Genomic DNA, 56,609 nt, shown 5'->3' on the forward strand with positions numbered 1-56,609 from the left:
CGACTAACGATGTGTAACACGATAGTTGCGGAGTGTGCGCCGCGCGATGGGAACCGCTACCTTGGCGGAGTGGCTCCACTTGTCAGGTGGCTCACCGTTGGGGACCGCGCTCAGCCGAAGAACGGTCCATGGAGGAAAGGAGCAGCCCATGCTGCGAGGTGTGACCTGGACATAGGCCCTGCCCGCTAGATCTCTCACCTCCCGCGGCCGCTTCAGGCGGCATCTCGCGACGTTCCACCCCGTCCCGCGAAAACACCGCGCAGGCTTCGTGTTCGACGTGGGAACCCGGAATGTCCCGGTCCCCCAGCCGGTTGGACCCCTCCTTTCGCGGTGCTCCGCTGATCTGAGCATCGCCGACACAGACCACCGACCGGGCGCACCGCCGATCGCACACCGCTGATCAACGCGCTGCCGACCACACCCCCATCCGACGCGAGCGTCACCCGGCGATGGCGGCCGCCATCCGGCCGGACGGGCCGTCTCCGTGGCGTGTGGTCCGTCCGGCGCGCCCTCGTGCGGTGCGCCGGTGGACCGTGGCGAACCGGCGAGCGGCCCGCGGGCATGCCAGGAGATCTGCCAGGCCGGGCCATACGGTGCTCTGGGCACCCGGTGGGGCCACCTCCGCCGGTCGCTCCGGCACCTCGTCCTTTGTGGCGTCCTTTATGGCGTCCTTTGTGGCGTCCCTTAGGGCGTCCTTTGAAGGGTCGGCATCCTCTCGCTCCCGGTGAGGATGCCGACCACGAGTGCGGGGGAACTCGGGGTCTTCGGTTCAGGCCGCCGGATGCGCCTGTGTGGGCCAGGGCGTCTCGTCCTCCGACTCGGCCTCGTCCGGCTCACGTACCGTGCCCGCCGCCCGGCCGGAGCCCTGGCCCGTCTGCCCGGCGTCGCGGGCCGCCCGGCCGCGTCTTGTGCCGGACCTGCTCGCCGTTCCGCCTCCTGAACCCCCGGGTGAACCTCCGGGGCCACCGGGCTCCCCTGAGGCGCCGGGGCCCGTGGGTTCTCCAGGCGCCTCGTCCTCGTCGGCCCCGCCTCTCACCAGGGACAGGGAACCGGAACCGTCCGCGAGAGCGAGGTGGGGGTCGGGAGCGAGGGACGCGGCGCCTCCGCCCATGGCCCAGTCGTGGGTCTCCCTGTCGAGCTCGTGCCGCTCCTGCCTGCCCAGCACCGGGGCCGCCCCGCCCCGCTGGGGCTTGCTGAAGCTACCCAGGCCCCAGCGCAGGTCGTGCCCCAGTGAGCTGGCCTCGATCTCGGGCAGAAAGCGGCGCTCACCCTCGTGGGTGAACTCGCGGATCCGCAGGCGCCCCTGGACGACGACCGGCTGGCCGGCCCTGATCGACTGGGCGACGTTGTCGGCCAGCCCGCGGAAACAACGGATGCCGAAATATGTCGTCTCACCGTTGCACCACTGCTGGCTCTCCCGATCGAAGTAACGGCTTGTCGAGGCGACCCTGAGCGAGGTGACCCGCGAGCCGTCCGGGAAGGTGTGCTGGCGGGGCGGAGCCGCGACGTTGCCGGTCAACGTGATGTGGATGTCGTTCATCGTGCCTCCCAGGAGAGCGGGCGAGGTGCCCGGCGTGTGAAAGACACAGTGGCCCGCGCGGGCCGGAACCCGGCGGGCCGAACGGCGTTCTGTGGAAAACTCAGGCGCCGGGACGAGGCTGTGGAAAACCTTCCGGACAATCCACCGGGAACCGGAAGCTCCGAGTTCCTCGTCCACCATCGACGGGCGGCCTCGTCCCGCCCCGGAAGGCCCTCGCTCCGAGGGGTGTTCCTCGATGAACACCCCCGCCAGAACACAGCGCCCAGGACCCGCCGACCTGATGGGTCAGCCCCGTACGCCCCGCAGCGCGGAGTAGAACTCGTTGTATCTGGCCAGTTCCCGCTCGACCGGTTCGATCACCGTGGTCGAGGCCACCGCCCCGACCCTGCGTCGCATCTCCCGCTCCAGCCTGTCGCGTTCGTTGCCCGCCCCGAGCATGACGAAGTTACGGCTGGCCACGGCGGTGAGCAGGCCGAGCCCGAGAACGGAGACGATCATCAGCCCCACCCAGGGGACGGAGGCCGTCTCGCCGAACACCCCAAGGCCCGGCGGAAGCGTGCCCGCCTCGAACACGCCGTAGGCCAGGGCCGTACCCAGCCAGGCGATCCCGGCGAGGAAGAGCAGGACCAGGAAGTACTGCCAGACCAGCAGCAGCCGCCACCAGACGGGGACCCGGTCGAGGCGGGGCGCGATCTCGGACAGCTCCGCGGACAGCAGCCGCGGCAGTTCGGCCGAATGCGAGCGCGCGGCCTCCCTGACGCCGCTCTGCCAGGCCTCGTGCATCCCCGCGGTGAGCCCGTCGGACAGGGCGCGCACCGCGTTGTCGACCTCGGCGGCCTGCGCGCTGACCGCCCCGGCCGCCTCTCCCCTGATCTCGTCCTTGAGATCGTTCAGGCGCAGGCTGTTCAGCGGGTCGGGCCTGAGCCTGGCCGCCCAGCGGGTGTACGGCCAGCCGACCCACTCCGCCGAGCGCACGCCGTACACATTCTCCATGGCCTCGCCGACGGCCGGCACGCCGACCGCGTCGCAGAGGGAGTCGGTGAGGCCGATCCTGCGGGCGTCGTCCACGGAGGAGGCGGGCACGGGGACACCCTCCGCGGGCATGGCCTTCAGCAGGCGGAGCGTGATCCGGTCGAGGTCGGCCTCCAGGCGCTGGACCGCGGCCCCGCGCCTGGTCACGGTCTCGGCGAGAACGGCCTTGAGCTCGTCGACCCCCTCCCCTCTGGTCGCGGAGGTGGGGACGATGACGGGGGTGTCGACTCCCTCGCGGCGCAGCAGGTCGTTCAGGTCGGCGACGCACTCGGCCAGTTCCTCGGCGGAGAGCCGGTCGATCTGGTTGAGCACGAAGATCGTCACCGCGTCGTGGCCCGCCAATTCGGTCACGTAGCGCCTGTGGGTCGAGGCGTCGGCGTACTTCTGCGGGTCGAGCACCCAGACGACGAGGTCGGCGACCTGGATCAGCCGGTCGGCCTCGGTGTCGGTGAGCGCGCGGATGGAGTCGTGGTCGGGGAGGTCGAGCAGGATCAGGCCGTGCAGCCTGCCCTCCCCCTTGTCCAGGGCGCTGGCCCTGGCGAAGCGGTGGCGCCACTGGATCTGCAGCCAGTCCAGCAGCGGTCCCGCGCCGTCCAGGCCCCAGACGCAGGCGTGGGCGCGGGCCGTGGTCGGGCGGCGGACACCCGTCGGGGAGAGCTCCAGGCCCGAGACGGCGTTGAACAGCGTGGACTTGCCGCTTCCCGTTCCTCCGGCGAGTGCGACCACCGTGTGCTCCGAGGACAGCTTGAGCCTGTCACCGGCGCGCAGGAGCAGCTGCCCCGAGTCGGTGAGGAGCTTGGGATCGACCCTGCCCGGCCCCAGTTCCACGATCCGGGACAGCGCGGCGAGACGGCCGCCGAGCCCCTGACGCGTCTGGGTGGTGCCAACACTCATCGGGCGACCTCAAGGTTGTACGTTGCCTGGTAGAGGCGGGTGGCGATGGACTCGTCGGGAACGCCCGCGCCGTCGAGGACCTGGAAGTAGCGTGAGGTCTCGTCGTCGAACAGCGTGGCGATCCGGGCGCGCAGGTCGCTGCGGGCCTTGGCCCCGATGGTCCGCAGTGACTCGGCTCCCAGGAGGGCGTGCACCAACCGCTGCGGCAGCCCGCCGGTGCCCGCACCGGCGCCTTCCGCCTCCGCGGAGCCGTACCCGAGCAGGCCGATCACGAAGATCACCGCCAGCGACTCGACGTCGAAGGAGACAAGCTTGGCCACCGCCCGCTTGGTCACCCCCTCGGTGCGGATCAGCTCGATGATGTGGTCCTGCCAGCCGCTCACGGCCTTGCCCGCCCTGCGGGAGAAGTCGTCGGAGACGTCACCGAGCCCGGCGGTCGCGGCCAGTGACTCCCCGGCCCCCGAACGGCTCAGCCAGCGTGTGACCGCCTCCTCCGCGGCCCGCTGCGCCGCCGAGACGACGACGGACTCAAGGCCGGCCCTGAGCGCGGACTTCAGCGCGCTGAGCCGTTCTGGCGCCTGCTGGCTCGCCTTGCCCGCGAACCTGCCGGGCCTGCGCAGGTGCAGGGTCCGCATGAGGTCTCCGGACCCGGCGAAGTCCTGCCAGCGGGCGAGCACCTCACCGCGCAGCAGCGTGCCGTTCCCGGTGGTCTCCTCGATCTCGGCCAGCGCGCCGGAGTAGGCGGCCTCCACGTCGCCGCGCAGTTCGTTCCTGAAGGCGACCTGGGCCTCGAGCTGCCTGGCCAGCGCGGGGATGCGGATGCGGAAGCTGTCGAGCGCCCCCGACAGGGTCGTCCTGATGGCCTGGGCCCGGCGCTGGTCGTCGACGGACAGCTCGGTCAGCCACAGCCGCAGGTCGGTGACCTCGTGGTCGGGCAGCATGCCGTCGGTGACCCTGCTCTCGTCGACGACGAACCGCTCGACCTCGCCGAGGCCGTACTCGGTGAGCATCCTGACGAAGTGCTTGGTGACCACCTCGCGGGACTTGACCGGCACCCGGGACAGCACGATGGCCAGCCTGGCCCCGCGTTCCTTGGCCAGGCGCAGCAGCCGCCACGCGGGGGCGTCGGCGTAGCGGGCGGCGGTGGTCACGAAGATCCACAGGTCGGCCGCGTCGAGCATGCGGTGGGCGATCTCGTGGTGCTCCTCGACGACCGAGTCGATGTCGGGCGTGTCGAGCAGGGCGACGCCCGTGGGGAGGCGTTCGGTCGAGACGAGGACGAGGCCGCCCGGTTCCGCCGTGACCTCCGGGGCGTCGAGCCGCCGCAGGCTGCCGAGCAGGTCACTGCCCGCGAACCACTCGTGGTCCTCCGGGTGACAGGCGAGGACGGGGGTTCCGGTGGTCGGACGCCGGACGCCCGTGGCGCTGACCTTGGCGTTGGCCAGGGTGTTGAGCAGCGTGGACTTGCCCGCCCCCGTCGAGCCCGCGATGACGACGAGCGCCGGGGCGGTGCTCATGTGCACCCTGGGGATCACGTAGTCGTCGAGCTGGGCCAGGATCTCGCTCTGGGCCCGCCTGGCCTCCTCCGCCCCGGGGAGTTCCAGGCCGAAGTGCAGGTCGGTGACGGTGTTGCGCAGGGCGGCGAGCGCGTTGGTCAGGGCCTCGGAGACGGACTCGGGCAGCGGCAGTTCCCGGACCCGGTCGTCCCCGTCCTCGTGTTCGCTCTCGGGGAGTTCGTCGGACTCCTCCGGTTCGTCGCCCGGGGCCTCGGTCTCCTCCCCGGCCTCTTCCCCGACCTCCTCCTCGATGACGAGGAGCTTCGCGCGCTCGGCCGCGATCAGCGCGGCCGCCTCGTCGTCCTCGGGGTCGTTCTCCTCGCCGGTACGGCCTTCGCCGTCGGCGACCTCCTCGGGGAGGTCCTCGTCGTCCCGGTCGTCGTCCCTGACGTCCTCGGAGGCGTTCTCCGGGGCCTCTTCGGGAGTGTTCTCTGCGGTTCCCCCGGAGGTGGTCTCGGGAGAGTCCTCGGCCGGATCCCCAGAGGTCTCGACGACGGGGGGCTCAGTGGTGAAGGAGCCGGTGGCGGAGGAGTCGGCCGCAGGGGTCTCTGGGGCAGGGGACTCGGGGGCGGGGGTCTCGCCCGCTGATCGGGAGTCCGCCTCGCCGGGCGCCGAGGAGTCCGCCGTCGTGGCCGTGGCCTTGGCGACCACCTCGTTCACCGAGGAGATGGCGGCCTCTGCGGCGCGCCGGAAGGCCTCGAAGGCGTCGTCGACCGGCATCGTCGCGCCACCCTGGGAGTCCCCGCTCCGAGAAGCACCGCTCTGGGAGGCGCCGTCCTGGAACGTGCCGCCCTGGGAAGCGCCGCTCCGGGAGGCTCCGCCCTGGGACGTGTCGCTCTGGGGGGCGCCGCTCCTCGCCGCGGGGTCCTGGGGGGCGCCGCCCGCCGGCCGTGCCGTACCGGGGCCCGGGGCGCCCGTCTGCGGTGTGGCGAGCCCGTCCCGCGCGGGTGAAGTGGCGCCTCTCCTGGCCTGGAAGTTGCCCCGGCCGCGACCGCTTCCCGAGCGGAAGATGGATCCCGCTCCGCCGTCTCCTCCGGGAGCGGCGGGTGTGGCGGGGGCCTCCGGAGCCGGGGGGACCGGGGACGCCGGGCGCCTGAGGGAGGCGGCCCGGCCCGAGGGGGACTGTCCCGGGGAGGGCTGGCTCCTGGGCGCGGGGCTCTTCGGCGCCGGGGTTCCCGCGGCGCCGGAACCCTGAGTGCCCTGAGCGCCCTTGGCAGCGGGCGCGTCGCCCTTCGCCTGGACGGCCTCGACCACCTTGTTCACCGACGAGATGGCGGCCTGCGCCGTACGCCGGAAGTCCTCGAAGGCGTCGCCGGGGGCCTGCGGGGGCTCGTCGGGCCTGATGGCCGGGAACGTCATCGTCCGCTCACCGGGAGACTCCTCGTCTCCGGCGACATCGTCTGAGGAACCCTGGGGAGCCTCGGCGCCGCGGCGGTCACGCTCGCCCTGAGGCGTGGGCCTGTTGGCAGCCGATTTCACGGTATCCGCTCCGCTCGAACCATCTCGACCTCCTGGCCGACCTTCACGACATCGCCAACGATCACGATCGCGGGTGGCCGTATCCCAGCCTCGGCCACACGCTCGGCCACTGTGGCCAGAGTGGCCTGAAGAGCGCGCTGGGTGGGAAGAGTACCGTCCTGTACCACCATTACGGGAGTTTCCGGCGAACGTCCTTCTTGCACGAGTGTCTCGGCGATCGCTCCGATGCGTTCGACCGCCATCATGAGCACCAGGGTCCCCGAGGATCTCGCCAGGTTGGGCCAGTCGACGGTCGAGCGGGCGTCACCCGGCGGGACGTGTACGGAGATCACGTGGAACTCCTGGCTGACGCCGCGATGGGTCACCGGCACGTTGGCCGCCGCGGGCACCGCGACCGGGCTGGTGATGCCGGGGACGACGATGACGGGGATGCCCTCGCGGGCGCAGGCGAGCATCTCCTCGCCGCCACGGCCGAAGACGAACGGGTCGCCTCCCTTGAGCCTGACCACGAACTTGCCCTGCTTGGCGTGCTCGACCAGCAGCTCGTTGATCTTCTCCTGGGCCAGGAAACGGCCGTAGGGGATCTTCGCCGCGTCGATCAGCTCGACGTCGGGAGAGAGTTCGTCGAGCAGGGCCCGGGGTGCGAGTCTGTCGGCGACGACCACGTCCGCCTGGGCCAGCAGCTGCCGTCCGCGGACCGTGATCAGGCCGGGGTCCCCCGGTCCGCCGCCGACCAGCGCGACCCCGACCGGCTTCGTCCGGTTGCGCCGGGCGTCCACCGTGCCGTCGCGGAGCGCCTCGACGACGGCGTCCCTGATGCCGGCCGCCCTGCGGGGGTCTCCTCCCGCGGTGATCGCCACGTTGACCTCGGCCACCCGCCCGCTCGCCGGGGTCCAGGCGGCCGAGGCGTCCTTGTCGTCGGCGCGGACGCACCAGACGCGCTTGGCCTCGGCCTCCGCGGCGACCGCGGTGTTGACCGCGCGGTCGTCGGTGCAGGCCTGGACCAGCCAGGCCCCGTCCACGTCGCCCACCCGGTACGGCCTGGCCTCCCAGGCCACCTGGCCGGAGGCGATGAGGTCGTCGAGAGCGTGCGTGACGCTCGTCGACACGATGGTGACCTGGGCACCTGCCTCAAGCAGTGCCGGGACACGTCGCTGGGCGACACGCCCCCCGCCGACGACGAGCACCCGCCGCCCGGAGAGGTGCAAACCGAGCAGGTAGGGCGACATGGTGACAGATCTCCCGTTCGCAATGAATTGTGCAGGAAGTGTTAGGAGGTAAACCTACCGGTTAATGCCTCGTTGTTCGCTGCTCCCCGGGTAACGTTCGGCGTTCTCCAGGTAACGGAGCACCCGATCCGTCACAGGCTTCCCGGAAGCCCCACGATCAGGCCTCCTTGTCGGTGACCCCGGCGGAGTCGAAGGTCGCCACCTCGTGCATCACCCGGACGGCCGCGCAGACCAGCGGGTGGGCGAGCAGCCCCCCGGTCCCCTCGCCGAGCCGGAGCTCCAGCTCGACCAGAGGGCGCAGACCGAGGTGGGCGAGCGCCACGGCGTGACCGGGCTCGGCGGAACGGTGCCCGGCCACGCAGTGGTCGACCACGTCGGAGGCGAGCCCGGCCGCGGCCAGCGCCGCCGATCCGGCGATCACACCGTCGAGGATGACCGGCACCCGCAGGGCCGCCCCGCCGAGAAGGAACCCCGCGATCGCGGCGTGTTCGAGGCCGCCGACCGCGGCCAGCGTCTCCAGCGCGGACAGGCTCGTCGAACCGTCCAGGCCGTTCACCCGCAGGGCGCGCCGTACGACCTCGACCTTGCGGGCCAGCGTCTCGTCGTCCACGCCGGTTCCCCTGCCGGTCACCTCCGCCGGGTCGCGGCCGGTGAAGGCGCAGATCAGGGCGGCGGAGGCGGTGGTGTTGGCGATGCCCATGTCCCCGGTGACCAGGCAGCGCGCCCCCTGGGCGACGAGGTCACGGGCCACCGTGATCCCGGTCTCCAGCGCCGTGACCGCCTGCTCGACGGTCATCGCCGGACCGAGGGACATGTCGGCGGTGCCGTGGGCGACCTTGCCGTGCGTCAGGCCGGGAGCCGGGGCGAGTTCGGCCGCGACCCCCACGTCGACCACCGTCACCGAGGCGCCCACCTGGGCCGCGAAGGCGTTGGCCACGGCGCCGCCGGCCAGGAAGTTGCCGACCATCTGGACGGTGACCTCCTGCGGCCACGGGGACACACCCTGGGCGTGGACGCCGTGGTCGGCGGCGAAGATCGCCAGGGCCGCCGGGGCCGGCAGCGGGGGCGGGTTCACCGCAGCCGCGCCCGCGAGCCGTACGGCCACCTCCTCAAGCACGCCCAGGGCGCCCCTCGGCTTGGTCAGCCTGTCTTGGTGCGCCCTCGCCTCGGCGAGGGCGTCCGGGTCGGCGGGCCGGATCGCGGCCAGGGTCTGCTCAAGGATGGTCATGTCCCCAAGTGTCCCGCCAGAGGTCAAGGAGCGGTCATCCGGGGAGCGGTTCACCAGGTGATGCCGCTGAGCGCCTCCTCGTAGCGCTCGACGACCACGTCGGCCAGTCCCTCGCAGTCGCCGATGACGTCGGCGCAGCGGACGTCCAGGTCGGGATGGCCCGCGGCGTAGGCCATGGCCTGGGCCCAGATGCGGTCCAGGACGCCCCCGGCGAACAGCAGGTAGGGCACGACGATCACCCGCCGGGCGCCGAGGCGGCGGCAGCGCTCGATGCCGCCGGGCACGCCGGGCGGGGTGAGCGAGGTGAAGGCGGTCTCCACGGTCATGTACTCGTGGGCGTGCGTCTCCCAGAACAGCCGGGAGACGCGGTGCACGTCCGCGTTCGTCGCGGGGCTGGTCGAGCCGTCACCGACCAGCACGACGGCGGTCTCGCCGATCTCGATGCGCTCAGGCTCGTCGTCGAGCGGGCCCGCGGCGGCGGGGACGAGACGGAGGCTGGCGACCTCGGCGGCGGCGTCCGCCAGGCGCTCGGCGAGCAGCGCGAGGATACGGGGGTCGGAGCCGAGGGGGCGTCCGTAGTCGCAGGTGAGCGTGGGGTGGCGTTCCTGCTCCCTGGTCATCGCCGCGAGGGTGTCGGCGTCGGCGTGCAGGCCGCCGGTGAGGCTCAGCGGCAGCGCGACCATGCGGTGATGGCCGCGGGCGACCAGTGAGGCGACCGAGTCACGCAGTCGCGGCCTGGCCTTGGTGACGTATCCGCCGGAGACCTCGGCGGCGCTGCGGTCGAGCCTGCAGCGAAGGCGGTGGACGAACCTGCCGAACTCGACGGATTCGTTGTCCTCGTGCGAGCCCTGCCCGATGAGCAGCAGCGGCGGCTTCATAGAAACAGGACTCCAATGACCTTGACCTGGGAATACGCGGCAGCGACTGGCGAGGATATCCGATAACGGCTCGACATGGACAGGTAACGAAACCATAAAACGCATCGGATATGGCCCCATCTTTCCCATCTCCACCGAACGGTCTCCCGCGTCCCGCCCGACCCGTCTCCCGGGCCGTTCCTCTCTCAGAAGAGGTCACTTCCGAGCAGGCCGAACACCGCGACGTCACGTGGGCCGTCCGGCCGCATCGCGGCGGCGCGCAGCGTCCCCTCCCTGACGAACCCGGCCTTCTCCGCCACCCGCAGGGAGGCGTGGTTGTCGGCGTCCGCGCGCAGCTCGATCCGGCGCAGGGAGGTGTTCTCGAACGTCCAGCGGGCCAGGCCCAGTACGGCCTCCGGGGCGTAGCCGCGTCCCCGGTGCAGGGGGTGCACGCCGTAGCCGATCTCCGTCGTCCCCGCCTCCCATCGGGTCCCGAACAGGCTGATCGCCCCCACGATGAGCCCGTCGGCCTCGATCGCCAGGTGCGCGCCCTGGCCGGAGCGGCGCAGCTCGTGCGCGCCCCTGGCCAGCCAGGCGGCCACGCCCGAGGGACGGCCCGGCGCGCCCGGCGGCAGGAAGGGGGCGCGTGTCTCGACCACGACGCGAATCCTGCGCGCGTCCGAGGGGTCGAAGGGGCGCAGCAGGAGCCGTCGCGTCGTGACGGACAGGCCCGGTGCGAAGGCGGTCAATCACCCTCCCAGGCGGGCGGTGGACGCCGCCAAGCCCATCGCACGGGACCGCGTCCGCGCAACCCCGCGATCAGCGGACGATCACCACCTCAAGGGTGCGCGGTCCGTGCACGCCCTCGACGCGGTTCAGCTCGATGTCGCTGGTCGCGGAGGGCCCGCTGATCCAGGTCAGCGGGCGGGAGGGGTCGAGTACGGCCAGCGCCTGCGGCACCCCGGCGACGATCTGCCCGGCCCGCACCACGCACAGGTGGTAGTCGGGCAGCAGGGTCAGCGCCCGCCTGCCCTGACCCGGTCCTGCGTCCAGCACGATCGTCCCGGTCTCGGCGATCGCCACGGCGCAGCCGGTGACCACGCCTCCCGCGGCTTCGAGCTCCGCGGCCGACAGCTCAGGGTCGTCCGGGACGGCCCCCTCGGGCACCCATTCCGCGGGCAGGCCACCGGGGACGACCGGCCTCGTCAGGCCCTGTACGGCCAGCGCGGAGGCGATCGTCGCGGCCGCCTCGTCCTCGCCGGTCACGTGCACGACGGCCCGGTAGTCGGCGACGCGTTCGGCCAGCAGCTCGATCAGCCCGGTCTCGTCATGTGGCCCGGCGGAGGTCAGGTAGTCACGGATGATCTCCCCGGGCTCTCCGGGGCCTCCCGGGGTGACGGCCGCGCGAATTCTGGCCAGGATCAGTTCCCTGTCGTTCACCGGCTTCCTCCGTCGGTGCGCAGCCACCAGTCGCGGAAGGACTCGGCGGGGATCTCGGGCAGGTCTCGGGTGTCGGTCCACGCCGACAGCGGGCCGGGCATTCGCCGGGGGACGAAACGGCGCAGCCGTCCGGCCATGCGCTCGGCGCGTGCCATCCGTTCCGGGCGGTCGAGGACCCAGCCGGCCGCTCGCATGCCGAACCGTTCCGCGCGCGGGTGCGGAGCCCTGCCGCGCAGGCTGACCAGGACCTCGGGGATGTCGATCGCGACCGGGCAGACGTCGAAACAGGCGCCGCAGAGCGTCGAGGCGTAGGGCAGCGAGGCGTCCAGGGGTGAGGACATGCCGCGGAGCTGCGGGGTGAGGATCGCCCCGATGGGACCCGGGTAGACGGAGCCGTAGGCGTGCCCGCCCGAGCGTTCGTAGACGGGGCAGACGTTCAGGCAGGCCGAGCAGCGGATGCAGCGCAGTGCCTGCCTGCCGACCTCGTCGGCCAGGACCCGGGTGCGGCCGTTGTCGAGCAGGACCAGGTGGAACTCCTGGCCCTCGGTCGCGCCCGTCCAGGTCGAGGTGTAGGGGTTCATCCGCTCGCCGGTCGAGCTCCTGGGCAGCAGCTGCATGAAGACCTCAAGGTCCTGCCAGGTCGGCAGCAGCTTCTCGATGCCGACCACGCTGATCAGCGTCTCTGGAAGGGTCAGGCACATCCGGCCGTTGCCCTCGGATTCGAGCACGACGAGTGTCCCGGTCTCGGCGATCATGAAGTTGGCGCCCGAGATCGCGACCCTGGTCGACAGGAAGCGCTCGCGCAGGTGGCGGCGGGCGGCCTCGGCCAGGGCGCGCGGGTCGTCGGTGAGCTCCTCGGGGGCGGGGCGTCCCCAGGCGGCCATCCTCTCCAGGAAGATCTCGCGGATCTCCGCGCGGCTGCGGTGGATCGCGGGCACCAGGATGTGCGAGGGCAGGTCGTCACCGAGCTGCACGATCAGCTCGGCCAGGTCGGTCTCGTAGGCGGTGATCCCGGCCTCGGCGAGGGCCTCGTTGAGCCCGATCTCCTGGGTGGCCATCGACTTGACCTTCACCACGTCGGTCTCCCCGGTCTCCTTGACGAGCCAGGTGACGATGCGGTTGGCCTCCCGCGCGTCGGCCGCCCAGTGGACGTGGCCGCCGGCGGCGGTGACCGCCTCCTCAAGCTGGAGGAGGTAGCGCTCCAGGTTCCGAAGCGTGTGGTCCTTGATCTGCTTGCCCGCCTGCCTGAGCCGCGCCCAGTCGGGAAGCTCGTCGACCACGGAGGCCCGCTTCTCGCGGATCGTGTGCGTGGCCTTGCGCAGGTTGAACCTGAGCTGGGAGTCCCCTACGGCCGCCGCCGCGTTCACCGGGAAGGCCGGCATGCCGAGGAACGTCACCGGCCCCTTCGTCGGCCTCGTCACCGGGCGGCCTCCGTCGAGGCGAGGATCTCGGCCAGGTGCATGGTCCTGACGCCGGTGCGCTGGCGGCCGAGGGTGCCGCCGATGTGCATCAGGCAGGAGTTGTCGGCGGCGCAGAGCACCTCGGCGCCGGTCGCGGTGACGTTGCGGGCCTTGTCGGCGCACATGGCGGCGGAGACGGCGGGGTTCTTCACCGCGAAGGTGCCGCCGAAGCCGCAGCACTCGTCCGCGGCGGGCAGCGGGACCAGTTCGAGGCCTCTGACCTGTTCGAGCAGCCGTACCGGACGGTCGCCGAGGCGCAGGCCGCGCAGCGAGTGGCAGGTCGGGTGGTAGGTCACCCGGTGCGGGAAGTAGGCGCCGACGTCGGTGACCCCGAGGACGTCCACCAGGAACTCCGAGAGCTCGTGGACCTTCGGCACCGTCTCCGCGACCCGTTCGGCGAAGGCCGTGGTGGCGGGGGCGAGTCTCGCGTACTGCTCGCGGATCATCGCCGCGCATGACCCGGAGGGCACGACGACCGCGTCGTATTCGGCGAAGACGTCGGTGAAGTGCCGCGCCAGACGTCCGCCCTCCTCGGGGTATCCGGTGTTGAGGTGCATCTGGCCGCAGCAGGTCTGCCCCATGGGGAAGACGACGTCGCAGCCGAGGCGGCGCAGCAGCGTCACCGTGGCCCGGCCGGTCCCGGGAAACAGCGTGTCGTTCACACAGGTGACGAAGAGGGCGACGCGCAAGGCGCGCTCCTTCCGGTAAAGGTCGCGATCAACCGCCATGATGCCCGATCCGCCCACTTTTCGTTACGAATGACCGGGAGTGAGGGAGGGCGGTTCGACGGAATCGGCCGTACGGCAGGTGGCTCCCGAGCATGAGGCCAGGGCGTCGAGCTGCCGGTTGAAGTCCGTGATCACCGAGGGAGGGACCCGGGCGGCGAGGTTGTAGAGCTGGTAGGGGTCCCTGCCGTCGTCGTAGAGCTGGTACTCGCCGGTCGAGTAGCGCACGAAGGTGTAACGGGCCGTACGCATGCCCTGGTAGGCGGGGACCGGGGTCTGGCGGGCCGAACCGCTGTTCGTCGGCCGATAGAACTCCAGCAGGACGTTCTGCCGCCACGGGGCCGGGGTCTGGCCGCGCAGCAGCGGCAGCAGCGAGCGGCCCTCGGCGAAGGGCGCCGGTGTCGCGCCTCCGAGCTGGGCGAAGGTCGGGGCGAGGTCGACGTTGGCGGCCATCGCGCCGACGGAGCCGCCCGCCCTGACGCCGGGCCCCCTGACCACCAGCGGCACCCTGATCGACTCGTCGAAGGGGGTCGTCTTGCCCTGGGCCAGCCGGTGCTGCCCCAGATGGAAGCCGTTGTCCGAGGCGAAGAAGAGGTAGGTGTCGTCCAGCTTCCCGGCGACGCGCAGGGCCTCGACCAGGGAGCCGACGAGGTCGTCCACGCCGAGCATGGCCCTGAGCCTGCGGCGGTAGCGTTCGTCGATGCCCGCGATCGTCCTGTCGCCGAACCGCTCGCGCGAGCTCAGCCAGTGCGGTTCGGCGCTGACGTCCTCCTGGTCGAAGGACGGGGTCCGGGGGGCGGTCGCCCCGGCGAAGGCGTCGCGGTGCCTGGCGGCGAAGTTGGACGGGTTGTGCGGCGCGATGGGGGCGAGGTAGAGGAAGAACGGCCCCTCCCCCACCTGCGAGACGAAGGCGTTGGCCTTCTGGGAGAGCACATCGGGCAGGTAGTCGGCGTCCGCGGAGCCGTACGGCCTGAGCGTGCCGTTCTCGTTGAGTGTGTAGCCGTACTCGTTGTAGAGCTTGCGCACCGGCACGTCCCACTCGTCCCAGCCCGGCGGCACGTAGGTGGGTTCGGCGGCGCCGCCGGGATAGTGGTTGAGATATTTGCCCATCAGGCCGGTGCGGTAGCCCGCCGCCTTCATCCAGGTGCCGATCGTGGAACGTTCCAGATCGGAGTCGTGGAACTTGGTGAAGCCGCCCTCGGGGGCCGTGTTGGTCAGCACCCCGTGGCTGTGCACGTACTGGGAGCGCAGGATCGACGACCGGGAGGGGCAGCACCAGGAGTTGGAGACGAAGAAGTGCTCGAAGGAGGTGCCGCCCCGGACGAGCTCGTTCCAGATGTTCGGGAACTTCTGCAGGTCCCCCGCCTCCTGGTCGTCGACGAGGATGAACACGATGTTGGGCCGGGCGACCGTCCGCGCCACCGCGGGACCGAGTCCCGAGGCTCCGAGACCGGACAGCAGGACCAGGCACATGAGCTTGCGGACAGCATTAAGCACACACATCACGCTTCCCAGAAGGCCGAATCCCGACACCTCACCGAAGGGGCACCGGTACGGAACGAGCTCTGCTTCCGGGGGGAGACGTCCCGGCCACGGCGGGCGCGCCGCGGCCGGAGATCGGCGGTCAGGCCGCGACGCCCTGGACCCGCCGGGGCTCCTCAAGCCGCGCGGCCACGGCCTGGTCGAGGACGGGCACGACCGCCGCCCGCACGTCGACGCGGCCGGTCAGGAACCCGGCGTCGTAGAGCACGTCGGCGGCGTCCTGCTGCTCGGCGACGAACGTCTCGCCCACCGGTTCGAGCCGCCAGGGGAGCCGTCTGAGCGCGGTCGTCCAGGAGTCGACGGACCCGCCGACGGCCTCGACGACCAGTTTGGCGGCCTCGACGGGGTGCTCCGCCGCCCACCTGTCCGCCTCGCGCAGCGCCGAGACGGCCGCGGCCAGCTCCTGCGGCGCCGACTCGGCCAGACTCCTGCGGGTGAACAGGACCGAGCGGTCCGCGACGACCCCGGCGGTGCCGGAGAGCCTGATGAAGTGCCCCGCGCGTTCGGCCTCGACCAGGTCGGCGCCCTCGGCGACCCAGCCGGCCACCACCCCGTCACGCAGCCAGAGTCTGGCCTCCGAGGCGGCGGGCCTGGGTTCGATGTCCTGGTAGGACAGCCCGGCGTCGGCGAGCACCTTGGCCAGGAAATGGGTCTGCCAGGAGCCAACACGCAGCGAGACCGGCTGGTCCCGCAGGTCGGGCACGGTCATGACCGGCCCGTTCTTCGCGACCAGCAGGGCGCCGTGGCCGTGGCGCGGCGCGGAGGCGGCCACGTAGGCGACGGACAGGTGCGCCGCCTGGGCGGCGAGCGGCAGCGTCGAGCCGGTCCCGCCCAGGTCGATGACCCCGTCGGCCAGCAGTTCCCCGGTCCTGCCCGCGTCGGAGTAACGGTGGATCTCAATGCCTTCGAGCAGGTGATCGAGGTGGGACAGGAAGAACAGCGAGGGATTGTCGACGTGCACCCCGACACGGATCGCCATCGAATCGCTCCTTGGTCTTTTCCCGGAGGGCCCCGAGCGGTCTTTTCCGGAGGGGCCGAACCGGAGCCGGCGGACGAGGCGAACCGCCGGCTCCGTCCCGCGGGCGGCGCCCGTGGCCGTGAGGCGCCGCCCCCGTCTTCGGAGAGATCCCGGCGGGAAGGCCAGCGCCCGCCGCGGCACCTTCACCTGCCGGGGTCTCCGTGGGTCCTACCGTAACGACCCGTCGGCATATTTACAACTTTCCCTACCGGTTGGATAGGAATAGCTAGTCGGGTCTGGGCGCCGGGTTGGCCGTGACCGAACGCAGCAGCGGCGCGCTCGCCGCCCCGGCCGCGGCGACCCCCGCGAAGCCGAGCCCGACGCAGACGAGCAGCGTGACCAGGCCGGAGACGTTCATCGTGGACAGCGCGAACGGCAGCGCGCAGAACATGCCGACCGCGATCGCCCCGCCTCCCATGACGGCCAGCGGCAGGAGCGTCTCGGTACGGCGGGCCGCGTCGAGCACCTTCATCGGGGTGCCCGCCAGGTGCAGCAGCGCGTAGGTCTGCCTGCGGTCCAGGATCGAAGAGGCCGCGGTGATGCCCGCGCTGGCGATGGCCACCAGGAACGACACGGCGAGCACGGTGACCGTGCCGGTGCGGATGTCGTCCAGGACGCGGAAGCCGGAGCGGTCGTCGTCGGCCGCGGTGGTCGCGCTCCGGCCCGGCACCAGGCCGTCCAGGGCTGTGCGCGCCCGGTCCGTGACGGCGACGTCGGAGGTGCCGAGCGCCGCGACCAACACCTTGCCGCGTCCGCCCCCGCCTCCCCCCGCCTTGACGGTGACCGTGGCCCGCACCCCCGAGGCCGACAGCCGTTCCCGTGCCGTCGCCGAGAGTTCGGCCGCCTTGGCGGGCGGCACGGACAGGCGCAGGTTCGCCGCGTCGGCGTGACCCAGCAGCCCGGTCCCCGGCGTGAGCAGGCCGATGAACCCGGCCACGAACCCGGTCAGCGCGACGCCGCTCACGGTCCGCCAGGCGGCCCTGGGGTCGTCGATCATGCGGCGCCCGGCGAGAAGACCCGCGGGGCGTCTGGCCGAGGCCGCGACGATCCTGCCCAGCAGGCCGACCACCCACGGACCGACCAGGTTGACCGCCAGGAAGGCCAGGCTCAGGACGACCGTGACCACGCCGACGCTCGCCCCCATCCCGAGGGTGGGCACCACGGCCAGGACGGCCAGCAGCGCCAGGACCCGGACGAAGCGCATCGCGGGCGGCGTCTCCCTCTTGGCGACGCCGAGCGGGCTGACCACGACCCGGCGCAGGCCGACGACGGCGGACAGGCCGACGAGCAACGGCACCACGACCAGCACCGCGAGCACGGGGAGCACCCCCGGCCAGGTGTCGGAGACGAACCAGGGGCCTCCGTCTATCGAGATCCTGGTGAGCAGCGGGGTCATCAGGAAGTAGAGCACGGCGCCGAGCACCGCCCCGGCGAACGCCGTGATCATCGCCTCGGCGACGGTCATCGTGACGACCTGCCCCGGAGTGGCCCCGACCAGCCGAAGCGCGGCCAGGCGCTGGTCCCTGCGGGCCACGGTGAGCCTGGCCGCCGCCCCGCCGAAGACCAGCAGCGGCACGACCATCAGCACGCTCGCGATCAGCGCCAGGATCTGGTAGCCGATCGCGTTGTCCGTCCTGGTGCCGGTGAAGCCGGAGATCCTCGTGGGGGCGATGTCGTCGTGCCCGTCGACGGCGGGTCCCGCGGTCATGACCGGGGAGCCGGGGGCCTGCCCCCGGACGGCGACCAGCTCGTCCGGATGGACCAGGGCCGCGTCGCCGATCCTGCCGCCGCCCTTTCCTGTGAACCGTCCGGCGAGCCGGTCCGCGGGCAGCCGCTTCACCAGGTCGGCCAGCGCCGGGGAGAGCCACACCTCGCCGGGCGCGGGGAAGCGGTCGAGGCCCGGGGGCGCGGGCGCGCCCGGTTCGAGGGCCGCCACGTCGACGACGGTGATCGGCCGGTTCTCCACGTGGTCCAGGTGCACGGCCTGGATCGCGACGGCGTCCCGGGTGGCCTCGACCGGGTTGCGCCACGCCCCGCGGTCCGCCCTGCCCTGGAAGGCGAGGTTGGCGGTCACGGCGAACAGCAGCAGCCCGGTGGACACGGCCACCGCGACCACGGTCAGCGCGGAGCCGAGCAATCCTCTGCGCCCGCCGCCGCGCAGCAACCGCCAGGCGAGTCCGACGACCCCGTTCATCCCCCGACCCCGATCGCCTGGGTGGAGCCGGGGATGACCTGCCCGTCGCGGACCTCGACGACGCGGTCGCACCAGCGGGCCACCTGGAGGTCGTGGGTGACGACGACCAGGGAGGCGCCGTTGTGTTTGGTCGCCTCGACCAGCAGGCTCATCGTGTCGTGTCCGGTGCCCTGGTCGAGGGCGCCGGTCGGCTCGTCGGCGAAGATCACCGCGGGCCCGGTGACCAGCGCGCGGGCGATGGCGACCCGCTGGGCCTGGCCCCCCGACAGCTCGCCCGGCCTGCGCCCCTCCATCCCGCCCAGGCCGAGCGGGCCGAACCACTCGCGGGCCCGCCGTACGGCGTCGCCTCTGGACACGCCACCGAGCATCAGCGGCAGCGCGACGTTCTCCTCCGCGGGCAGTTCGGGCAGGAGCTGCCCGAACTGGAAGACGAACCCGAAGCGGGTACGGCGCAGCTCGCTGCGGCGGCGCTCCCCCAGCGCGTCGATGCGCTCACCGAGCAGCCTGACCTCACCCGCGTCCGGCTTCATGATCCCGGCGAGACAGTGCAGCAGGGTCGACTTCCCCGACCCGCTCGGCCCCATGATGGCCAGCGCCTCCCCACCGGCCAGGGCGAGGCCGACCCCGCCCAGCGCCACGGTCGGGCCGAACCGCTTGACCAGGCCGATTCCCTCAAGAACAACACTCATGGCCAAGACCTTCTCCCGGGAGGGCCGTACGGCGGATCGGCCGACCGGCCCCACAACCGGACTCCCTTATCAGCCGAAAGGCCGACATCGGCGTTGGGCTGGCAGAATCGATCGCGTGACGATTCGGGTACTCATCGCCGACGACCAGGAACTCGTGCGGACCGGCTTCCAGATGATCTTGGACGCCCAGCCGGACATGGAGGTCGTGGCGACCGCCGCGAACGGCGCCGAGGCGGTCGAGCACGCGCGCAGGCTCCGGCCCGACGTGTGCCTGCTGGACATTCGGATGCCGAAGCTGGACGGCCTTGAGGCCACCAGGCTGCTGGCCGGGCCCGGGGCCAGGGACCCGATGCGGGTGGTCATCGTCACCACCTTCGACCTGGACGAGTACGTATACGGCGCACTGCGCGCCGGAGCGACCGGATTCCTGCTCAAGGACAGCGGGCCCACCCTGCTCATCGAGGCGATCAGGGCCGCCGCGGCCGGGGACGCCCTCGTCTCGCCCTCGGTGACCGTACGGCTGCTCGAACACCTGGCGCGTCCCCGCCACGGCGGCGGCAGGCCGCCGAGCGAGCCGCTCACCGAACGCGAGTTCGACGTCGTCCGCCTGGTGGCCCGGGGAAGGACCAACCAGGAGATCGCCGCGGAGCTGTTCGTCTCGCTCTCGACGGTCAAGACGCACCTGGGGAGCATCCAGGCGAAACTCGGCGCGCGCAACCGGGTGGAGGTCGCGGCCTGGGCCTGGGAATCTGGCGTTGTGGCCTGATTAGCCAGGCGGCCGACGGGATACAAGAAGGGCAGGTCCTTCAGCGCGTCCCGGGGGAGAGACACATGCGCTTCGTCCCGCCGGTGCCCAGGAGATCGGCCCTCGTCGTCCACGTGACCCTCGCCGCCCAGGTGCTCACGGTCGCCGCCCTGGTGGTCTTCGAACACGTGCGGGGCAGGCGGCTCGCCCGGGAGATATCGGCGCTCGGCGGTGACCCGCACGCCCCCGGCGCGCAGGCCGTCGTCGGCGCGGTGACCCTCTTCGCCGTCCTGGTCATGCTGGTCGCGGGCGCCGCGGTCGCGGGCGCCGCGGCGTATCTGACCTGGCTGGTCCAGGCCAGGCAGAACGCCGCCCTCTCCTGGACGCCCGCCCTGCCCGTGCTGGCCGCCTGGCTCGTTCCCGGGGTCAACCTGGTCCTGCCTCCGCTGCTGGTCCACCGTCTGTGGCGGGCCTCCCGCCCTCCCGTCGACCGGCGCCCGCGCTGGGTCGCGCTGCTGACCGCCTGGTGGCTGAGCTGGCTGGCCACGCTCGCCGTCGCCGTGATCCGGCTGCCCTTCGGCGCCCCGCACGGGGACTCCGACCTCACCGGCCTCGGCCTCGCCGACCTGGCGGTCGTCGCGCTCGGCGCGCTGCTGTGCGCGGCGACGGTGCGGCAGGTCACCGTGGTCCAGGCCGCGGGCGCACGGGCCTCGGCGCACACCCTCACCCTGGCCGCGCAGGCGGGGCCGTTCCACGTGGCGGCCTGCGGGCGGCGTCAGTCCCAGGCCCGCATCAGCAGCCAGCCCTCGCCCGCGGTGTCGAAGCGCAGTTCGTAGGTGCCCCGCCCGTCTCCGGGGTCGGCCTCGACCCGCCAGAAACGGCGCTCTCCAGGGTCGCCCTCCGAGGTCTTCCACCACTCGCGTGCGACCACCCACCGGTCGAGCACCTGGCGCACGGCGTAGAGCCGGTCACGCCAGACGAACTGGACCGGCTGGCCGTCACGGGTCCAGACCTCGATCGGATCACCGTAGAGTCTGCTCACGGCACATCTCCCCGCGGTTCGCGTCCGCGCCCGGGGGAAGACGGGCCTGGTCCGTCGAACATACGTTCCTATGACATGAGGCGCAAGTCCCCCATCTGTCTCACCAGTGGGTTGGCGTCAACCGAGTTGCGGATGCTGAAGGTCACGCTGCCCGCGCGGTAGCGGTCGTCGGACCACTCCACGGGACGGCCCTCGTGGGTCGTGGTGACCCGGCGCTGACGCAGCAGCGGGCTGCCGCGCCGTACGACCAGGAGGCGGGAGTCCTCGACGCCGGCGGAGACCGCGTCGATGAGGTGCTCCCCGTAGGCGAAGACCAGGCCGACGTCCTCGTAGAGGGCCTGGGTGATCGACTCGCAGTCCGGGGGGATCCGTTCGACGGCCGGGGCGATCCAGCCCGCGTAGACGGTGCGTTCGAGCATCACCGGCTCGCCTTCGAGGGAACGCAACCGCAGCACGGAGAGCACCTGGTCACCCGGCTGGAGCGCCAGCCGTACGGCCTCGGTCGCGTCCGCGCCCCGGCGGCGCTGCTCGAGCACCTGGCCGCTGACCCGGTAGCCCATCGCCTGCGCCCACTGCGCGAAGCTGTTCAGCTCGGCGAAGCTCTGGCTGCGCTCGCGGCCGACCACGATGCGCCTGGCCCCCTGCCGGGAGCCGACCAGGCCCTCGGCCGCGAGCAGGGCGACGGCCTGGCGGACGGTGCCGCGTGAGACGTCGAAGCGGGTGGCGAGCGTCGTCTCCGAGGGGAGCTGGGAGCCCACGGCGTACTCGCCGCACATGATCGCCTCTCTCAGCTCGGCGGCGATCCCCACGTAGCGCGCCGCGGCCCGGCCGCCCGGCTCCGCCCCGTTTCCCGTGTCAACCAAGGCCCCGTCCATTCCTCGTGCCCGCGCTGCGCGCATCGGGCGCATCGGGTGCTTCGCCTTCCTCACCCTAGACAAGGGTGAATGACTCATGAAGCCACAGCTCATGCGTTCCCCTGACGTACTTCGAGCGTTCATCGAGGGGCAACCGGGAGCCGACCCGCCAAGGCTAGCTTGTTTGGACAAGTTCGTGAATTTCTGTGCTTAGTGCACGACATCCCCTCTGGGAGAGAACGTGATCTCATCTCGCGTCCGCCTCGCGGGCCTGGCCGCCCTCCTCGCCGCGGGCGTCACGGCGTGCGGCGCGGCCCCGACGACCGCGTCCCCCGCCGCGTCCTCCTCGGACGCGGCCTCCGGCGCCGCGGGACAGGCCCCGGCGGCGGGCGCGGCGGCCACCGCCACCTCGGCGGCCGACCTCGGCGGGCTGGACAAGCTCGTCGAGGCCGCCAAGAAGGAGGGCAAGCTGCACGTCATCGCACTACCCCCCGACTGGGCCAACTACGGCAAGATCATCGAGGCGTTCACCGCCAAGTACGGCATCGAGATCGAGAGCGAGACCCCGGACGCCGCCAGCGCCGACGAGATCAACGCGGTGAAGACCCGCAAGGGCCAGGACCGCGCCCCCGACGTGCTCGACCTCGGCCAGTCCTTCGCCATCAGCGGCGCCGCCGAGGGCCTGTTCGCGCCCTACAAGGTGCAGACGTGGGACAAGATCCCGGACAACCAGAAGGAGCCGACCGGCCTGTGGTTCAACGACTACGGCGGCTACGTCTCGATCGGCTGTGACGCCAAGAAGATCACCAAGTGCCCCGAGTCCTTCGCCGACCTGCTCAAGCCCGAGTACAAGGGCAAGGTCGCGGTGAACGGCAACCCCACCAAGTCGGGTTCGGCGTTCGCGGGTGTCTACGCGGCGGCCCTGGCCAACGGCGGTTCCTTCGACGACATCCAGCCGGGCCTGGACTTCTTCAAGAAGCTCAAGGCCGCGGGCAACTTCAACCCCGTCGAGACCACCCCCGCGACCATCGAGAAGGGCGAGACCCAGATCAGCGTCGACTGGGACTACAACAACGCCGCCTACGCCCCCAAGCTCGTCGACAAGGGCCTCGACTGGAAGACCGTCATCCCCTCCGACGGCAAGTACTTCCAGCTCTACGCGCAGGCCATCAACAAGGACGCCCCGCACCCGGCCGCCGCCCGCCTGTGGCAGGAGTTCCTCTACAGCACCGAGGGCCAGAACCTCTACCTCGGCGGCTTCGCCCGCCCGGTGCTGCTGCCCGCGATGCAGGCCGACGGCTCGGTGGACAAGGCGGCCGAGGCCAACCTGCCTCCCGTCGAGGGCGAGCCGACCTTCCCGACCGACGCCCAGGTCGCCAAGGCGAAGGAAGTCCTGGCCACCGGTTGGGGCGCCGCAGTCAGCGGCTGACCCATGACGGCCGAAACCATGTCTCCTCCCGGTACGGCCTCCGCGAGACGCCGTACCGGGCGCGCCTGGCCCGCCGCCGTGCCCCTGCTGGCCTTCATGGCGTTCGCGTTCGGGATTCCCGCGGTGGCGCTGCTGTTCGGCGCCTTCACCGTCACCGACCCGGCGAGCGGCCGGACCTTCCTCGGCACCGCCAACCTGGCCGAGAGCCTGCGGGGCAACTACCTCACGACCCTGCTGGGCAGCGTGCGCCTGTCGGCGGTGGTCGCGGCGCTCGGCGCGCTCCTGGGCGCCCTCCTCGCCCAGGCGGTGGTCACCTCCTCCTCGGCGGCGCTGCGCGGGGCGGTGCTGTCCGCCTCGGGGGTGCTGGCCAACTTCGGCGGGGTGCCGCTGGCGTTCCTGTGGGTGGCGACCCTGGGCAACTCCGGAGTGGTCACCACGGCCTTCGGGCTTGGCGAGTCGGGCTGGAGCCTGTACGGCTTCTGGGGCCTGGTCCTGGTCTACATGTACTTCTCCGTGCCGTTGATGGTGCTGGTCATGGCGCCCGCCCTTGAGGGCCTGAGGCCGCAGTGGCGGGAGGCGGCCGACAGCAGCGGGGCCAGCGCCTGGCAGTACTGGCGGCACGTCGGCGTCCCGGTGCTCGCCCCCTCGCTGCTCGGCGGTTTCGTGCTGCTGTTCGGCGGCGCGTTCGCCGCCTACGCGACCGCGGCGGCGATCACCGGCAGCACGGTCCCCCTGGTGACCCTGCAGATCGCCGACGCCCTCACCGGCGACGTGCTCGTCGGGCACGAGAACGTCGCGCTCGCGCTCAGCCTCGACATGGTCGTCGTGGCGGGCCTGGTCATGGCGGTGCACCTGCCGCTGCAGAGGAGGAGCAGCCGATGGCTGCGGTGACCCCCGTCCTTGAGGTCCCCCGGAGCCTCGCCCCCGCCGGGAGGCGGCGGGTCCGCCTGTGGCGCGGCCTGGCGCTGGGACTCGCGGCGGTCTACTTCCTGCTCCCACTGGCCACCTCGTTCTGGTTCACCGCCTACAACGAGCGTCAGGGGTTCTCCCTGGCCCCCTACCCGAGGATCGTGTCCGCCGAGGGCTTCGGGACCAGCATGCTGCTGTCGCTCGGCCTGGCCGTGGCGACGATCGTGATCACGCTCGGGCTCGCCCTGCCCGCGATGCTGGCCGTACGGCTCGGCGCGCCCCGGCTTCGGGCGGTGCTCGAGGTGGTCTGCACGCTTCCGCTGGTGGTGCCGCCGATCACGTTCGTCTCCGGGATCGGCACGGTGCTGCGGTTCGGGCCGGACGCGCTGGCCGCGACGCCGTTCTGGGGGACGCTGATGGCGATCCAGGACGAGCGGTTCCCCGTGGTGCTGGTGCTGGCCTACGTGGTGCTGGCGCTGCCGTTCGCCTACCGGTCGCTGGACGCGGGGCTGCGGGCGATCGACGTGCGCACCCTCGTCGAGGCGGCCCGTGGCCTGGGGGCCTCGTGGCCGTACGTGCTGCTGCGGGTGATCGTCCCCAACCTGCGTTCGGCCATCACCGGCGCCGCGTTCCTCACCCTGGCGCTGGTGCTCGGCGAGTACACCGTCGCCGCGCTGCTCGGCTACCGGACCTTCCCCGTCTGGATCGTGACGATCGCGGGCTCCGAGGGGCAGTTGTCCGTCGCCGTCTCGCTGCTGAGCCTGTTGATCATCTGGTTGCTCTCGCTCGCCCTGTCCGGCGCGGGCGTCAAACGAAGGAGGTCGTCGTGACCGCCGGTGTCGAGTTCCGCGGGCTGCGGCGGGTGTTCGGCCGTACGGTCGCCCTGGACGGCCTCGACCTGACCGTCCGGCCCGGTGAGCTGATGGCGCTGCTCGGGCCGTCCGGCTGCGGCAAGACCACGGCGCTGCGCTGTGTCGCGGGCTTCGAGCACCCCGACGAGGGCGCCGTGATCGTCGACGGCGAGGACGTCACCCGCAGGCCGGCCAACCGCAGGGACACGGGCATGGTCTTCCAGTCCTACAGCCTGTTCCCCAACCTGAACGTCCGCGACAACGTGGCCTTCGGCCTGCGGGTCCGCAAGGTGCCCGCCGCGAAACGGCACGCCAGGGCGGCAGAACTGCTCGAACTGGTCGGGCTTCCCACGCACGGCGAGCGCTACCCGCACGAACTGTCCGGCGGCCAGCAGCAGCGCGTCGCCCTGGCCAGGGCGCTGGCTCCCGAGCCCCGGGTGCTCCTGCTGGACGAACCGCTGTCCGCGCTCGACGCCAAGGTGCGCCTCACCCTGCGGGAGGAGATACGGCGGCTGCAGCTCGACCTGGGCATCACCACCGTCTTCGTCACCCACGACCAGGAGGAGGCGCTCTCGGTCGCCGACCGGGTCGCGGTGATGCGGGAGGGACGGCTCGAACAGTGTGCCCCGCCCGCCGAGGTCTACGACCGGCCCGCCACGCCGTTCGTGGCCGAGTTCGTCGGCACGATGAACCACCTGCCGGGCCGCCTCTCCGGCAGGGAGGTCACGGTCCTCGGCCTGACGCTGCCCGTGGAGGGCCCGCTGCCCGCCGCGCCCGAGGTGGACGTGCTGGCCCGCCCCGAGGCCGTGCTCCTGTCCCCCGACCCCGAGGGGGAGGGACTCGTCGTCGCCTCCTCGTTCCGCGGTTCCTCTGCCAGGCTGCGGGTACGGCTCGGCGACCTGGAGGTGCTCAGCGACGTGCCCGGCCACGACACGGCGCGGCTGGCGCCCGGCACCAGGGTCGGCGTCGGTCTCGTACGGCGGCCCGTCCTCGTCGCGGGCCGCGCCGATGCTCCCTGAACCGCCGCCCCCTGAACTGGGCGCCGTCCTGTTCGACATGGACGGCACCGTCGTGGACACCGAGGGGCTGTGGCGGCGGGCGTGCGCGGAGGTCGCCGCCGAACTCGGCCTGCTGCCCGGCGAGGTCGACCCCGAACACGTGCACGGCCGCCCCGCCGAGCACACCGCCGCCCACCTCCAACGTCCCGGCGTTCCCCTCGGGTGGATCAGCGAGCGGCTCACCGGGGGGTTCGCCCGCCTGATCGCCCTCGGGGTGACCCCGCTGCCCGGCGCGCTCGCGCTGCTGGACGGCCTGGCCTCGGCCGGGGTGCCGACCGCCCTGGTCACCGCCTCCTCCCGGCGGATCGTCGAGCCGGTGCTCCGTACGGTCGGGGCGGAGCGCTTCCGCCTGGTGGTCGCCGCGGAGGACGCCCCGCGTGGCAAGCCCGCGCCCGACCCCTACCTGCTGGCCGCCGCCGGTCTCGGCGTCGACCCCGCCGTGTGCGTGGCCGTCGAGGACAGCCCCGTCGGTCTGGCCTCCGCCCTGGCCGCGGGGTGCAGGGCGGTCGCCGTCTCAGGGGCGGCCGTCTCGGGGGGCGCCGTAGGGGCGCGCGCCGTGCCGTACGGCGTGCTCTCCGTGAACAGCCTGGAAAAGATCGACGTCACGCTGCTGCGGAGGCTGGTGGCGGGTGAGATCTCGATAGGCTGAGCCGTTCGTGCAATGGCGGATGCGGTGGTTAGGTGTGGCGGTGGACGATCTGGATGCGGGTGATTCCTTCCAAATAGGGCAGTACAGGGTGGTCGGCCGGCTCGGCAGAGGGGGAATGGGCACCGTCTACCTCGGTGAGGCACCCGACGGGCAGCGAGTCGCCATCAAGGTCATCAACCCCGAGTACAGCCGCCACGACCAGTTCAGGATGCGCTTCCGCCGCGAGGCCGACGCCGCCCAGCGGGTACGCAGGTTCTGCACGGCCGCCGTGATCGAGACCGCGCTCGACGGCGACCAGCTCTACGTCGTCACCGAGTACGTCCCCGGCCCCAACCTGGAGGAGGCCGTACAGAACGGCGGGCCGTTGCGCGGCTCCAGCCTCGACTCGCTCGCGGTCGGCGTGGCGACCGCGCTGGCCGCCATCCACTCCGCCGGGGTGGTGCACCGCGACCTCAAGCCCTCCAACGTGCTGCTCTCCCCGGTGGGCCCCCGGGTGATCGACTTCGGCATCGCCCGCGCGCTCGACACGCTCGGCGGGATCACCGGGACCGGCGAGATCCTCGGCACCCCCCGCTACATGGCCCCCGAGGCGCTGCGCGGCGAACCGCTGTCCGCGGCGTGCGACGTCTTCTCCTGGGGCTGCCTGGTCGCCTTCGCCGCCAGCGGCAAGGCGCCCTTCGGCGGGGAGAGCCTGCCGTCGGTGCTCTACCAGGTGCTCAACACCGAACCCTCCCTCGACGGCCTTGAGGGATCGCTGCGCGAGCTGGTGACCCACGCCATCGCCAAGGACCCCCTGCGCAGGCCGACCTCCCAGCAGATCCTCGACCACCTGGTCGGCCGCTCTGCCCCGCACGAGCAGGCCGCGGACTCGGTCCAGGCCGCCTGGCAGCGCGGCCCCGCGGTGCCCGACTTCGTCGAGGCGGGCGGGACGGCCGTGTGGGCCGGGCAGGAGCCGCTCGGGACGACGGTCCTGCCGGGCACGCCCGCTCCGCGGCGACGCCGTACCACGAGGACGGTCGTGATCGGGGCGGTCTCCGCCCTGGCCGTGGTGGTCGCGGGAGCCGGGCTGTTCCTCAGCCTGGCCTCGGGCGGGCCGCCGGAGAACCTCCCCCTGCTCTACCAGGAGGACTTCACCCAGAGCGGCAACGGCTGGAGCGGCGGCGTCTACGACGGCACGGCCGACCGGTACGGCTACTCCCCCGACGGCTTCTACGCCGTGGACGTGGACGGCGGCTACCCGGTGGGACGGCAGAAGGCGCCGATCGGCTTCCTGACCGCCCCGCCCGTGGTCCCCAACCTCCTGGCCAGCCCGACCCCGGTCATCCCCGACCGGTTCCTGCTGGGCGTCGACGCCGGGACCCGCCCCGGAACCGAGGGGCCCGGCGAGTACGGCCTGTTCTGCCGCGGCGAGGAGAGCTACGAGGCGACCCGCTACGAGTTCCTGGTCGACACCCTCGGCACGGCCCGCATCCGCAAGGCCGTCAAGAGCGGCGGCGGCGAGCTGATCAAGGCCGTCCCGGTCGACCTGCCGGAGAAGGGCCCGGTGCGCGTCCAGGCCGAGTGCGCGGGCGGACCGGACGGCGTGCGACTGACCATGTGGGTGGACGGCGAGCAGGTCGGGACCGTCCTCGACGCCAACCCGCTGCCCAGCGGCCAGGTCGGCGTGCTCGCCCGGGTCGGGGAGAAGAGCAGCGCGACACTCAGGGCGTCCTTCGACAACTTCACCATGCGCGGCGTCCCGCGCGAGGACGACTCCCCCACGCCCTCCGGCGGGAACAGCGAGTGACCCCCGCGGGGTTGGGGACGTTGATCGAACCATCCAACGAGCGAAGGAGCCAGCACGATGCGTGCCATAGTCGTCTCCGCGACCGGCGGTCCCGAGGTCCTCGCCTACACCGACCACCCGGACCCGGAGCCGAACCCCGGTGAGGTGCTGGTCGACGTCGCCGCCAGCGGGGTGAACTTCATCGACGTCTACCACCGGATCGGGCGCTACCCGCTCTCGCTGCCCTTCGTCCCCGGCAACGAGGGCGCGGGCACCGTGGCCGCCGTCGGTGAGGACGTGACCGGTCTGTCCGTCGGTGACACCGTGGCCTGGGCCGGGGTGATGGGCAGCTACGCCGCCCGCGCGGTGGTGCCCGCCTCGCAACTGCTGACCGTGCCCGAGGGGATCGACGCCGAGCAGGCTGCGGCGGTGACCCTGCAGGGACTGACCGCCCACTATCTGACCCACTCCACCTACGAGGTGAAGCCCGGCGACGACGTGCTGGTGCACGCGGCGGCCGGGGGCGTCGGCCTGTTGCTCGTCCAGATCGCGAAACTGCGCGGCGCCCGGGTGATCGGCACGGTCTCGACCGAGGAGAAGGAGACGCTGGCCCGCCAGGCGGGCGCGGACGAGGTGCTGCGCTACGACGGCTTCGCCGAGGCGGTGCGCGACCTGACCGGTTCCGGCGTGCACGTCGTCTACGACGGCGTCGGCGCGGCCACCTTCGACGACAGCGTCGCCTCGCTGCGCCCGCGCGGCATGATGGCCCTGTACGGCCAGGCCAGCGGCCCGGTCCCGCCCGTCGACCCGCAGGTCCTGGCCAGGGGCGGCTCCCTGTTCCTGACCCGCCCCAGTCTCGGCCCCTACGTCGCCACCCGCGACGAGCTGGCCTGGCGGGCCTCGAACATCTTCGGCTGGGTGGCCTCCGGCGACCTCAGGGTCCACATCTCCGCCCGCTACCCCCTGTCCGAGGCCGCCCAGGCCCACAGGGACCTGGAGGCCCGCCGCACCACCGGCAAGCTCCTTCTTCTCCCGTAAGGGCTCCGCGAGGGTTCAGCCCCGCAGGACCCGCCACATGACGGACGGGCGCATGAGGGCGGACGGGGGGTCGAGCAGGCCGGTCACCCGGGTGAAGGCGACCGCGGCCTCGGCGTCGTGTGAGGCGGCCCGCTGCAGCCTGCGGACGTAGGCGTCCATGAACCTGGCCTGCGGGGTCATGGACGGCCCCGTCCCGCGCGCGGCCAGGTCGGCGCCCGTCGACAGCTGCCAGGCGGGGTCGAGGGCCTTGGCCGCCGCGGTGAAGTAACGGCGGGCCAGGCCCTCGGTGCCCTCGCGCAGGCACTCGCGCATCGCCGCCACCTCAAGCGCGGCCACCGACATCCCCTGCCCGTAGATCGGGTTGAAGTTGCACAACGCGTCCCCGGCGACCAGCAGCCCCTCAGGGAAGCGCGCCAGCCGCTCGTAGTGGCGCCGTACGCTGGCCGGAATCCTGGCCACCCCGATCTCGCCGAGCGGTTCGGCGGCGCGCACCGCCGCGGCCACCTCGGCGGGGACGACCTCATCGACCCAGGCGAAGAAGTCGGCGGGGTTCACGGGCGCGGGCGCCCCCGCGTTGCCGCCGAGCGTCGCCAGCCAGCGGTCCCCCTCGACCTGGCACAGCGCCACCCCCTTCGGCTGACCCGGGTAGGTGCCGACGAGGACCAGCCTGTCCTTCATCGACCCTTCGGGAAGGCGCAGGTACCACGTCGCGTAGGACACCTCGACCTTGACGACCTCCTCGGCGGGCCGCTCGAACCCCATCGTCTCCAGCCAGGAGAGCGTCCGCCCTCCTCTGCCCATGACGTCCACGACGAGGTCGGCGGGCAGTTCCTCGTCGTCACCGGCCCGCCCGGCGGCGGCGATCCGCACCCCGGCGACCCGTGCCGTCCCGGAGGAGGCGTCCGTCATGAGGCCGGTGACCTGGCTGCGGTCACGTACCGTCACCGTCGGCAACGCCCGTACCCTGTCCAGCACGTGCCGTTCGAGGAAGGGCCTGGTCGCCGAGATGCCCCGCTCCCCGGTCGGCGTCCGCGCGAACTCGTGGCCCCCCATGATCATCTGTAACTGCACGATCATCTCGTACGACACCGCCCCGGCGGCGACCATCTCCTCCGTGATGCCGGGGAGAAGTTCCTCGATGATCCGTAACCCCCTGGGCAGCAGGGCGTGGGCGTGGAAGCCCTGCGGCACACCCCTGCGCGGCCCGTCCTGCCCCTCCCCCGACAGGTCGTCCCGCTCGACGAGCGTCACCCGGTCGTAGAAGTCGGCCAGCCCCCGCGCGACGAGCAGCCCGCCCATCCCCGCCCCCAGCACGACCGCGTGCTTCCCCGCCCTACGAATCATCGTCGCCTCCCGTTGCCGCGCCAATGGTTCGAATCTGCCGGAAAGATCACCGAAGATCGAGACTTGACGTCAGGAAACAGCCGGGACGAAGCCGTCTATCGTGAAGCCATGGACGTGGACACCGCTTTCGTGCTCGGCGGCGGAGGCGTGCTCGGGGCCCACGAGGTGGGCATGCTGCGCGCGCTCGACGAGGCGGGCGTCAAACCGGACGTGGTCGTCGGCACCTCCGTCGGAGCGCTGAACGGCGTGGTGCTCGCGGCCCACCCCGGTGACGCGGTCAGGCACCTCACCTCCCTGTGGCGCTCCGAGGTCGTCCGTACGGCCTTCGCCGGATCGTGGGTCACCCGCCTGTCCACGCTGGCCAAGAGCGGCACCCACCTGCACTCCCCGGAGCCGCTGCGCGAGCTGCTGACCCGGACGCTGCCCGTGTCCCGCATCGAGGAGCTGGCGGTGCCGTTCCAGTGCGTCGCCGCCTCCGTCGAGCACGCCCGCGCCCACTGGTTCACCGAGGGGCCGCTGGTCGAGGCGGTCCTGGCCTCGTGCGCGGTGCCCGGGCTGCTGCCGCCGATCCGGGTCGGCGACGACCACTTCCTCGACGGCGGCCTGGTGCACAGCATCCCGGTCGGGCGGGCGGTCGCCCTGGGTGCCCGCCGCGTCTACGTCCTGCACGTCGGCCGGATCGAACGGCCGCTGACCGTCCCGCGCCGCCCCTGGGAGGTCGGCCTGATCGCCTTCGAGATCGCCCGCAGGCACCGCTTCGCCGAGGAGATGGCCGCCCTGCCCGGAGGGGTCGAGGTGCACGTCATGCCCTCGGGCTCAGAGAACAGGCCGGGCGTCGACCTCTCCCAGCTGCGCTACCGGGACTCCTCGCAGATCTCCGGATACATCCGGCGGGCCTACGAGGCCTCCTCCCGCTACCTCGCCGAGCTGGCCCGATAGAAGGGGAGGTGGCCGTGCTTCCTCCGCGCATCATCCGCCGGTTGGTCCTCGCCCCCCTCGTCATCGTGCTCACCGTGGCCGCGGTGGTCACCCTTCCCGTCTGGCTGCTGGTGGTCACCGCGGCCTCACTGCGCCTGCCGCCCCCGCAGCGGCGCGGCACCCGGCTCGTCTGGTTCGCGGTGGCGTGGCTGACGCTGGAGTCCATGGCGCTGATCGCCTGCCTGTGGCTGTGGATCATCGACCTGGGCGGCAGGCTGAGTCACGACGAACGTGAGGAACGGCACTACGCCCTGGTCAGATGGCTGCTGTCCAGCGTGTACGGTGCCGCCGTACGGATCTTCGGGCTGAGTGTCGAGATCGACGAGCCGCAGGCGACCCCCGACGAGCTGTCCCGCCGCCTGACCCGTCCGGTGATCGTCCTGTCCCGCCACGCGGGCCCCGGCGACTCCGTCCTGCTCGTCCACCACCTGCTCACCCGGTACGGCAGGCGCCCCAGGATCGTGATGAAGGCGGCGCTGCAGCTCGACCCGTCCCTGGACGTCGTGGTCAACCGGCTGCCGAACGCCTTCGTCCCGCCCGACGTGGAGACGGGCGGCGTCGTCACCGAGATCCGCCGCCTGGCCTCGGACATGGAGGCCGACGACGCCCTGGTGATCTTCCCCGAGGGGGGCAACTTCACCCCGAAACGCCGGGGACGGGCGATCCTGCGCCTGGAGGACCGGGGGCTGCGTGAGGAGGCCGCCCGCGCCCGACGCCTCGAACACCTGCTGCCGCCCCGCCCCAACGGGGCCCTGGCCGCCATCGAGGCCTGCCCGTCCGCCGACGTGGTCTTCGTGGCCCACACCGGCCTGGACGACCTGGTCACCCTCGGCGACGTCTGGCGCAGGTTGCCGGTGCGCGCCGAGGTCAGGGCGGGGTGGTGGCGGGTGCGGGCGGAGGACGTGCCCACAGGCCGGGAGGAACGGATCACCTGGCTGTTCGACCAGTGGGACAGGATAGACGCCTGGATCACCGAACACCGCTCGGCACCGGTCGCCGGGGCCGAGGGTTAGGATCTCTCGATCTTCGCGCTGCGGTGCAGCAGGTGGACGTTGCGGAACTTCTGGGTCGGGTCGGCGATCACGCGAAGCCCCGGCTTCCCGGCCAGCGGGGCCAGATCGAGATCGGATGTCATGCCTCGCACACAGACCGACCGCAGCTCGGTCAGAGAAGCGAGCGGCGACAGATCCGTCACCTGGGAGGATCTCTCAAGGGAGAGGAACTCAAGTTTCGACAGCTCGGCCAGCGGACCGAGGTCGGAGGCCGGGGTCTCGTAGAGGGTCAGGCTTTCGAGGCCGCGCTGACGAGCCAAGGGTGACAGGTCCCTCACCGGGCACGTCCCGAGACGCAGCAGGAAGAGGTCGTCGAAGGCGTCGAGCGCGTCCAGGTCGTCGACGGTGGTGTCCCACAGGCTCAGCGAGCGAAGCCGCGGACAGCGATCGGCCAGGACGCGTAGCCCGCCGACGATGTCGCCGCCGGAGAGAACGAAGCTCCCCAGCCGCGGAAGATCCGCGAGGAATCTCAGATCCTTCAGGTGGGGAACCTGATGGAGGTGCAGGCTCCTCAGTTCGGTCTGCCTGGCGACCGGACCGAAGTCGTCGATCAGCGCCAGACCCGCGAGGGTCAATATGTCGAGACGGGGCATCCGGTCGAGGAAGGCGAGATCTCCGGTGAAGCCACGGCCCTGCAGGATCAGATCCTCCAGCGCGGACAGCCGGGTGAGGGGCTCCAGGTCGGCGGGAAGTGACGACTCCACGTCGATCGACAGCCACTCCAGGCCTGTGAGAGTCCCCACGGCGCCGAGGTCGGCCTCGTCCATGGAGTCCATGGAGTACACGGTCAGCCCGCGTAACCTCGGCAGGCCGCGCAGGAAGTCCAGCCCACCGGAAACGGGACAGGACACATGGAGGTTGCGCAGCCGCTCCAGACGGTGGAGGCTGCCCAGCAGACGCGGGTTGTCGACCTCCAGCCTTTCATCGAGCAGTGGCGCGTCCGCGAGGACCTCGGCGGCGTAGCGGTCGGGGTCGAAGTAGTCCCATCCGGCGACGAGTTCCCGCTGGACCTTCTCCCGAGGGTCGCCGCCGTACCCGGCGAGCCTGCGCATAGCCCGTGAGCCGTTGATCAGCCAGCAGGTCCGCACCGTCGCCGCCGCCCTCGCCTGCGACAGGCCGCCCAGGTCGTCGGGCAGGCGGCGCAGGATCTCCTCCCCCGCGAGCGCGAGCACCCTCGCCTCGGCCGCGTTCCTGGGCGGGATCACCTCGGCCAGGCACGTCTCGACCCGCTCCTCCAGGTCACGCGGGAGCTCCTGGATCGTCTCCAGGCAGCCGGCGACCAGCAGCCGCAACCTGCGCGCGTGTTTGTCCCGCCCGTCGATCCGGTCGAGCAGGCCGCCGAGCAACTCCCGCCGTACCGGGGCGTTGGCGTGCCCGGCGGCCATCACCACCGTCTCGCGCCACTGGTCCAGGTGGGCCCGCTCGACCAGCGGTTCGACGTCGGCGTCGTCGGCCGCCTGCTTGGCCGCGAGATACTCCTGGACCGTCCGGTGCACGAAGTCGATCCGCCCGGGAACCGGCTCCCTGATCACCCCGCTGCGCTGCAGCAGATGGTCGAGCACGGCCCGCGCGTGCGCCTCGACCCTGGGCATGGTCCCGATGCGCTCCTCGACCCGTTTGAGCGCCGTGGCCGAGGAGAGCTCGGAGCGGCCCAGCATCGTGAGCCGCCAGGCCAGATCCTGGAGAATGCGGACCTTCTGCTCGGGTTCGAGGGCGATCTCGACGGCGATGCCGCGTTCTGCGTCCCGGCGTTCGAGCAGCAGTTCCAGGGCGGCCTCGTACAGGCCCATCCGGTTGCGCGGCAGCTGCTTGCCCCGGTCCAGGTTGAGCGCGCACAGCATCGCCGCGAGCAACGGCGTCGAGGCCAGCGCCCGCAGGTGCGGGCTGCTCTCGAACCTGGCCAGCAACGCGCCCTCGTACTCGTCGAGCCGCTCCGGCGCGCACGGCAGGCTCCGGGAGCCCCGCATCGCGACGTGCCACTGCCGTACCAGTTCGCGCAGGTCGGCGGGGGTCATGGGCTCCAGCAGGACCGGGGAGAAGCCCTCCTCGGCCAGCCAGCGCGCGTCGGCCGCCGCGGGCCGGGAGGTCACCACGGTCACGGTCCCCGGGTAGGCGGCCAGCAGCCCGCCGAGCCACTGCCTGACCGCGGGCCGGTGCCGTACGGCCAGCTCGTCCACCCCGTCCACGAGCAGCAGGGCGCGTCCGGCGTCGAGCACCCGGTGCGCCCAGCCCTCCGGCATCCGGCCCGCGAGCGGCGCCGCGACGTCGGCGAGAAGGCCCTCGGGGCCTGGCAGCCTGCCCGAGGGGTGGCTGCGGAGCTTGACGAAGAGCGGGATGCGGCCCCTCCAGTGGGCCAGGTCCCCGGAGTAGCCGCTCCGCGCGGCGGTCACCGACAGCCAGCGCAGCAGCGTGCTCTTGCCCGAGCCCGCGTCGCCCCGCAGCAGCACCCGCCGGGAGCGGCCGAGGGCGCTCTCCACCCGCAGGGTCGCCGCCTCGTACCCACCGCCCGCACCGGGCAGGTCGGTCAGGTCGGCGAAGCGCATCCGCTCGGGGACGCGCTCGCGCGAACGGTCCTCCGGCGAGACGTTGAGGCTGATGTAGGCGACGCTCAGCGTGGCGCGGGGGCGGTAGTTCTCCACCCGGACGCCGAACAGCTCGACCTCGTCGAGGGTGGTGCTGAGGTGTTCGAGATAGCGACGTTCGAACTCCGCGTCGTCCTGGGTGCCGGTCGGCGCGTCGAGCGAGCGGGCGGGCAGCCTGGCCAGCCCTGAGGCGACCTGCTGACCGAGGACGGCGATCCGCTCCTCGACGGCGGACAGGCGGCTCAGGGTCTCGGTGGCGGCCCTGGGGAGATACTGCGGCAGCTGCCTGACGATCCTGAGCAGGCAGTCGAGGCACTCGTCGAGCAGCACGTCGTACAGCCTGGCCCCGGTCTCACCGAGCTGACGCATGGGGTCGCCGAGGCTCTTTCCGAGGCCCTTTCTGAGGTCCCTGGCGAGCTTGACGGGGTCCATGTCGGCGGCCATGAGGGCCTTGTCCGACAGGTCGGCCGATTCGAGGGCGGCGACGACCTCGTGCAGCACGGCTGCCCTGTCGTTCTCGGTGAGGCCGCCGTACTCCTGCTCGGCGAGGACCGCGATCCGCCGTTCGACGCCGTCCGCGATGGCGGCGAGCTGGCGTTCCAGGCTGCGCCGTACGAACCGGTCGGGGAATCCGGCCCGGATCAGCTCGGACAGGTCGGCGTCGCGTTCGGCCTTGGCGGCGCGGGCGGCCAGCCCCTCCCGCAGGGCGCGTTCGGCGACGGCCCTGCCCGCTGCGGCGACGACGGCTTCCAGTCCGGACATGCTGCTCCTCGGCGCGCGGCGATCCCCCTCCAATGATCAACCAAAAAGACGCCGGTTAATGAAAAATCCGGATAACTACGGGGCTACCAGTCCTGGGAAAGTCCCGACATACGACGGAAGTACTCGTCCTCGTCGATCTCTCCCGCCGCGTAACGGCGCTTGAGGATCTCACGAGGATCTTCTTCGAGCGCGGGCCGCGGCTTCCCCCGCAGCATGCGCACGATCGGCCCTGGGCGGACGATCACCAGGACGATCACCGCGATGACGAGCAGGGGCAGTACGAGCCGGAGCATCACTCACCTCCCATGCTTCTGTTGTGCGAAATTCTGCGAGAAGTCCGGCGCTTCACGCAAGGACCCGCCCGGCGGCAGCACCGGCAGGCCCCGGGGGGCACCGCCGTCGAGCAGCCGGAGCAGGGCGCCGGTGTCCAGGTGCCGCTCGACCATGTCGCCCAGCGCGTCCAGCCTCTCCTGCCGCAGCGCGGCGAAGGAGACATCCGGAGCCGGGACGAAGTCACGCCCGCTGACGGCCGCCACGTCGGCGAGGAACGCCCTGCGGAAGTCGTCGTTCTCCAGCGCCCCGTGCCAGGTGGTACCCCAGACCGAGCCGGAGCGGCAGCCGTCGAGGAAGGGCTCTCCCCCGTGCGCGGTCACCACGCCGTGGTGGATCTCGTAGGCCTCGACCCGGCAGCCGTAGGCGACCCCCGAGGGCCGCCCCAGCGTCTTCTCCGCGGCGAACTCCACCGTCGCCGGCAGCAGCCCCAGCCCCTCGACCGTCCCCTCCCCCGACTCGACGTCGTCGTGGATCGTCCCGGCGAGCATCTGGTAACCGCCGCAGATGCCCAGCACCGCCCGCCCCGGCAGCGCGTCGGCCAGTCCGCTCGCGCGCAGCCACGCCAGGTCGGAGACCGTGGCCCTGGACCCGGGCAGCACCACCAGGTCGACGTCGTCGAGCTCGGCGGGCGAGGTCACGAACCGGACCGTCACCCCGGGCTCCGCGGCCAGCGCGTCGAAGTCGGTGAAGTTGGACACCCTCGGCAGTCTCACCACCGCGACCCTCAGGGTCTGCCGGCCGTACGGCGGGCGGGTGGCCGTGGGCCTGCCGTTCAGGGCCAGGGAGTCCTCCACGTCCAGCCACAGGCCGTCCAGCCAGGGCAGCACGCCGTACACCTCGCGGCCCGTCAGCCCCCTGATCATGTCGAGACCGGGGGCGAGGATCTCCGGCGCCCCCCTGAACTTGTTGATCACGAACCCGGCCACCAGAGCCTGGTCGTCCGGATCGAGAAGGGCGACCGTGCCGTACAGCGAGGCGAAGACGCCGCCCCTGTCGATGTCCCCGACCACGATCACCGGCAGGTCCGCCGCCCTGGCCAGGCCCATGTTCGCGATGTCGCCCCTGCGCAGGTTGATCTCGGCGGGACTGCCCGCTCCCTCGCAGACCACCACGTCGTGGCGTTCCCGCAGCCGCCCGAGCGCGTCCACGGCCACCTGGCGCAGCCGTTCCTTGACGTCCCAGTACTCCATGGCGTCCACCTCGGCCAGCGGTCTGCCCATGACCACGACCTGGCTGCGCCGGTCGCTGCCCGGCTTGAGGAGGATCGGGTTCATGTCCGCGGAGGGCTCAAGGCCGCATGCGGCGGCCTGCATCGCCTGGGCCCTGCCGATCTCGGCGCCGTCGGCGGTGACGAAGGAGTTCAGCGACATGTTCTGCGCCTTGTACGGCGCCACCCGCACCCCCTGCCTGGCCAGCCAGCGGCAGATCCCGGCGGTGACGACGCTCTTGCCCGCGTCCGAGGTGGTCCCGGCGACCAGCAACGCCCCTTTGACCGGGGCCGGAGCATCATGTGGGGGAAGGCTCGTCATGCCTCACAGCATGCCGTACCGCCCATGTTGACCTGTCGGCGTGGGCAGACCTGTCGGCGTGGGTCCGAAAAACGCCGCCTTCGTCGACACAGGCCCGGGAGCCGGTGCCTGGGGCTCGCTCGCACCGCCGGGGACCGCTCTCGCCCCTCTTGCCACCGCAGGCGCAAAGGATCGCTCCCAACGCCGTCGGCACAAGAGGTCCTTTCCTGCGCCGTGAACTCAGAGGTCCCCTACCGCCGCCGGCGCAGGAGCGTCGCCAGCACCGCCACGCCCGCCGCGGTGAACCCGACCGCCCTGGCCAGCCGTACGGCACGGCGGATGTCCGGCACCGAGGGCTTGGGGCCGTCCCCCATCTCCGGGCGGTGCTCCACGCGGTCGCCGTACACGTTGACGCCGCCGAGCGTGACGTCGAGCGCCCCGGCGAAGGCCGCCTCGCAGCGACCCGAGTTCGGGCTGGGATGACGGTGGCCGTCCCTGCGCAGCATCCGCGCCGAACGCCGGGCCGAACCGCCGACCACGGGCGCGCACACGGCTGTGAGCAGGCCGGTGATCCGTGCCGGAACGAGGTTGGCGACGTCGTCGAGCCGGGCGGCGGCCCAGCCGAACCGCTCGTAGCGGGCGCTGCGGTGACCGACCATGGCGTCCAGGGTGTTGACCGCCCGGTAGGCCAGCAGCCCGGGGACCCCGGCCACCGCCCCCCAGAACAGCGGCGCGACCACGGCGTCCGAGGTGTTCTCCGCGACCGACTCGACCGTCGCCCTGGCCAGTTCCGCCGCCTCAAGCCGGGAGGGGTCACGCCCGCACAGGTGCGAGAGCCTGCCGCGTGCGCCCGCGAGGTCGTCCGCCTCAAGGAACTCCGCCATCGCCACGCCCTCGCGCCCCAGCGTCGTACCGCCGAGCACCGCCCAGGTGGCCACCGCGCTCAGCGCGCCCCGCAGCACCGGATTGCCCGTCCTGGCCACGGCCACCCCGAGCAACACCACCGGGCCGACGCACAGCGCGACATGGACGACCCCGGCGGGGCGGGCGTCGCCGTACAGACGGCTCTCCAGCGCCGTGGCGGCCCGGCCGAACAACGCGACCGGATGCCCACGCCTCGGATCGCCCAGTACGGCGTCCGCGACGACCCCGGCAAATATCCCCAGGGCCTCTGCCCGGGTTTCAGATGAGATGGCCATGAAGCCGGTCCTGGTTCCTCTCAAGCCAGGCGCACGCCCGACGGATGCGTGCCCCGGCGCCACCCTCCCACATCCGGGCCCAGCCACCGCCCAGGGACTCCGCCCTGGCGCGCATGGCGACGTAGGAGCGGTTGAAGCGGAGCCTGGACAGGTCGAGCAGGCGGCGACGGTCCCGGGCCGCCAGGCCGTACGCGTCGCAGAACAGCCGCAGCCTCGGCCCGACCGCGAGATCGGCCTGGAGCGGCTCCAGGTCGACGGGATCGGCGATCGGCGCCCAGTGCCGCAGTGTCGTCACCACGTCGAACAACCGGGTCGTCGGCCTGGCCATGTCGAAGTCGATCAACGCGGCGGGCAGCCCGTCCCTGAAGATCACGTTGTCGAGGTTGACGTCGCAGTGGCCGACCAGCTCGGCGGGCGCGTCGTCGTTGGACCCCGTCTCCCAGCAGGCGCCCCGGGGCGGGACGAACCCGGCGCAGGCGTCGTGGAAACGCCGCAGCAACTCCGCCAGGGCCACCAGCGACTCGTCGGTGAGCGCGTAGGCGGGCAGCGGCCTGGGGGCCGACTCCCCCACGACGTAGGTCAGGATCTCCCTGCCCTCTTCGTCGAACCCCATGGTCCTCGGCGCCCCGTCGAATCCGGCGCTCTCCAGGTGCCGCAACAGTGCGTGCACCGACCGCGTCGAGGTACGGACCGGTCTGCGGACGGTGTCGCCGACCCGCACGACACCGTCGGTCACGTCACCGCCCAGCAGGGGAATCTCCTTCTGGAACGTGACGGCGAACATGGCATACGAGCGTAGACCGCCTTCTCCTTCGAGGAGAACGATTTCCGGTGAAACACCCAACGCGCCGCAGATCACCACCCCTACGACCACTCCGCCGGGCAGATGTCCCCTGGGTACGCTCCCCGGCTCCCGGCCTGCGGAGTGATCCTCACGACACAGACGGGAAACCGATGCGTACGCACTCCCCGGATCATGCACAATTAAGCGGGAGCGCCCTTAGCTCAGCTGGATAGAGCACCGGACTTCTAATCCGACGGTCGCAGGTTCGAATCCTGCAGGGCGCGCTTCGCATGACCAGCCAAAAGAGCCTCTGACCAGCGACAACGCCGGGCAGAGGCTCTCTTGACGTGTGCGGTGGTGTGCGGTCAGAGGCGGGTGGCTGCGGCTGGTTGTGCCGAATACGTGCGCAAGTTTCCAGACCTACCGCGGATCACGCACCGTCTCCTCCCGGGCGCTTCGGCGCTTGGCGGCCTCGTCCTGGCCGGCGATGCACTTGGCATAGATCCTGAGCAGGGCTTCGGTTTCGGTCTCGGTTTCAGCGTCGGGCTCCTGCCCCACTCCGTTCAGCTGCGGCCCAGCCCTGTGAAGAACAGCGACAACGGCCATGGCCATGAGAGCCGCCAAGTGGAGCGGCACGCGCTCCTCGCGGTCGATGTGAAGACCCGCGTCGGCGGTGCCTCCGTCTTCGGCGTCATGGTCATGCACGGCGATTCCGGCGGCTTCGAGAGCGTCGCGGGTAGTGGTGTTCCTCGATCAGGTGGTGGTTCATCGTACCTGGGTGAGGCGTAGAAGCCGCCGGGCGGGTTGCATGGGCAGGATGATCGTGCGCAGGCGAACAGCAGGATGCCCCCGCCTCCGGTCGGAGACGGCGAGGGCGTCAACCGCGTCGGCCACGGGACAGGCGGACGGGATACGTCCCGTTCGTCACAGGTATATGTCGTAGTAGTACCCCCGCATACCCGGACGCGGATCGCCGTTGTAGTAGTAGCAGTCGGTTATCGGTAGGTCGGTGAACACCTCCAGCAGCGCCGCATTGCAGGCGGCCAGGGTCGGGTAGGGGCCTCTTCGATACCACTGCTCCATCAGGGAGGGGTGCTCACCGGCAGAGGCGGTGGTGACGCTTGCCTGGCTGGAGGCGACGGCGGGTGTCGCGCCGGCCAGGACGCCGGCGCTCATCGCCACCAGTACGGCTGCGGTGGACAGTCGACGGATTTTCACGAGGTCTCCTTGCGGCTGGTAGGGGACACCTTCAGATGAGCACCGATCGGCCGGGGCGGGGAGCTCCCGGTTTCCCATATTTCGGCGGCATGGTCCGGTGAACGGGCCGGTTTGTGCCGTGCTGAGGGTCATGGGAGGTACACGTCGAAGTACCAGCCCGTCGGCCAGCCCCGGCCGCCGTCGTAGTGGTAGCAGCCGCTCGCCGAGGTGTAGTCGCCCCGGTCTGCGCCCTCCTGCCGGGCCGTCCGGCATGCCTCCTGGGAGGAGAAAGGTCCCTGCCGGTACCAGTCCGGCGGCAGGGGCACGGAGGAACGGGCCTCAGCAGCGGACGTGGTGGCGGTGTCGGCGGCGGTCGCGGTCATCGCACCGGACAGGGCGCCGGACAGGGCGCTGACTCCCGAGACGAGCACGAGCACCGCTACGGCGCGCAGGATGCGGATCTTCACCACGTGGCTCCTCTGCAGGGCAGGAATGATCGCCTCAAGATGACCACCGAATGCCCGGGCCGAGGAGCTAACGCTTTCTCATATTTCGGTCGCATGGTGCCGTTCCGCGACCTGCCGGACCGGGCCTGAATCAGTCGCTTACCCGGTCGGCCGTCACGTCGCCCTCGTGCCCGGCCTCGGCGGCGTTCGTGAAACAGCGAGGTTCACGCAGTCGGTGACTCCGGACTCGCCACCGAGGCGGCCCGGTGGACGACGGGACGCCTTCGCGCGACATCAAATGCCCTGCCAGCCTTCGGATGACAGGGCATTTGATATTTCAGACACGGCGAAGAGCATCGGTTTCTTGTTTTATCCGGGGCATTCGCTGCGGGTGATGAATGCCGGAGGGATCAGCAGGGTTCGATCACAGAAATGCGGTCGTTCCAGGAGCCGCCGCCCGGATAGGTGTCCTTCGTGAGGTTCTTGTAGTAGTGGCCGTGGTCAACGGCCAACTCGAAGCTTGCGCCCGCGGTGTCTCGTGCGCACAGCAGGTAGCCGGTGTCGTTGTACACCGAACTGACCTGGTTGTCGTTGTACGTGAGAGCCCCGCCGGGCGCCGAGAAGCACTCGCGCGCACCGCCGAAGTCCTTGTGCTGGTAGGTGCAGAACAATCCGGCCTGAGGGGCCGTTTGGGCTGCCGAGGCTGGAAGCGCACCCATCCCTGCGATCACCGCCACGGCCAAGGCGGTCAACGTACGCGCGGCGAGACGCGCGGATTCCTTGCGCATGAGAGCGCCCTTTCTTCATGGGATTTCATTTACTGAGACCCTGCTGGGGGCCGCGGCCACGACAGACATAGGGTGGCATTTCTTCGAGAGCCGCGCAATGGTGTTTACGGTAGCCCGAAAACACTTTCCGAAGCTTCCTTATTAATTCCGCTCAGGCGCGGGTGATCGGTGGCGCTCTCGACTTGGCGAAGGCACAGAAAGCGCTTACCGAACTCTTTAATGTCCACTTCTGGCCAAGGGGTGAGACCGCTCTCCCGGGTTACCTTCGAGGCGCTCCCCCGAACGGTCTCGCCGGCCCCCTCCGTGAAAGGGCACCCCCATGTCCTTCAAGCGCTTCGCCGTCACCGCCGCGGCTGCGGTGCTCGCCGCCCCGCTGATGCCGTTCCGGCCGCTTTCGCCGATCCTCTGCCGGAGTTCGTCTGCGCGACGGCGAGGTGGTGGGACGGCGACAGCCTGACCCGGCCCGGGAGGCCGACGCCGTTCCTGGACGCCAATGGCTGTGATGGGCCCAGACCGGTCAACGGGCCCGCTCGGATCGCGGTTACGTCTTGGGGCCATGCCTTCGTCTGCCGTGTGACGACGGCCGGAGTAGGGCAGCCCAATGTGACGGGGTGTGACTGCGAATTCGCCGGCTAGCCGGGAGTCTCGCCCGGCGCGGTCCCCTGCCCGGCCTTCCTCATCATCCTCATCACCCGGTGAGGGTCGGCGCCCCGCCTCCAGCATGGAGGCGGGGGCGTGTTGCTTGCGGTCGTCGACGTCGCGGAGCAGACTGAGAGGGCTCATCACCCTCAGAGGGGTCGCAGCAAGAACACCGGAACCGGCGATTCCCCGACCTTGCCTCATCACCCTTGTGAGGGTTCGCGACATGTAAGGCCAGACGCCGCCGTTCTGGTACTCGCCTCATCACCCTGTGAGGGGTCGCAGCGCGCGGACGCCGTTCGCGTCCCATGCGGGACGCCGCGTCCGCATCGCCCCTACCAGGGGCCGCAACACGTCCAAACAGGGGTCGCCCGTTGCCTGCCGGCGAGACTTCCTCACGTGACGACGCCCGGTCCTTCCGGGCGGAGGCACCCTTGACGTGGTGAAGGCGCGGAAAGCCCTTGCCTTGCCCCTCCTGGTGTATATCGTCCGCTTAGGAAAGTTTCTTACTGGAAGTGCCATCTACCTTCGGAACCGGAGGAAGCGCACATGAGAGGAAACCGGGTTACGGCCGCGTCCGCCACCGCCCTGCTCACCGCCTCCCTGCTGGTGGGCTCCGCATCCCCCGCCCACGCCACCCTGACAGGCTGCACCGCGTGGCACTCGGGTAACACCGCCTACAGCCAGTGCACGGGTGGCACGGGCCGGCAGGCGATCCACGCAGAAGGACTGCACGTAAACCCCCAGGTGGGGTACATCTACCGCGATGGCGACCCAGTAGGGGTAGGCGAGATCTCGTCTGCGTACATCTCGGGCACCCTCCTCGGCTACAGGATCATCTTGCTCGACTGACACGGTGTCGAACGGCATGACGGCGCCCCCGCCTCCACCCTCGGAGGACGGGGGCGCGACTCGTTCGTCAGGCCGGGGGTGCGGTCACCCCATGCCGGCGTCCTCGGCACAGCCGGGCCCTGGAAGGTGGCCCTCCTCGCCGCGGGCCCGGCGGTAGGCCTCGTCGTCGTGGCCGCCCAGCGCCCCGGCCCTGTGCAGCCGCTTGAGCCGCTTCCGCGCCCGGGAGCGGGAGGCGTCCGCCGGCTCCCACAGCGGCCTGAGGTATCCGTCCGGTCCGGCTGTCCGCGGTTGGTCCTTGGCGGGGCCGTCCGGCTCACGGGGTGAGTGGTGGGGCTCCCGCCCAGGTCGGTAGTGGTTCACATCTTCTTGTCCACTCAGGAGGGAGGAAGCCGGCGGTGCCTGAAGCCGCGACGATGCCGCCGACGATGGCGCAGGTGGTGTCGACGTCGCCCCCGGCTGTCGCGGTGGTCCACAGGGCCGCTTCGAAGTCGCGACGTTCGCGAGCCGTCACCCAGAGCGTGAAGGGAACCGTGTCGTGGGCGCTGACCTGCCGCCCGTTCCCCAGGGCCTGAGCGGCGAGCACGGGATCACCGATGGTGAGGAGCCTGCGGGCTTCGGCGATGCCTTCCCGGACCAGGCTCGCGGGCACATGTTCCCCGACCCTGTCGAGGAACCGCCCCGGGGAGAGGTCGGGCTCCCTGACCACCGTCACCGCGGCCACGGCCACGGCGACGGCTCCGGCCACCGCTTCCGGGTGCGTGTGGGTGACCTGCGCCGACAAGGCCGCCTGTCGGACGACTTCCGTGAGGTCCTCGGCGAGCCAGGCGCCGAGCGGTGCCACTCGCATCGCGGCGCCGTTGCCCCATGAGCCCTTGCCGTCGAACAATTCAGATGAAAGCGCCCGCCAGTCGCCGCCTTCACGGACAAGGCGAAGCATCCGGTTGGTGGCCGGGCCGTACCCGCGGTCGAAATCGTGACGGGCCGCGAAGCTCGCGGCGAGCCTGTCCTGGTCGGCGACACCGTGATCGGCCAGGACGCGGTAGATGGAACACGCCATCTCGGTGTCATCGGTCCACTGCCACGGGTCAGGTGGAAGCAGACGGCCGGAGAGAGCGTGACGGCTGGCCGGAACGAAGAACTGGGAGCCGAAGGCGTCGCCGAGGGCCAGTCCGTGCAGAGAGGCCGTGGCGCGCGCGAAAGGAGTGGATGGCATCCCCTTCATTGTGAGGGGTGACGATCCGGATGCGCCTGCCCGCCTGCGATCGGCCACCTCGTCCCGGCTGACGATGCGGTTGGCGTACCGACCGGAACCTCCGGCCCATGCGACTGCCTGCGGCCGGAGGATCCTCGGTGGTCTCACGCCGTACAACGGTGATCAACCGCAACGGTGGCGGTTGCCCGCGGTGCGGTACGGTCTGCTCTGGTCCGTAACGATCATGGTGAAACGTGAGGAAGGAGTCGTCATGGACGATGACCGGCTGCCGGACGAGGTCGTGTTGGGTATGGTCGCCCGGCAGGTGTCCGAGGCCACGGGCAAGCCCTGGCACGTCACGGACGGCATGGTCAGAGGGTCCGGCTCGGTCGCCGTCGTGCTCGGCGAGGATCACACCGGCAGTCCCGGGCACCTTGACCTTGATTTCGTTCTCAACGTCGACCGGCCGGACGACACCACGATCAGCGACTGCGTCGTGGGGTACGGCGGCACCACCGAGGAGGCCGTGGATCGTGCGATCCAGCTCTGGCTGGGCACCACCGGCAGCGCCCTCTTCGAACTTCTCAGCCAGGACGGCTCCTTCGCCGGGCACTTCGCCGCCGACGCGCCCGACGGGTTCCCCGGCTGGCATGCCATCCACGGCGGTATCACCGGGTGGGGCACGGGCGACGACTTCCTGGCCGTCCAGCACTGGGCGATGGACAACCCGCTTCTGCCCCGGCTGGCCCCGGTGCTGGGGAGCACGTTCGAGCGTGACCACCTGATCGGCATCAAGGCGTTCTTCGGCGGCGGCAGGGACACCGAGACCACCGAAATCCGGGTCAACGGCGTCCGTCACGAGGCGGCCTCGGAGATGCTGGCCGATCTGGACTGGCCTCGACCGGCCGAAGGTCTGTCCTACGCTCGGACGTTCATGCTGCTCGTGCACAACGAGACCGGGTGAGAGCGGGACACCGCGGTTCTCGAACGAGAAGGCCGGCGAAACAGGTGAGACGCCCCGGCCTTCCACGCTCGACCTGCTTCGCCGTACCGTGAATCCTTCGCGCCCGCCGCCACGCCGTACGGCACGGCATCCGCGCCCGGTTCGCCCGCGTCCTCGCCGAAACCACATCCCTGGCCGGATGCAGGCGAACCACTGCGAACACGTCAAGGTCGCGGTTCACGAGGCCCTCGCCCGCGTCTCCGGCGAACGGACCTACGTCCTGCCGGGTCTCTCCAGCGCGTCCACGCCCCGCCGGCGCCCGGTGTTCAGCGGGCCGGGTCGTGGCGTGTCGGGGTGAAGGCGTGGGCGACGAGGGAGCGGAGGGTTTCCAGGTCCCCTGTGGCGAAGCCCGCGGAACGGGCCTGTACGAGGACGTTGCCGATGGCCGTGGCCTCCACGGGGCCCGCCAGCACCGGCAGGCCCGAGCGGTCGGCCGTACGTTGGCAGAGCAGCGTGTTGAGCGCGCCGCCGCCCACGATGTGGATCGTCTCGACGTCGACGCCCGAGAGGGCCGACGCCGTGCGCACGGCGTTCGCGAACGCCTCGGCCAGGCTCTCGACGATCGAGCGGGCGAACTCCGCACGGCTCCGCGGCGCGGCGACGCCGTGTTCCGCGCACCACCGCGTGATGCGCCCCGGCAGGTCACCCGGGGCGAGGAAGCGCGGGTCGTTCGCGTCGAACACGGGCACCGCGGTCGTGACCGCGGCCGCCTGCGCGAGAAGCCCGGGCAGGTCGATCGGCGACCCGTCGCGTTCCCACCAGCGCACCGACTCCGACAGCAGCCAGAGCCCCATGACGTTGCGCAGGAGGCGCACCCTGCCGTCGACGCCGCCCTCGTTCGTGAAGTTCGCCTCGCGCGCGGCGTCCGTGGTCACCGGCCGTCCGAGCTCGACGCCGACGAGGCCCCAGGTGCCGCAGGAGATGTAGGCCGCGGCCTCGGGGCGCATCGGCACGGCGACGACCGCCGAGGCCGTGTCGTGCGAGCCCACGGCCACGACCCGTGTCCCGGCGGGAGCGCCGAGTTCCGCGGCGGCCTCGGGCCGCAGGCCGCCGAGCGAGGTGCCCGGCGAGACGAGGCGGGGCAGTACGGACGCGTCGAGCCCGAGCCGGTCGGCGAGCTCGCGGTCCCACTCGCCCGTCTCGACGTCCAGCAGCCCGGTCGTCGAGGCGTTGGTGCGCTCGGCGACCTTCGCGCCCGTGAGCTGGAAGCCGACGAGATCGGGAATGAGCAGGAGCGAGTCGGCGAGGTCGAGGCAGCCGCCCGCCCGTTCGGCCGCGAGCTGGTACACGGTGTTGAAGGGCAGGAACTGCAGGCCGTTGCGGCGGTGGAGCTCCTCGAACGGCACCCGTGCGTGCACCGCCTCGACCGCGGCCTCGTTGCGTTCGTCGCGGTAGTGGAACGGCTCGCCGAGGACGCGGTCGCCGCGCAGCAGCGCGTAGTCGACGGCCCAGGAGTCCACGCCGATCGACGTGACACCGGGCTCGCGGCGGAAGGCGTCCGCGAGCCCGTGTGTGAGGTCGCGGTACAGGCCGGTGAGGTTCCAGTGCAGGCCCGACGCCAGACGCACGGGCCCGTTCGGGAACCGCGCCACGTGGGCGAGCCCGAGCGTGCCCGCCGCCTGGTCGACGTACCCGACGACGACCCGGCCGCTGGTGGCCCCGAGATCGACCGCGGCGACCGCTCCGGCGGTCATCGCAGGAACGCGGTGGCGACCCCCGCGTCGACCGGGATGTGCAGGCCGGTGGTGTGGCCGAGTTCGGGGCCGGTGAGTACGAACACCGCGTTCGCGACGTGTTCCGGCAGCACCTCGCGCTTCAGGATCGTGCGCTGGGCGTAGAACCTGCCGAGGTCCTCCTCGGGGATGCCGTAGGTCTTCGCCCGGTTGGCGCCCCAGCCTGAGGCGAAGATGCCCGAGCCGCGCACGACGCCGTCGGGGTTGACGCCGTTGACCCTGACGCCGTACTCCCCCAGTTCGACCGCGAGCAGACGCACCTGGTGGGCCTGGTCGGCCTTCGCCGCCGAGTAGGCGATGTTGTTCGGGCCGGCGAACACCGAGTTCTTCGAGGAGATGTAGACGATGTCGCCGCCGAGTCCCTGCTCGATGAGCACCCGCGCGGCGGCCTTCGACACGAGGAACGAGCCCTTGGCCATGACGTCGTGCTGCAGGTCCCAGTCGGCCTCGGTCGTCTCAAGAAGCGGCTTCGAGAGGGAGAGGCCCGCGTTGTTCACCACGAGGTCGAGGCCGCCGAAGGCGAGCACCGCCTCGTCGATCGCGGCCCTCACCTGCGCGGCGTCCGTCACGTTCGCCGACACTCCGATCGCGACGTCCGTACCGCCGAGTTCGGCCGCGACCGCCCGCGCCTTCTCCAGGTCGAGGTCGGCGACGACGACGCAGGCGCCCTCGGCCGCGAGCCGGGTGGCGACGGCCTTGCCGATGCCGGAGGCCGCGCCGGTGACGAGCGCGACGCGCGTCGCGTGTGTCCTGGGCTTCGGCATCCGCCGCAGCTTGGCCTCCTCGAGCGCCCAGTACTCGATGCGGAACTTCTCCTCGTCGGAGATGGGGGCGTAGGTCGACAGCGCCTCGGCGCCGCGCATCACGTTGATCGCGTTGACGTAGAACTCCCCGGCCACGCGCGCGGTCTGCTTGTCCTTACCGAAGGAGAACATGCCGACGCCGGGCACGAGCACGATCGCCGGGTCGGCGCCGCGGATCGCGGGAGAGTCCTCGGTCGCGTAGGCGTCGTAGTACGCCTGGTAGTCGGCGCGGTACCGCTCGTGCAGCTCCTTGAGGCGCGTGATGCTCTCCTCGACGCTCGCCGACGCCGGAAGGTCGAGCACGAGCGGCTTCACCTTCGTGCGCAGAAAGTGGTCGGGGCAGCTCGTGCCGAGCTCCGCGAGCGGCCGCAGCTTCTCTCGGGAGAGGAAGTCGAGCACCGCCTCACCGTCGGTGAAGTGGCCGAGCTGCGGCCTGTCGTGCGACGCGAGCCCGCGGATCGTCGGCGCGAGCGCGGCGGCCTTCGCGCGCCGTTCGGCCTCGGGCAGCGGCTCGTAGCCCGGTACGACCGCGCCGAACGGTTCCGGCCTGCCGTGCTCGGCGATGTACGCCGCGGCGGTGTCGATCATCCAGAGCGAGTTCCGCTCGCTCTCCTCGGAGGTCTCGCCCCACGCGGTGATGCCGTGGCCGCCGAGGACACAGCCGACCGCCTGCGGGTTCTTCGCCTTGATCTCCGCGATGTCGAGGCCGAGCTGGAAGCCCGGGCGGCGCCACGGCACCCACACGACCCGGTCTCCGAAGATTCTCTTCGTGAGTTCCTCGCCCGCGGCGGAGGTCGCGACGGCGATGCCCGAGTCCGGGTGCAGGTGGTCGACGTGCGCGGCGTCGACGAGGCCGTGCATGGCCGTGTCGATCGACGGCGCGGCACCGGCTCCGCCGTACGGCCCGCCCAGCCCGAACAGGCAGTGGTCGAACGCGGCGACCATCTCGTCCTCGCGCTCGACGCCGGGGTACACCTTCACGAGGTCGCGGAGCCGGTCGAGGCGCAGCACCGCGAGCCCGGCCTCGGTGAGGGTGCCGAGGTCGCCGCCTGAGCCCTTCACCCAGAGCAGTTCGACGGGCTCGCCCGTGACCGGGTCGGTCTCGGTGCCCTTCGCCGAGGTGTTGCCTCCCGCGTAGTTCGTGTTCTTCGGGTCGGCGCCGAGGCGGTTCGACCGCGCGATGAGGTCGGCGGCTGCCTGGTTCGTCATGATGGAGTCCTTCGGTGTGGCGGACGGTGGTTGAAGGCCGTACGGGTTCACGCGCCCCAGCCCGCCTGCGTGCCGCCGACGCGTTCCTCGGCGGTCCTGGCGAGGTAGCCCGACGCGGCGAAGGCCTTCATCGGGTCGGCGGGCAGGCCCCGCGACTCGCGCCACTCCGCGAGGGCCGGGCGCACGTCGGTGTGGAAGGCGTCCATGAGGACGCGGTTGGCCTCCAGCACGTCACCGCCGCGCTGGGCGGCGGTGAGGGCCGCACGGTCGACGAGCAGGGCGCGCGCGGTCATCTCCTGCACGTTGAGCACCGAGCGGATCTGGCCGGGGATCTTGTCCTCGACGTTGTGGCACTGGTCGAGCATGAACGCGACGTCGGGGTGGTTGAGGCCGCCGCCTCGGATGACCTCGAAGAGGATGCGGAACAGCTGGAACGGGTCGGCCGCGCCGACGATGAGGTCGTCGTCGGCGTAGAAGCGCGAGTTGAAGTCGAAGGAGCCGAGTTTGCCGAGGCGCAGCAGCTGCATGACGATGAACTCGATGTTGGTGCCGGGCGCGTGGTGGCCGGTGTCGAGGCAGACCACGGCCCTGTCGCCGAGCGCGGCGACCTGGACGTAGCTCGTTCCCCAGTCGGGCACGTCGGTGTGGTAGAACGCCGGCTCGAAGAACTTGTATTCGAGCACGAGGCGCTGCCCGTCGCCGAGCCGGTCGTAGATCGTCTTCAGTGACTCGTGCAGGCGGTCCTGGCGGCCGCGCAGGTCGGCCTGGCCCGGGTAGTTCGAGCCCTCGGCGAGCCAGATCTTCAGGTCGCGGCTGCCGGTGGCGTGCATGACGTCGATGCACTCCACGTGGTGGTCGATCGCCTTCCGCCGGACCCTCGGGTCCTCGTGGGTGAGGGCGCCGAACCTGTAGTCGTCGTCCTGGAAGGTGTTCGAGTTGATCGTGCCGAGGGCGACGCCGAGTCCCTCGGCGTGCTCGCGCAGGTCGTCGTAGGAGTCGACCCTGTCCCACGGGATGTGCAGGGCCACGGTCGGCGCGAGGGCCGTGTGCGCGTGCACCTGTGCGGCGTCGGCGATCTTCTCGTACGGGTCGCGTGGCGTGCCCGGCGTCGAGAAGACCTTGAAGCGGGTGCCCGAGTTGCCGAACGCCCAGCTCGGCAACTCGATGGCCTGCCGTTCGAGCTCGGCCAGGATGTCGGGGGGGAGCGTGGTCACGGTCGCTTCCTTCTGCCGGTCGGATGCCGCCGTCGAAAGGGCTTCGAGGTGGCGGTGCTTGGCCAAGAGCGTGAAGTGTAGGATTGAAACGTTTCAAAGCGTAGTTACAACGACCCGGTGCGGGCAAGTCACGTCGGCCGCGGCGCGCTATCTTCTCGAAGAGTCCCGGCGGCCCGAGGCCGGACCGACGCAGCAAGGGGAGAACCGATGACGGTGAGCGTCCGCGACGTCGCAGCCGCGGCGTCGGTCTCGGTGGGCACCGTCTCCAATGTCCTGAACCATCCGGACAAGGTCGCCCCGGCGACCGTCGAACGCGTGCTCTCCGCGATCGAGGAACTGGGCTTCGTCCGCAACGACGCGGCCCGGCAGTTACGGGCCGGGAGAAGCCGTTCGATCGGGTTGGTCGTGCTCGACGTGCGCAACCCCTTCTTCACCGAGGTCGCGCGCGGCGCCGAGGATCGGGCCGCGGCGGAGAGCCTGACCGTGCTGCTCGGCAACAGCGGCGCGAACGGCGCCCGGGAGGCGGCGTATCTCGATCTCTTCGAGGAGCAGCGGGTTCACGGCCTGCTGATCACGCCGCTCAACGAGGATCTCGCCAGGCTTGAGCGGTTGCGCCGCGGCGGCACCCCGGTCGTGCTCGTCGACAGGCAGGCTCCCCCTCGCAGCTTCTCCTCGGTGGCGGTCGACGACGTCGCCGGCGGGTTCCTCGCCGCGCGGCACCTGCTTGGGCGGGGCCGCCGCAGGATCGCCTTCGTGGGCGGGCCGCTGGGCATCCGGCAGGTCTCCGATCGTCTTGAGGGCGCCCGCCGCGCCGTCGCCGAGGTCGCGGGCGCCGCGATCGAGGTGCTCCCGACCGGGAGCCTGACCGTGCTTGAGGGCCGCGCCGTCGGCGAGGCCCTGCAGGAGCGGTCCCCCGCGGAACGCCCCGACGCGGTGTTCGCCGCCAACGACCTGCTCGCGATGGGACTGCTGCAGGCGCTCATGCTGCGGGGAAGGCTCAGGGTCCCTGAGGACATGGCGTTGATCGGATACGACGACATCGACTTCGCCGCCACGGCGATCGTGCCGTTCTCCTCGATCAGGCAGCCGGCGGCCCTGCTCGGCCGGACGGCGGTCGACCTGCTGCTCCAGGAGGCGTCGGGCCGGGGAACGGAGGAGCCGAGGCAGGTCGTCTTCCGGCCCGAGCTCGTGGAGCGGGCCTCGACGCGGGCCTGATCCCGCCTCCGCTCCGGCGACGCCGCGTCGGCAGGGCGCCCGCGGTCACCACCGGGTGGCGACCGCGGACCTCGTCACCGGTTCACCGGTCGAGCCCGAGCAGGCGCACACCCTCCTCGCGCATCTCGACCTTGCGGATCTTGCCGGTGACCGTCATCGGGAACGCGTCGACGACGTGGACGTAGCGCGGGATCTTGTAGTGGGCGAGTTTGCCCGCACAGAACTCCCTGACGGCCTCGGCGGTCAGAGGGGTGCCGCCCTGGCGGATGACGATCCAGGCCATGAGCTCCTCGCCGTACTTCTCGTCGGGCACGCCGATCACCTGCACGTCGGCGATGTCGGGGTGGCGGTAGAGGAACTCCTCGATCTCACGCGGGTAGACGTTCTCGCCGCCCCTGATGACCATGTCCTTGATCCGGCCGACCACGTTGACGTAGCCGTCGGCGTCCATGGTGGCCAGGTCGCCGGTGTGCATCCAGCGGGCGTCGTCGATGGCCTCGGCCGTACGCTCCGGCTCGTTCCAGTAGCCGAGCATCACCGAGTAGCCGCGCGTGCACAGCTCACCCGGCTCGCCGCGCGGCACGGTCAGCCCGGTCTCCGGGCTCGTGATCTTGACTTCGACGTGCGGCATCACCTGCCCGACGGTCTCGGTGCGGCGCTCCAGGCTGTCGTCGAACCTGGTCATGGTCGAGACGGGCGAGGTCTCGGTCATGCCGTAACAGATGGCGACCTCGGCCATGTTCATCTCGGTGACGACGCGCTTCATCACCTCGACGGGGCAGGGCGAGCCCGCCATGATGCCGGTGCGCAGGCTGGACAGGTCGTACCGCCCCGCGAGGGCGAGCTCGGCGATGAACATGGTCGGCACGCCGTACAGGGAGGTGCATCGTTCCTGCTGTACGGCCAGCAGCGTCGCCTCGGGGTCGAAGCCGGGCGCGGGGATGACCACGCACGCGCCGTGGGAGGTGGAGCCGAGGTTGCCCATCACCATGCCGAAGCAGTGGTAGAAGGGCACCGGCAGGCACACCCTGTCGTGCTCGTCGTAGTGGAGGAGTTCGCCGACGAAGAACCCGTTGTTGAGGATGTTGTGGTGCGAGAGCGTGGCGCCCTTGGGGAAGCCGGTCGTGCCGGAGGTGTACTGGATGTTGATCGCGTCGTCGGCGCTCAGCGACGCCATGCGCTCGCGCAGCCGCTCCTCGGGGGCGGTCAGCGCCAGCAGCCGGTCCCAGCCGGGGTCGCCGAGGTAGACGACGTCGGCGAACCCGATCTCCTCGACCATCGCGCGATAGTCGCTGCCCTTGTGCGTGAGCGCGCTGACGAGCAGGCGCAGTCCTGACTGCCTGACGACGTAGTCGAGCTCGTGGCTGCGGTAGGCGGGGTTGACGTTGACCAGGATCGCGCCGATCTTCGCGGTGGCGTACTGGACGATCACCCATTCGGCGCAGTTGGGTGCCCAGATGCCGATCCGGTCGCCTTTGGCGATCCCGGAGGCGAGGAGCGCGAGGGCCAGCCGGTTCACGTCGGCGTCGAGCTCGGTGTAGGTCCAGCGGCGACCGGAGGGCACATCGACGAGCGCCTCGCGGTCGCCGAAGCGCCGTACGGTCCGCTCGAAGTTGTCGCCGATGGTCTCGCCCAGCAGCGGGGTCGGCGCCGCCGCGTTCGAGTAGGACTGCATGTCACAACCTCCGGTCGTCGGTGGGTGCGTTGAAGATCATGATGTGCCCGGCTGGCCGGGGGCGCCGGTGGGCGTCGCGTGGGCCACGGCCCGCGGCGTGTTCGGCGCCCGGCGCCTCGGAGACGAAGGGCGGCGTACCGGGGAGGACCGGCCCGGCGACGGTTCGCGTGATCACGCGCGGCGTCGTCCGGCCGCCGCCCCGGCGAGCGGGTTCGCGCCGCGCGTGATCCGCCACGGTGGTTCTCCTAGGTGAGGTTCTTGAGGGCCTGGTTCTGCCAGGCGGTGTTGGTGGGGAGTTCGGCGGTGGCGCCGACGAACGCCCCGCGGGCCTGGGTGTCGGCCTGGAGGCGGTACCGCAGCCAGGCGGTCACGTAGCCGAGGAAGGCCCCGCCGGTGTTCTGGATGTCGTTGTGTCCCGCGCCCTTGAGCAGTGCCTTACCCGCTCCGGCGCCCGCCTGGTCGTAGTAGCCCTGCAGGGTCCCGGCCGAGGAGATCAGCCAGTCGTCCGCGCCGCTGAGGAAGAGCACCGGGCAGGTCAGGGCGGCGACGGAGAACTCGTCTCCGGGGCCGGCCATCCACTGCGCGGGCACGGCGATCGGCACGACGGTCTTGATCAGCCCGGCGGACTTGTTGGCCGCGTTGATGGACCCGCCCGCGCCTTGGGAGTGGCCGACGGCGGCGACCTGGGCGGTGTCCAGCTTGCCGTGGAAGACGCTGGTGGAGTCGGTGTTGAGGCCGACGAGGTGCTGGGCGGCGTCGATGATCTCGGCGCCCGTGCCCGTGGTCGTGTCGGTCGAGGCGACCACCGCGAAGCCCCACGAGGCGAGGTGGTTGAGCAGTCCCGGATAGTTGTCGGGGGTGGCCCACGAGCCGTTGCCCCAGGTGACGATCGGATGGATGACGCCGCCCGCGCCCAGGGTCGAGGGGTAGTAGAGCCGGTGGCCGCCCGAGGTGCCGGTGGCGACGGGCCACGGACCCGCCGCCTTGTAGATCGTCTCGATGGTCGAGGCGGCGTTGGCCTCGGTGGTCCACGACAGGAATCCGGCCGACATGAGGCCGAGCGCCCCTGCCCGCAGGGCCTGACGACGGGTGAAGTTCTCCATGGTCACCTCGTGGATTGTCCGGAGACGCGAACGTCTCCAAGGGAGAGGGAAATGCGATCGGTGAGTGGTGTCAAGGAACGAACGGGAGGGAGTTCCGGCGAGGACGCGGGTCGGGTCACAGGTGGGGTCGCGGCGCGAGCCGTACGGCGTGCGCGTGCGTGGTGATGCCGGTCGGTTCTGTCCGGGTACCGCCGTCACCGGCGGTGGGCGGACGCCCGGCGCCGACGACGGCGCGCCGACGCGCGGGCGTCCTGTTCTCCACGCTCACACGCATCCCGGCGTGCCGGAGGCGCGCTGCTGGCGCATGGCGGTCACGTCGCCCGCGACGGCCGACTGGGCCATCGGGCCGAGGTCGAGCACGACGTCGGTGAAGGCGAGCGACGCCTTGCGCATCACCTGCAGGTCGATCGCCTCGGGGCCGAACTGCGGCGAGAACAGCGTCTTGGGCGCGGCGATGGGCGAGATGACGGGCAGCAGGTGCTGGTTGTACGGCGTGCCCTCGCCACCGAAGCTGCAGTGGCGCGGCACCGTGCCGAGGTCGGCCGCCGACAGGCCCTTGAGGATCGCGGTGCGCCTGACGTCCCAGTACTCGATGTGACCCTTGACCAGTTCGCGCAGCGGCGTGCTCTCACTGACGGGGACCAGCAGCAGTTCGGTGAGGTTGGGGCTGGCGACGAGCTGCTTGCCCGGCAGGCCGTTCGGCCTGGCGACAGCGTCGTAGCGCTTGGCGCCGAGGTGTTCGAGCACGACGACGGAGGAGACCTTGCCCTGGTCGTACTCGGCGTCGAGCTGGGCGGCGAGCTGGCCCGCGCCGCCCTCACGGACGTTGGGGCCGGTCAGGTGCTGGTAGAGGTGGCCGGTCACGAACGCGAACTGCACGGTGCGCGGGCGGCACTCCACCGGCAGCGACGACAGGTAGCGGGCCATCTCGATCATGGTGAGCGGGCCGTTGTCCCACACCGGGCTCATGCCGTCGGTGTGGCTCTCCACGACGATCTTCTGGGCGTTCCCGCCGGGAAGCGTCGCGAGCAGGGTGCGGGTCGGCGTCGGCGTCCAGGCGGCGTTCACGGTCAGCGAGGCCTGGACCGGCTGTCCGGCGGCCAGCGCGTCCTTGATCTGCTTGCCCTGGTCCGCGCCGACGTACGCGCCCGGCACGCCGTACGGCAGGCCCTCGTAGGGCGCGTACATGTCCTTGATCTGGGCGTGCGGGAGCTGGCTGATCTCGATCACGCCCAGCGCGCCCGCCGCCGCGGCGGCCTTGAGGTCGGCGTCGGCCGCGGCCGGGGCCTCCATCGACTCCGAGCCGAGCAGGTTGATCGTGAGGCCCGGGTCGTACATGGAGTAGCCGAGGGTGGGCGGATAGAACAGCAGGTTCGGCACGTTGGTCCACGGCAGGTCCCGGACCACGATCTTCCCGGCGGCGTTGGCCGCGGTGATGTTCGTCCCCGCCGCCAGGTGGACGAGCGGGGCCGAGACTCCGCCCGAGCCGGTCGAGGAGGAGAACGGCACGGGGGCCGCGACCTGCACGGTCGTACCGCCGACGGTCAGGCCGGTGCCGAGGTTGTCCCAGCGGTCGATGGTGTAGGGCAGGGCGGAGAGCTGGATGCCGGGAATGGCCGACATCTCCTCCTCCAGCCAGTCGACGTAGTCGGCGTGCGCGGGGGAGCCGGTCGGCCTGGCGCCGAACGTCGCCTGCTTGTCGGCCAGGGTGCTCAGGCGGGCCTCTGAGGCGAACGCGGCGGGGTCGACCCTGACCGGGCAGGTCACGGCGGACG

At 71.5% G+C, this 56,609-nt stretch carries 49 protein-coding genes and 1 tRNA gene (1 of these 50 cut by a window edge); 14 read left to right on the plus strand and 36 right to left on the minus strand.

The features are described from left to right. Nucleotides 1-769: 769 nt before the first annotated feature. From ACFYY8_RS19175 to ACFYY8_RS19240, 14 genes are all read right to left on the minus strand, one after another. Nucleotides 770-1,540 carry a single-stranded DNA-binding protein gene (locus ACFYY8_RS19175; RefSeq protein ID WP_390042537.1) on the minus strand — a complete coding sequence of 257 codons (771 nt, stop codon included), beginning with the start codon at nucleotides 1,538-1,540 and terminating at the stop codon, nucleotides 770-772. 285 nt (nucleotides 1,541-1,825) lie between these two features. Then, a complete protein-coding gene (locus ACFYY8_RS19180; protein ID WP_390042539.1) occupies nucleotides 1,826-3,466 on the minus strand; it encodes a GTP-binding protein in 1,641 nt (546 codons plus the stop codon). Continuing rightward, nucleotides 3,463-6,501 (minus strand): GTPase, encoded by a 3,039-nt coding sequence (locus ACFYY8_RS19185; protein ID WP_390042542.1) that lies wholly within the window; start codon nucleotides 6,499-6,501, stop codon nucleotides 3,463-3,465. The genes ACFYY8_RS19180 and ACFYY8_RS19185 overlap by 4 nt, the downstream gene beginning before the upstream one ends. Next, entirely contained in the window at nucleotides 6,498-7,730 is a 1,233-nt protein-coding gene (gene cobA, locus ACFYY8_RS19190) for a uroporphyrinogen-III C-methyltransferase (RefSeq protein ID WP_390042544.1), read from the minus strand. The genes ACFYY8_RS19185 and cobA overlap by 4 nt, the downstream gene beginning before the upstream one ends. Nucleotides 7,731-7,887: 157 nt before the next feature. After that, complete coding sequence (gene cobT, locus ACFYY8_RS19195) at nucleotides 7,888-8,958, minus strand: nicotinate-nucleotide--dimethylbenzimidazole phosphoribosyltransferase (protein WP_390042547.1); 1,071 nt, start codon at nucleotides 8,956-8,958, stop codon at nucleotides 7,888-7,890. 50 nt (nucleotides 8,959-9,008) lie between these two features. After that, the gene (locus ACFYY8_RS19200; protein ID WP_390042550.1) at nucleotides 9,009-9,836 is read right to left on the minus strand and encodes a sirohydrochlorin chelatase; all 828 of its coding nucleotides are present in this window, start codon (nucleotides 9,834-9,836) and stop codon (nucleotides 9,009-9,011) included. Nucleotides 9,837-10,021: 185 nt separating this feature from the next. Beyond that, a complete protein-coding gene (locus ACFYY8_RS19205; RefSeq protein WP_390042552.1) occupies nucleotides 10,022-10,564 on the minus strand; it encodes a GNAT family N-acetyltransferase in 543 nt (180 codons plus the stop codon). A gap of 70 nt (nucleotides 10,565-10,634) precedes the next feature. Next, complete coding sequence (locus ACFYY8_RS19210; RefSeq protein WP_390042554.1) at nucleotides 10,635-11,255, minus strand: lactate utilization protein C; 621 nt, start codon at nucleotides 11,253-11,255, stop codon at nucleotides 10,635-10,637. Beyond that, on the minus strand, nucleotides 11,252-12,637 hold the full coding sequence (locus ACFYY8_RS19215) for a lactate utilization protein B (protein WP_390043089.1): 1,386 nt from the start codon (nucleotides 12,635-12,637) through the stop codon (nucleotides 11,252-11,254). The genes ACFYY8_RS19210 and ACFYY8_RS19215 overlap by 4 nt, the downstream gene beginning before the upstream one ends. Nucleotides 12,638-12,672: 35 nt before the next feature. Next, nucleotides 12,673-13,404: a (Fe-S)-binding protein gene (locus ACFYY8_RS19220; RefSeq protein WP_390042556.1), complete on the minus strand. Its 732-nt coding sequence runs from the start codon at nucleotides 13,402-13,404 to the stop codon at nucleotides 12,673-12,675. Between the two features lie 63 nt (nucleotides 13,405-13,467). Beyond that, nucleotides 13,468-14,943, minus strand: coding sequence for a sulfatase (locus ACFYY8_RS19225; RefSeq protein ID WP_390042558.1), 1,476 nt, complete (start codon nucleotides 14,941-14,943; stop codon nucleotides 13,468-13,470). Between the two features lie 121 nt (nucleotides 14,944-15,064). After that, nucleotides 15,065-15,961, minus strand: a complete 897-nt coding sequence (locus tag ACFYY8_RS19230) for an ABC transporter substrate-binding protein (RefSeq protein ID WP_390042560.1) — start codon at nucleotides 15,959-15,961, stop codon at nucleotides 15,065-15,067. A 265-nt stretch (nucleotides 15,962-16,226) separates the two neighbouring features. Further along, nucleotides 16,227-18,194, minus strand: a complete 1,968-nt coding sequence (locus ACFYY8_RS19235) for an FtsX-like permease family protein (RefSeq protein WP_390042562.1) — start codon at nucleotides 18,192-18,194, stop codon at nucleotides 16,227-16,229. Then, nucleotides 18,191-18,883, minus strand: a complete 693-nt coding sequence (locus ACFYY8_RS19240) for an ABC transporter ATP-binding protein (protein WP_352010661.1) — start codon at nucleotides 18,881-18,883, stop codon at nucleotides 18,191-18,193. Before ACFYY8_RS19240 ends, ACFYY8_RS19235 begins: the two co-directional genes overlap by 4 nt. A gap of 115 nt (nucleotides 18,884-18,998) precedes the next feature. On the opposite strand from ACFYY8_RS19240, the gene ACFYY8_RS19245 reads away from it, so the two are divergent. Both ACFYY8_RS19245 and ACFYY8_RS19250 read left to right on the plus strand, forming a co-directional pair. Continuing rightward, nucleotides 18,999-19,649: a response regulator gene (locus tag ACFYY8_RS19245; protein ID WP_390042565.1), complete on the plus strand. Its 651-nt coding sequence runs from the start codon at nucleotides 18,999-19,001 to the stop codon at nucleotides 19,647-19,649. 65 nt (nucleotides 19,650-19,714) lie between these two features. Beyond that, the gene (locus tag ACFYY8_RS19250) at nucleotides 19,715-20,464 is read left to right on the plus strand and encodes a DUF4328 domain-containing protein (protein WP_390042567.1); all 750 of its coding nucleotides are present in this window, start codon (nucleotides 19,715-19,717) and stop codon (nucleotides 20,462-20,464) included. On the opposite strand, the gene ACFYY8_RS19255 is transcribed toward ACFYY8_RS19250, so the two are convergent. Further along, nucleotides 20,404-20,670 carry a DUF6504 family protein gene (locus ACFYY8_RS19255; RefSeq protein ID WP_352010658.1) on the minus strand — a complete coding sequence of 89 codons (267 nt, stop codon included), beginning with the start codon at nucleotides 20,668-20,670 and terminating at the stop codon, nucleotides 20,404-20,406. The two genes, ACFYY8_RS19250 and ACFYY8_RS19255, sit on opposite strands and share 61 nt — an antisense overlap. 68 nt (nucleotides 20,671-20,738) lie before the next feature. After that, nucleotides 20,739-21,533: a GntR family transcriptional regulator gene (locus ACFYY8_RS19260; protein WP_390042569.1), complete on the minus strand. Its 795-nt coding sequence runs from the start codon at nucleotides 21,531-21,533 to the stop codon at nucleotides 20,739-20,741. 232 nt (nucleotides 21,534-21,765) lie between these two features. Here ACFYY8_RS19260 and ACFYY8_RS19265 point away from each other — a divergent pair, with 232 nt between their 5' ends. From ACFYY8_RS19265 to ACFYY8_RS19295, 7 genes are read left to right on the plus strand one after another with little or no spacing between them, the layout of a single operon-like run. Continuing rightward, complete coding sequence (locus ACFYY8_RS19265) at nucleotides 21,766-22,953, plus strand: ABC transporter substrate-binding protein (protein ID WP_390042571.1); 1,188 nt, start codon at nucleotides 21,766-21,768, stop codon at nucleotides 22,951-22,953. 3 nt (nucleotides 22,954-22,956) lie between these two features. Further along, a complete protein-coding gene (locus ACFYY8_RS19270; RefSeq protein WP_390042573.1) occupies nucleotides 22,957-23,844 on the plus strand; it encodes an ABC transporter permease in 888 nt (295 codons plus the stop codon). Further along, nucleotides 23,832-24,692, plus strand: coding sequence for an ABC transporter permease (locus ACFYY8_RS19275; protein WP_390042575.1), 861 nt, complete (start codon nucleotides 23,832-23,834; stop codon nucleotides 24,690-24,692). The genes ACFYY8_RS19270 and ACFYY8_RS19275 overlap by 13 nt, the downstream gene beginning before the upstream one ends. Beyond that, entirely contained in the window at nucleotides 24,689-25,732 is a 1,044-nt protein-coding gene (locus ACFYY8_RS19280) for an ABC transporter ATP-binding protein (RefSeq protein ID WP_390042577.1), read from the plus strand. Before ACFYY8_RS19275 ends, ACFYY8_RS19280 begins: the two co-directional genes overlap by 4 nt. Continuing rightward, on the plus strand, nucleotides 25,722-26,420 hold the full coding sequence (locus tag ACFYY8_RS19285) for an HAD family hydrolase (RefSeq protein ID WP_390042579.1): 699 nt from the start codon (nucleotides 25,722-25,724) through the stop codon (nucleotides 26,418-26,420). The genes ACFYY8_RS19280 and ACFYY8_RS19285 overlap by 11 nt, the downstream gene beginning before the upstream one ends. A 40-nt stretch (nucleotides 26,421-26,460) precedes the next feature. Next, nucleotides 26,461-28,206, plus strand: a complete 1,746-nt coding sequence (locus ACFYY8_RS19290) for a serine/threonine-protein kinase (protein WP_390042581.1) — start codon at nucleotides 26,461-26,463, stop codon at nucleotides 28,204-28,206. Between the two features lie 57 nt (nucleotides 28,207-28,263). After that, on the plus strand, nucleotides 28,264-29,223 hold the full coding sequence (locus tag ACFYY8_RS19295) for a quinone oxidoreductase family protein (RefSeq protein WP_390042584.1): 960 nt from the start codon (nucleotides 28,264-28,266) through the stop codon (nucleotides 29,221-29,223). A 15-nt stretch (nucleotides 29,224-29,238) separates the two neighbouring features. Here the strand turns inward: ACFYY8_RS19295 and ACFYY8_RS19300 are convergent, their stop codons facing one another. Beyond that, on the minus strand, nucleotides 29,239-30,567 hold the full coding sequence (locus ACFYY8_RS19300; protein ID WP_390042587.1) for an FAD-dependent oxidoreductase: 1,329 nt from the start codon (nucleotides 30,565-30,567) through the stop codon (nucleotides 29,239-29,241). A gap of 108 nt (nucleotides 30,568-30,675) precedes the next feature. Between ACFYY8_RS19300 and ACFYY8_RS19305 the strand changes: the two genes are divergently transcribed. Together ACFYY8_RS19305 and ACFYY8_RS19310 are read left to right on the plus strand one after the other, a co-directional pair. Continuing rightward, nucleotides 30,676-31,506, plus strand: a complete 831-nt coding sequence (locus ACFYY8_RS19305; protein WP_390042589.1) for a patatin-like phospholipase family protein — start codon at nucleotides 30,676-30,678, stop codon at nucleotides 31,504-31,506. 14 nt (nucleotides 31,507-31,520) lie between these two features. Beyond that, nucleotides 31,521-32,558, plus strand: a complete 1,038-nt coding sequence (locus ACFYY8_RS19310) for a 1-acyl-sn-glycerol-3-phosphate acyltransferase (protein ID WP_390042591.1) — start codon at nucleotides 31,521-31,523, stop codon at nucleotides 32,556-32,558. Here the strand turns inward: ACFYY8_RS19310 and ACFYY8_RS19315 are convergent. The 5 genes from ACFYY8_RS19315 to ACFYY8_RS19335 all read right to left on the minus strand — a co-directional run bounded on the left by ACFYY8_RS19315 (nucleotide 32,555) and on the right by ACFYY8_RS19335 (nucleotide 39,765). Further along, complete coding sequence (locus ACFYY8_RS19315; RefSeq protein WP_390042593.1) at nucleotides 32,555-35,941, minus strand: NACHT domain-containing protein; 3,387 nt, start codon at nucleotides 35,939-35,941, stop codon at nucleotides 32,555-32,557. The genes ACFYY8_RS19310 and ACFYY8_RS19315 overlap by 4 nt on opposite strands. 83 nt (nucleotides 35,942-36,024) lie before the next feature. After that, complete coding sequence (locus tag ACFYY8_RS19320) at nucleotides 36,025-36,234, minus strand: SHOCT domain-containing protein (protein ID WP_390042595.1); 210 nt, start codon at nucleotides 36,232-36,234, stop codon at nucleotides 36,025-36,027. Nucleotides 36,235-36,237: 3 nt separating this feature from the next. Then, nucleotides 36,238-37,803, minus strand: coding sequence for a cobyric acid synthase (locus ACFYY8_RS19325; protein WP_390042597.1), 1,566 nt, complete (start codon nucleotides 37,801-37,803; stop codon nucleotides 36,238-36,240). Between the two features lie 230 nt (nucleotides 37,804-38,033). After that, the gene (locus ACFYY8_RS19330) at nucleotides 38,034-38,981 is read right to left on the minus strand and encodes a cobalamin biosynthesis protein (protein WP_390042599.1); all 948 of its coding nucleotides are present in this window, start codon (nucleotides 38,979-38,981) and stop codon (nucleotides 38,034-38,036) included. Then, nucleotides 38,965-39,765: an aminoglycoside phosphotransferase family protein gene (locus ACFYY8_RS19335; protein ID WP_352010642.1), complete on the minus strand. Its 801-nt coding sequence runs from the start codon at nucleotides 39,763-39,765 to the stop codon at nucleotides 38,965-38,967. The genes ACFYY8_RS19330 and ACFYY8_RS19335 overlap by 17 nt, the downstream gene beginning before the upstream one ends. Nucleotides 39,766-39,975: 210 nt before the next feature. Between ACFYY8_RS19335 and ACFYY8_RS19340 the strand changes: the two genes are divergently transcribed. Then, a tRNA-Arg gene (locus tag ACFYY8_RS19340) sits at nucleotides 39,976-40,049 on the plus strand. Between the two features lie 136 nt (nucleotides 40,050-40,185). On the opposite strand, the gene ACFYY8_RS19345 is transcribed toward ACFYY8_RS19340, so the two are convergent. The 6 genes from ACFYY8_RS19345 to ACFYY8_RS19370 form a co-directional block, all read right to left on the minus strand. Beyond that, complete coding sequence (locus ACFYY8_RS19345) at nucleotides 40,186-40,470, minus strand: hypothetical protein (protein ID WP_390042602.1); 285 nt, start codon at nucleotides 40,468-40,470, stop codon at nucleotides 40,186-40,188. 219 nt (nucleotides 40,471-40,689) lie between these two features. Further along, nucleotides 40,690-40,983 carry a hypothetical protein gene (locus ACFYY8_RS19350; protein ID WP_390042604.1) on the minus strand — a complete coding sequence of 98 codons (294 nt, stop codon included), beginning with the start codon at nucleotides 40,981-40,983 and terminating at the stop codon, nucleotides 40,690-40,692. 128 nt (nucleotides 40,984-41,111) lie between these two features. After that, nucleotides 41,112-41,429, minus strand: a complete 318-nt coding sequence (locus ACFYY8_RS19355; protein ID WP_390042606.1) for a hypothetical protein — start codon at nucleotides 41,427-41,429, stop codon at nucleotides 41,112-41,114. A gap of 389 nt (nucleotides 41,430-41,818) precedes the next feature. After that, nucleotides 41,819-42,196, minus strand: coding sequence for a peptidase inhibitor family I36 protein (locus ACFYY8_RS19360; protein ID WP_352010638.1), 378 nt, complete (start codon nucleotides 42,194-42,196; stop codon nucleotides 41,819-41,821). A gap of 1,575 nt (nucleotides 42,197-43,771) precedes the next feature. After that, the gene (locus tag ACFYY8_RS19365) at nucleotides 43,772-44,047 is read right to left on the minus strand and encodes a hypothetical protein (RefSeq protein ID WP_390042608.1); all 276 of its coding nucleotides are present in this window, start codon (nucleotides 44,045-44,047) and stop codon (nucleotides 43,772-43,774) included. After that, nucleotides 44,001-44,909: an ADP-ribosylglycohydrolase family protein gene (locus tag ACFYY8_RS19370; RefSeq protein WP_390042610.1), complete on the minus strand. Its 909-nt coding sequence runs from the start codon at nucleotides 44,907-44,909 to the stop codon at nucleotides 44,001-44,003. Before ACFYY8_RS19370 ends, ACFYY8_RS19365 begins: the two co-directional genes overlap by 47 nt. Nucleotides 44,910-45,150: 241 nt before the next feature. Here ACFYY8_RS19370 and ACFYY8_RS19375 point away from each other — a divergent pair, with 241 nt between their 5' ends. Next, the gene (locus ACFYY8_RS19375) at nucleotides 45,151-45,843 is read left to right on the plus strand and encodes a DUF6348 family protein (RefSeq protein WP_390042612.1); all 693 of its coding nucleotides are present in this window, start codon (nucleotides 45,151-45,153) and stop codon (nucleotides 45,841-45,843) included. Nucleotides 45,844-46,148: 305 nt separating this feature from the next. Here the strand turns inward: ACFYY8_RS19375 and ACFYY8_RS19380 are convergent, their stop codons facing one another. Genes ACFYY8_RS19380 through rhaI form a run of 3 tightly spaced genes read right to left on the minus strand, consistent with a single transcriptional unit; the run spans nucleotide 46,149 to nucleotide 50,841 of the window. Then, a complete protein-coding gene (locus ACFYY8_RS19380; RefSeq protein WP_390042614.1) occupies nucleotides 46,149-47,576 on the minus strand; it encodes a rhamnulokinase family protein in 1,428 nt (475 codons plus the stop codon). Continuing rightward, a complete protein-coding gene (locus ACFYY8_RS19385) occupies nucleotides 47,573-49,627 on the minus strand; it encodes a bifunctional aldolase/short-chain dehydrogenase (RefSeq protein ID WP_390042616.1) in 2,055 nt (684 codons plus the stop codon). Before ACFYY8_RS19385 ends, ACFYY8_RS19380 begins: the two co-directional genes overlap by 4 nt. 47 nt (nucleotides 49,628-49,674) lie before the next feature. After that, the gene (rhaI, locus tag ACFYY8_RS19390) at nucleotides 49,675-50,841 is read right to left on the minus strand and encodes an L-rhamnose isomerase (protein ID WP_390042618.1); all 1,167 of its coding nucleotides are present in this window, start codon (nucleotides 50,839-50,841) and stop codon (nucleotides 49,675-49,677) included. 207 nt (nucleotides 50,842-51,048) lie between these two features. Here rhaI and ACFYY8_RS19395 point away from each other — a divergent pair, with 207 nt between their 5' ends. Beyond that, nucleotides 51,049-52,056, plus strand: a complete 1,008-nt coding sequence (locus tag ACFYY8_RS19395) for a LacI family DNA-binding transcriptional regulator (RefSeq protein ID WP_390042621.1) — start codon at nucleotides 51,049-51,051, stop codon at nucleotides 52,054-52,056. Nucleotides 52,057-52,138: 82 nt separating this feature from the next. Here ACFYY8_RS19395 and ACFYY8_RS19400 read toward each other — a convergent pair whose 3' ends face one another. From ACFYY8_RS19400 to ACFYY8_RS19420, 5 genes are all read right to left on the minus strand, one after another. Then, a complete protein-coding gene (locus tag ACFYY8_RS19400; RefSeq protein ID WP_390042623.1) occupies nucleotides 52,139-53,731 on the minus strand; it encodes an AMP-binding protein in 1,593 nt (530 codons plus the stop codon). Nucleotide 53,732: 1 nt separating this feature from the next. Beyond that, complete coding sequence (locus ACFYY8_RS19405) at nucleotides 53,733-53,906, minus strand: hypothetical protein (RefSeq protein ID WP_390042625.1); 174 nt, start codon at nucleotides 53,904-53,906, stop codon at nucleotides 53,733-53,735. Nucleotides 53,907-53,976: 70 nt separating this feature from the next. Then, nucleotides 53,977-54,834 (minus strand): alpha/beta hydrolase, encoded by an 858-nt coding sequence (locus tag ACFYY8_RS19410; RefSeq protein WP_390043091.1) that lies wholly within the window; start codon nucleotides 54,832-54,834, stop codon nucleotides 53,977-53,979. Nucleotides 54,835-54,949: 115 nt separating this feature from the next. Continuing rightward, on the minus strand, nucleotides 54,950-55,102 hold the full coding sequence (locus tag ACFYY8_RS19415; protein ID WP_390042627.1) for a hypothetical protein: 153 nt from the start codon (nucleotides 55,100-55,102) through the stop codon (nucleotides 54,950-54,952). Further along, nucleotides 55,099-56,609, minus strand: the 3' portion of a protein-coding gene (locus tag ACFYY8_RS19420) for a hypothetical protein (protein WP_390042628.1). Its footprint extends 73 nt past the window's final position; only the last 1,511 of its 1,584 coding nucleotides appear in the window; its start codon lies off the right edge, out of view; the stop codon is at nucleotides 55,099-55,101. Before ACFYY8_RS19420 ends, ACFYY8_RS19415 begins: the two co-directional genes overlap by 4 nt.

The sequence above is a fragment of the Streptosporangium sp. NPDC001559 genome (assembly GCF_042893955.1).
Taxonomy (GTDB): Bacteria; Actinomycetota; Actinomycetes; order Streptosporangiales; family Streptosporangiaceae; genus Streptosporangium.

What these genes read in the sequence shown, in the direction of transcription:
- ACFYY8_RS19175 (WP_390042537.1), bottom strand. Translation starts at nt 1,540, where the DNA reads ATGAACGACATCCACATCACGTTGACCGGCAACGTCGCGGCTCCGCCC.
- ACFYY8_RS19180 (WP_390042539.1), bottom strand. Translation starts at nt 3,466, where the DNA reads ATGAGTGTTGGCACCACCCAGACGCGTCAGGGGCTCGGCGGCCGTCTC.
- cobA (WP_390042544.1), bottom strand. Translation starts at nt 7,730, where the DNA reads ATGTCGCCCTACCTGCTCGGTTTGCACCTCTCCGGGCGGCGGGTGCTC.
- cobT (WP_390042547.1), bottom strand. Translation starts at nt 8,958, where the DNA reads ATGACCATCCTTGAGCAGACCCTGGCCGCGATCCGGCCCGCCGACCCG.
- ACFYY8_RS19200 (WP_390042550.1), bottom strand. Translation starts at nt 9,836, where the DNA reads ATGAAGCCGCCGCTGCTGCTCATCGGGCAGGGCTCGCACGAGGACAAC.
- ACFYY8_RS19215 (WP_390043089.1), bottom strand. Translation starts at nt 12,637, where the DNA reads ATGCCGGCCTTCCCGGTGAACGCGGCGGCGGCCGTAGGGGACTCCCAG.
- ACFYY8_RS19225 (WP_390042558.1), bottom strand. Translation starts at nt 14,943, where the DNA reads ATGTGTGTGCTTAATGCTGTCCGCAAGCTCATGTGCCTGGTCCTGCTG.
- ACFYY8_RS19230 (WP_390042560.1), bottom strand. Translation starts at nt 15,961, where the DNA reads ATGGCGATCCGTGTCGGGGTGCACGTCGACAATCCCTCGCTGTTCTTC.
- ACFYY8_RS19235 (WP_390042562.1), bottom strand. Translation starts at nt 18,194, where the DNA reads ATGAACGGGGTCGTCGGACTCGCCTGGCGGTTGCTGCGCGGCGGCGGG.
- ACFYY8_RS19240 (WP_352010661.1), bottom strand. Translation starts at nt 18,883, where the DNA reads ATGAGTGTTGTTCTTGAGGGAATCGGCCTGGTCAAGCGGTTCGGCCCG.
- ACFYY8_RS19250 (WP_390042567.1), top strand. Translation starts at nt 19,715, where the DNA reads ATGCGCTTCGTCCCGCCGGTGCCCAGGAGATCGGCCCTCGTCGTCCAC.
- ACFYY8_RS19270 (WP_390042573.1), top strand. Translation starts at nt 22,957, where the DNA reads ATGACGGCCGAAACCATGTCTCCTCCCGGTACGGCCTCCGCGAGACGC.
- ACFYY8_RS19275 (WP_390042575.1), top strand. Translation starts at nt 23,832, where the DNA reads ATGGCTGCGGTGACCCCCGTCCTTGAGGTCCCCCGGAGCCTCGCCCCC.
- ACFYY8_RS19285 (WP_390042579.1), top strand. Translation starts at nt 25,722, where the DNA reads ATGCTCCCTGAACCGCCGCCCCCTGAACTGGGCGCCGTCCTGTTCGAC.
- ACFYY8_RS19295 (WP_390042584.1), top strand. Translation starts at nt 28,264, where the DNA reads ATGCGTGCCATAGTCGTCTCCGCGACCGGCGGTCCCGAGGTCCTCGCC.
- ACFYY8_RS19300 (WP_390042587.1), bottom strand. Translation starts at nt 30,567, where the DNA reads ATGATTCGTAGGGCGGGGAAGCACGCGGTCGTGCTGGGGGCGGGGATG.
- ACFYY8_RS19305 (WP_390042589.1), top strand. Translation starts at nt 30,676, where the DNA reads ATGGACGTGGACACCGCTTTCGTGCTCGGCGGCGGAGGCGTGCTCGGG.
- ACFYY8_RS19315 (WP_390042593.1), bottom strand. Translation starts at nt 35,941, where the DNA reads ATGTCCGGACTGGAAGCCGTCGTCGCCGCAGCGGGCAGGGCCGTCGCC.
- ACFYY8_RS19320 (WP_390042595.1), bottom strand. Translation starts at nt 36,234, where the DNA reads ATGCTCCGGCTCGTACTGCCCCTGCTCGTCATCGCGGTGATCGTCCTG.
- ACFYY8_RS19325 (WP_390042597.1), bottom strand. Translation starts at nt 37,803, where the DNA reads ATGACGAGCCTTCCCCCACATGATGCTCCGGCCCCGGTCAAAGGGGCG.
- ACFYY8_RS19330 (WP_390042599.1), bottom strand. Translation starts at nt 38,981, where the DNA reads ATGGCCATCTCATCTGAAACCCGGGCAGAGGCCCTGGGGATATTTGCC.
- ACFYY8_RS19335 (WP_352010642.1), bottom strand. Translation starts at nt 39,765, where the DNA reads ATGTTCGCCGTCACGTTCCAGAAGGAGATTCCCCTGCTGGGCGGTGAC.
- ACFYY8_RS19360 (WP_352010638.1), bottom strand. Translation starts at nt 42,196, where the DNA reads ATGCGCAAGGAATCCGCGCGTCTCGCCGCGCGTACGTTGACCGCCTTG.
- ACFYY8_RS19370 (WP_390042610.1), bottom strand. Translation starts at nt 44,909, where the DNA reads ATGAAGGGGATGCCATCCACTCCTTTCGCGCGCGCCACGGCCTCTCTG.
- ACFYY8_RS19375 (WP_390042612.1), top strand. Translation starts at nt 45,151, where the DNA reads ATGGACGATGACCGGCTGCCGGACGAGGTCGTGTTGGGTATGGTCGCC.
- ACFYY8_RS19380 (WP_390042614.1), bottom strand. Translation starts at nt 47,576, where the DNA reads ATGACCGCCGGAGCGGTCGCCGCGGTCGATCTCGGGGCCACCAGCGGC.
- ACFYY8_RS19385 (WP_390042616.1), bottom strand. Translation starts at nt 49,627, where the DNA reads ATGACGAACCAGGCAGCCGCCGACCTCATCGCGCGGTCGAACCGCCTC.
- ACFYY8_RS19395 (WP_390042621.1), top strand. Translation starts at nt 51,049, where the DNA reads ATGACGGTGAGCGTCCGCGACGTCGCAGCCGCGGCGTCGGTCTCGGTG.
- ACFYY8_RS19400 (WP_390042623.1), bottom strand. Translation starts at nt 53,731, where the DNA reads ATGCAGTCCTACTCGAACGCGGCGGCGCCGACCCCGCTGCTGGGCGAG.
- ACFYY8_RS19410 (WP_390043091.1), bottom strand. Translation starts at nt 54,834, where the DNA reads ATGGAGAACTTCACCCGTCGTCAGGCCCTGCGGGCAGGGGCGCTCGGC.